This is a genomic window from Acidiferrimicrobium sp. IK (assembly GCF_025499425.1).
Lineage (GTDB): Bacteria > Actinomycetota > Acidimicrobiia > Acidimicrobiales > Palsa-688 > Acidiferrimicrobium.
The window spans coordinates 1-57671 of sequence record NZ_JAIMCB010000020.1; the positions used below are offsets into that span (position 1 = coordinate 1).

Consider the following 57671-nt stretch of genomic DNA (forward strand, 5'->3'; position numbering starts at 1 on the left):
GCCGGATGCGGCTTCACCAACATGGCCAACTACCGGGTCCGGATCCTCGGCCACTGCAACAACCTCGGCCGGCCGCTACCCTCAACACCGGTTGGTGCCACCCCACCTAAAGGGTGAAGAGCCCGAATATCGGCCGCCCGGAGGGGGCGTAAGGCCAGGGCGAGCTCGGCGATCTGCTTCGTATACTCGGGAGCGTGGTCGGCGTGCCGAGGTGGGGCCAAGACGACGAAGATCTGCTGCGGGCGTACGAGATGGCTGTGGCCATTCGTTCCGGCCAGCAACTCAACGCCATTCCGACGACTTGGCCGACCCCGCCGGGCGAGACGGTCCACTCAGAGGTGCAGTGCACCTTGCAACAGTTCATCGGCGCCAATGTGAGCTATAACCGGGGCGGCTTCCTGGCGCTCGGTAACCCGCTGTTCACCGCTGCCACCCTTGGCGCCAGCCTCCTCTACAACGCTTCTCAGCGCCGGAACGCGGAGCGTCAGGCTGCCGTCCAGTGGCGGGCCGCCAACCACGGGCTGGCGTACTTCTCCAACCGTCGCCTGGCCTTGCAAGGCCAGACGGGATGGTTCGAGATCCCCTGGAGCGAACTCCGGAACGCCGCAATCGATCCTGCCGGCATCATCGTCTGGCCGTCCTCAGGACCGCCGCTCCGCCTGGTGCTGCCGTGGCTGGCCTGTCACTACGTGCTCCTCCGGTATCTGGCCTTCAACGATTCGACGCCTGTCGAGATCCCCGACGACCTCGCCCGCCGAGCCGCCGCAGCCGGCCGGCCTCTCCCCTCCCCGATGCCCGTATTGCCGGCGTCCAGCCAGTGGGCGCCTCCCGACCCCACCCAGGGCCGCCCTCACTGAAGGCCCAGCCGCAGTAGGCAGCAGAACCCGCGACGGTTTGCGGGGTTGCTCGCCGGGTCGAGCACGTGTGCTCGGCCCTCAACTGCGACACGCCGGGACGGGGGAGGGCAGTCAAGAGCGGCCCGCAGGGCCCGTCCCGCAGGGACCGGAGCGAAGCGCAGGCCCTTGACGACCCGAACCCGGCCTGGCACCAAGCCCCGGAAAGACGCCCAACCCGCCACAAACCCGGAGTCGCACCGTTGACAATCCGAACTGGGAGGCGCAATACTGAGAGTCGTGGCGAGCTACCCCGACTACCGACTCGACCCCAGCCCCACCCCCGAAGGCGCCGGCGCCGCCAGAGAGCGCTGGGAGCACTTCCACTTCGAGCTGGCCCGCGACGACATGGAAGAGGCCTACCACCGCCACCCCGACCCGTCAGCCACCACCCTCGACCCCGACGCCAGAGACGACCTGTTCGAAGCCGTCGCCGAAGAATCCCAACTCCTCGGCTTCTGGCTGGCCTGGCAACGAGCGGGAGGGTTCGCCAACCTCGAACACGCCGGCTGGAACCGAGCCACCATCTACCGAAGGATCCGCCGCTTCCGGGCCACCTTCGGCGTCCACCCCGACCAATACCAACCCGACTGGATCAGCCTCGACCTCCACAAAGTCTGGGGAGACCGGATCCGCCGCCGCCTTCAACCCGACATCGAACCCGACGAGCCATGACCCTCCGCCAGACGGTCACCAACGACCATCCGACCCTCCAGCTGCTCCTCACCCCCGAAGAAGCAGCCCGGGCGCTGCGCATCGGCCGCACCCGCCTCTACCACCTCATCAGCACCCGCCAGCTCTCCAGCGTCAAAATCGGCGGCAGCCGCCGCATCACCGTCGACGCCCTCCGCCTCTACGTCGCCTCCATCGCCGGCGAGAGCCTGGGCCAGGGGCCACCCAGCGGACCGCCGAGGGAGGCGCCTGCGGACCGCGCCGTCGCACCTCCGAGCGAGACTTACTCCAAGCCCCGTCGCCGCTCGGGCCGGCCCCGATCAGGACCGGCAGCTATCGAGGCACCTTGCCTTCCCTTCCCACCGTCCCCGCCCCGGGGTGACAGCAGGAGCGAAGCCCAGTGAGCATCTCGACCCGCACCACAGCGTCAGGTGTGCGCCGCTACGAGGTCCGGCTCCGTGACACCAGCGGCCGGGAGTACTCCCGCACGTTCCGCACCCGCAAGGAGGCCGAGCAGTTCCAGGCCACCGAGAAGGCCGATCGGGCCCGGGGCAACTGGATCGACCCCAGGCGCACGGCCACCAAGTTCCGGGACGTGGCCGCCGAGTGGCAGGAGTGCAACCCGGCCAAGAAGCCCTCGACCATCGCTCGCGACGCCAACATGCTCCGCTTGCACATCCTGCCGGCCATCGGTGACCTGCCGATCGGCTCGATCTCCCCCGTCGACGTGCAGCGGATGGTCAACAGCTGGGTCGACAAGCACCGCCCCCGTACCGTGCTGCGCCAGTACTCGGTGGCCCGGGCGGTCTTCTCCTACGCCGTCGACACCGACCGCATCGGCCGCTCCCCGTGCCGGCGGATCAAGCTGCCGGCCATCGTCCCCACCAGGACCCTCCTGGCCTCTCCTGACCAGCTGCGGGCCCTGGCCGGCGAGCTCCCCGAGACCGGAGCGCCGATGGTCTACCTGGGCGCGGTGCTCGGCCTGCGCTGGGGCGAGGCGGCCGGTCTGCGGGTCGGGGACATCGACTTCCTCACCCGCACCGTCACCGTCGCCACCCAGCTCACCCGTGGACCGGGCGGCCGGATGATCGCCGGCGACCCGAAGTGGAACAGCGGCCGGACGATGGCCGCCCCCACCGAGCTCCTCGAGCTGCTCGCCGAGCACCTCCGCCGCCGCCAGCTGACCGCCGCCGACAAGGACAAGACGGTCTGCGCCAACTCCGACGGGACCAGCCTGGACTACACCAACTGGCGCCAGCGGCACTGGATCCCCGCCTGCAAGCGAGCCGGGGTGCCCGGCCTCAAGTTCCAGTCGCTGCGGACGCTCAACACCACCGCCATGGTCGCCCTGGCCGTCGACGTCAAGACCGCCCAGACCCGGGCCGGCCACAAGAACGCCCAAACCACCCTCAACATCTACGCCAAACCCACCGCCGTGGCCGACCACAACGCCGCCCAGCTCCTCGGCGCCTATTTCCTGCAACCAGGCGAGGTCCCCGAGCAGCCCGCGAATTCGCGGGATGACCGCGGGACGCATGAGGTTTCAACTGCCTTCAGGGGGCCCGCCGACCCCCCTGACCAGGACTTTTGCGGTGGGGCTACCTGGAATCGAACCAGGGACCTCAGCATTATCAGTGCTGCGCTCTAACCAGCTGAGCTATAGCCCCGCAGATGCGGAGGGTCACGATACCGCACCACGCCGCCGGCGCTCATCTCGCCTCCGGCGGCGGGGTGGAAACGCTTGCTGTCCGGCGCCGATTCGGCGACTACCGTCACGCTCGTAACGCCTGGCGGCGATCACGGGAGGTGGCGAGGTGACTGGGGACCCGACTTCGACCGGCGACGATCCCTGGGCGGAGAGCGCGGGCCACGTCGGCGCGGCTCCGGCCCCCAAGTGGGGCCAGAACCCGGCCGGCGAACCACCCGGATCGCGCCCCGACACCGATCCCACCGAAGCCCACAGCGACGGAGCCCACGACACCGGCAGCCATCAAAGGCCGCCGGCCGCCGGCACTCCCCTGACCAGAGGCGGACGCCGCCGCGCTGATCCCGACAACCCGTACTGGTCCCCGGCCTTCGACCCCAAACGCAGCTACACCCGCCGGGCGTCGCGCGCCGCGTCCCGCCCACCGCGCTACCTGGGCAAGAACGGCCGTCGCTACCGCTCCTTCTACCGCCAGCGCGACCCCAACGTCTACGCCCTCATCGCCCCCGGCAGGAAGTTCTGGTCGTTGTGGATAGTCCTCACCGCGGTGACCCTCGGCCTGGCCAGCCCGGTCCCCACGGTGATCGCCTGGGCCCGCGCCCGCCAGTCGCGCCGCAGCTCCGAACTGCTCGGCGCCACCACCCGCTTCTGGCTGGTGTCGGCGGTCATCTGGACGGTCATCACCGCTTCGGTGTTCGCCGGGTACGGCCTCGCCGGTGCCAACAGCTCCAACACCAGCAGCTCCAACTCCAGCGGCGCCGCCAACTCCAATTTGAACTTCAACTACAAGCCGCCGGTGGTCCACGACGTCGCGCTCGGCACCGCGGTCACCGTCCAAGCCAGCGGCATCACCGAGGGCTCCAGCGGCGCCCGGGAGCCGGTCACCGTCGACGTGAAGGGAGTCGACCGTTCCGCGCCAAACGTCACCAAGGTGCAGTTCTCGGTGTGCGCGGTCTCGGTGGCCCTCGACCCGCTCAGCACCGCGTTCGACCTGACGATCAACGGCCCCGACAACACCCAGTTCAACCCTTCCTTCGACCTCCGCCTCCCCGACGCCTGGTATCGGCAGCTGCCGGCCCGCCACTGCCTGCAGGCCGCGGTGCCCTTCGCGGTGCCCACCCCCGACATCATCAGTAACGTGACCTTCGGTATCGACGAGCAGGTCGTCTGGCCCGCCTCCTAGAGCAACGGAGAGATGCCGATGAGCAACGAACTGACCGGGTTCGGCGAGCAGCCCGAGGACCGCCTCGACCTCGACCTGGCCACCACCGCCCTCCTGGCCAAGGAGGAGGACCTGCCGATGCTGCTCAAGATGCTCGCCGGGCAGCTCCAGGTGTCGCTCTCCGACCGGCTCACGGTGGAGAAAGAGGGCGGGTTGTTCAAGAAGTCCGACAACATCAAGTCGATCGAGGTGGCCATGGGGTCCGACACCTTCCGGGCGGAGGTCGTCAAGGGAAGGGTCACCTGCAGCGTCGGGCACACCTCGGGCGGGATCCGCATCCGCTCCGAGCAGGTAGGTATCGACGAGTGGATCAAGCGCCTCCTCGACGGGCTGCGGGCCGAGGCCGAGCACAGCCAACGGGCCCGCCAGACCCTCGAAAACATCGTCTACGGAGGCTACGCATGACCGACACGTCCAACGAGCGCCCACCGCTGCCCACCGACCTCCCGAAAGACGCCGGCCGGCGCCTGAAGGAACTCGAAAACGGCCTGTTCACCTCCGACCTGTCGGTGAACGAGTTCCTGCTGATCAAGGAGGTCGGCTTCCACCCCGTCGGGTTCGTGATGGGGTCGTCGATCTACCACATCGGCCTTCAGACCCGGAAGTGGGGGTCGTCCCAGGAGCTGGAGAAGCTCACCGCGGCGATGTACAACGCCCGGGAGCTGGCCATGAACCGCATGGAGGAGGAGGCCACCGAGCTCGGCGCGGACGGAGTCGTCGGCGTCCGCCTCGACGTCAACTACTACGAGTGGGGCAACGACGCCGCGGAGTTCATCGCGGTGGGGACCGCTGTCAAAGCCGAAAACGGCGCCTCTTACCGCAACAAGCTGGGCAAGCCGTTCACCTCCGACCTCTCCGGCCAGGATTTCTGGACCTTGATGCAGACCGGTCACGTCCCCCAGGGCCTGGTGATGGGCACCTGCGTGTACCACATCGCCCACCGTGGCCTGGGCCAGGCCATTTCTTCAATCGGTCAAAACCAGGAGCTCCCGAACTTCACCCAGGCCCTCTACGAAGCCCGTGAGCTGGCCATGACCCGGATGCAAGACGAGGCCGAGCGGCTCGAGGCGACCGGGATCGTCGGGGTCCGCCTCGAGGAGAAAACCCACCAGTGGGGGAGCCACACCATCGAGTTCCTCTCCCTCGGGACCGCGGTGGTGAAGACCAGCGACGAGGTGACCCTCCCCCGGCCCACCACCATCATCTCCCTGGACGGCTGATGGCGTTCACGTCCGGCGCCGGTACCGGCGGCCAGGCCGGCCCGCCGATCGACCTGCCCGAGGCCGCCGGCCGGCGGCTGGCGGCCAAGAGCTTCAGCTCCGCGCTCAGCGTCGCCGACTTCGCCGCCTGCCTGCACATGGGGATGCGTCCCGTCGGGCTGGTCCAGGGTTTCTGCGCGATGGGGTGGAACCCGGGCTACTACCTGCCCAGCCAGACCAACTACGGCAACCAGTGGCAAGGGGGGTACGGCACGTCGTGGTCGGGGTGGGGCAACGTGCTGGACAACTACTACTGCCCGCATTCGATCATCGCCAGCGCCGAGCACCCCTCCCGCGGCTACAACATCGAGGCGACCGGCATCGAAGCGACCTGGGCGGAGGGATACAACGCCACCTACCGCCGGATGCTCGAAGAAGCCGAGGCGCTCGGCGCTCACGGCGTCATCGGCGTCACCGACGCGACCAAGCCGCTGATCGGGCCCCGGGTCCGGGAGTTCCATCTCCTCGGAACCGCGGTGGTGATGGACGGCCAGCCCGCCCCCGACCGGGTGTGGAGCACCTACCTGGCCGGATCCAAGCTCGGCAAGCTGTTCGAGGCCGGCCTGGCGCCGGTGTCGGTGGTCGGCGCTTTCGCCGCGGTGACGGTGCTGCCGGTGTGCGTGACCGAGATCCAAGAGAACGGCCGGTGGGACACCTACGGGGTGGTGTCGCCCTACGGGGAGATCGGGCAGCTCTCCGACGCCCAGACCTCGGCACGGCGCCTGGTCCGGGACCACATCAAGTCGACCCTCGACGGCGGCGCCCTCCACGGTGCCGACCTCCGGGTCAGCGAGGACAGCCTGGTGGGGCGGACCACGATCAGCGCGGTGCTGCGAGGGACCAAGGTGCGCCGGGTCCGCGACGCCGAGCCGCTCCCCCAGCCGGTGCCCACGGTGCGCCTGTCATGAGCGACCCCGACAAGCCGGCGATGTCGCGCGAGGAGCTCGACCGGCTGTTCAACACCCCCCAGGGCATGGTCCACGACAAGACGCCCGCCGCGCCGGCGCCGTCCTCGCCGTCCTCGCCGCCGGAGCCGGCCGGTCAGGGCGGCCGCCACCGCTCCGATCATCACAGCCCGCCGCGCCCGTCGTCGCCGACGCGGGGCGACCTCCACCAGGTCACCTCCGACCTGACCATCGACGAGACCCTGCTCCTGCACTCCATCGACTGGGAGCCCGTGGACATGGTGATCGGCGCGTCGGTGGCGGCGATCCCGACGATGGGCTTCGCCGGGGCCGGGTGGGCCGGGGCCACCGACCAGTCCGCGCAGGCTTTCACCTCCGCGGTGGCCAGCGCGGTGGCCCGCATCCGGGATGACTGCTCCGCGGCAGGCGGCGTCGGCGTGATCGGCGTCGACGTGGACTTTCAGGTCCACCGCCACACGGTCCAGGCGGTCCTGGTCGGCACCGCGGTACGCCCCGCCGGCGGCGGCCGCGGCGGGCACCCGTTCGTGTCCGACCTGACCGTCCGGGACTTCCTGCTCCTCCACAACGCCGGCTGGGAACCGCTCGGCCTGGCGTTCGGCGCGTCGTTCGTCCAGGTCCCCTACCGGACGATAGGGACCGTGTTCAAGCAGGTCACCGCCAACACCGAGATGACCAACCTGACCGAGGCCATGTACCAAGCCCGCGAGCAGGGGATGGAGCGGCTGCAGTCCTCGGCGATCGGGATGGGCGCGCAAGGGGTGGTTGCGGTGCAATACAGCGACCGGCCGCTGCCGTTCGCGTCCCACGTCATCGGGTTCACCTCGTGGGGAACCGCCATCCGCCTGTCAGGCGAATCCCACCGGTACGTGAAGCCGCGGATGGTGGTGGCCATGGACGACGCCGGCGACCTGTTCGACCTCCAGGGGGCGATGGGCACCAAGGAGTGACGCTGCCCAGATCGGGCGTCGTGGGGAGCGACCGGGGTGAGCCGGCCGGGCCTCACTCGGGTTCGCTCACCACCACAACCTGCACGCCGCCGACCAGGTCGCTGATCAGGTTGTAGGCCACCGCGGCCAGCACGTTGACCAGCAGCCCGACGAGGCACAGCATGGCGCCGATGCCCACCGCGTACTCCAGGGTGGGAAGCGGGTGCAGGGTGAAGGTCTTCAGCGAGAACAGGGTCCGGACGGACTTCTCGATGCTGTGAATGAACCCGAAGGCGCTGGCCACGTTCCAGAGGATCACGCCGGCGACGAGGATCACCACCAGGGTCAGCAGGTAGAAGACGAACGACACCTTGGCGACGGTCCACACGTCGACGCGCCGAACCAGGCGCTTGCTGCGCACCCCGCGCACCACCCGCACCGTCTGGTGGGGGTGGCGCCCGCCGCGCACCGGCCCCTCGACGATGTCGTCGTCGCGAACGCCCGGCTCCCATCGCTCTGGGGGGGCGGGGAGCGCCTCGGCGACGGGCGCGCCGCGCCGAGCCCACGGCCGGACCGGGCCGGCGGGGGTCATAGCCGGCGAGCCGGCCGCCCGCGCCCGGGACCCGCGCGCCTCGCCGCCCACCGAACCCCCACCTCGGGGCTGGCCGCCGCTGGCGGGATCGCCTCGGGTGGGGTCGCCGCCTCGGGTGGGGTCGCCGCCTCGGGGCTCGCCCCCGCGCGGCCGGGGCGGGCCCGGCGGAGGTCCGTCGGCAGTCCCGCCGTTGCCGGCACGAGCCCGGCGGGTCTCCACCGAGTCGGGGCCCCCGGACGGGAACCCCGCGTCCAAAGCGCCGTAGCCCGGCGGCAGCGGGGACTCCGATGCGTCCCCGGCGCCGACCGGCGGCTGCCCCCCCTCGCTCATCAGGTGGACTCCTCCACCGCCAGCACCGGCGCAACCGACGCAACCACCTGACCCTGATCGAGGCTGACGACCCGCACCCCGGTGGCGTCGCGCCCCTGACTGGAGATCTGACGGACCGGCATCCGGACCATCACCGCCGCAGAGGAGATCACCAGGATCTCGTCCTCCAGGCCGACCATGAACGCGTCGACCACCCTGCCGCGCTGCGCGGTCAGCTTGATGCCCCGCACCCCCAGACCACCGCGGTTCTGACGGTTGAAGTGGTGCAGCTGAGTCCGTTTGCCGAACCCGGCGTCGGTGACGATCAAGATGCTCGTCTCGTCGCGGGCGATGTCCAACGACACCACCTCGTCGCCGTCGCGCAGCTGCATGCCCCGCACCCCGGCCGCGTCGCGGCCCATCGGCCGGACGTCGTTCTCGGAGAACCGGATGGCCATCCCGCTTCGCGACACCATGAAGATGTCGTCGTCGCCGCCGGTCACGATGACCTTGACCAGCTCGTCGTGCTCGCGCAGGTTGATGGCGATGAAGCCTTCGCGGCGGGACTTGTCGTACTCCGAGAAGGTGGTCTTCTTCACCTGCCCGGCCTTGGTGGCGAACATCAAGTAGCGGTCCTCGGGGAACTCCCGGGTGTCGATCAGCGTCTGGATCCGCTCGTTGGGAGCCAAAGGCAGCAGGTTGACGATCGGGGTCCCTCGCGCCGTGCGCTCCTTAATCGGCACCTCATAAGCCCGCAGCCGGTACACCCGCCCCCGGTTGGAGAAGCACAGGAGATGGGCGTGGGCGCTGGTGTGGATGACCTGGGTCACCAGGTCCTCCTCCTTGAGCTTGCCGCCCGTCACGCCCCGCCCGCCGCGGCCCTGGGTCCGGAAGTCCGAGGCCCGCACCGCCTTGACGTAGCCGGCCCGGGTCATCGTGAGGACCAGCTCCTCGTCGGTGATCAGGTCCTCGGCGTCCATGTCGCCCGGGTCGAAGGTGATCTCGGCCTTGCGGGGCGTGGCGAACTCGGCTCGGATGGCGCCGATCTCGGACTTGATGACGCCGCGCAGGACGCCCTCGTCGGCCAGGATCGCCTCCAGCTCGGCGATGGTCTCGCGCAGCTTGGCCATCTCCGCTTCGAGGTCGGCCCGGCCGAGGCGGGTCAGGCGGACCAGCTGCATGTCCAAGATGTGGTTGGCCTGGATCTCGGAGAACTCGAAGGGGGCGGCCATCAGGCCGGTGCGGGCCTCGGCCCGGTCGTCAGAAGCCCGGATCAAGGCGATGATCGCGTCGATCAAGTCCAGGGCCTTGATCAGACCCTCGACGATGTGGGCCCGGTCCCGGGCCTTACGCAGCCGGTACTCGGTCCGCCGGCGGATGACGTCGACCTGATGGTCGACGTAAGCCTTCAACGCCTCCCGCAGGTTGAGGGTGCGGGGCACCCCGTCGACCAGAGCCACCATGTTGACGCCGAAGCTCGTCTGCAGCGTGGTGTGCTTGAACAGGTTGTTGAGCACGACGTTGGCGTTGACGTCGCGCTTCAAGTAGATGACCAGCTTGGTGTCGTCGCCCGCGGAGAGGTCCCGGATGTCGCGGATGCCCTCCAGCTCGCGGGCGTTGACCAGCTCGGCGATCTTGGCCGCCACCGCGTTGGGGCTGCTCTGGTACGGCAGCTCGGAGATGACGATCTCCTCGGTGGCGTTGCGGCCTTCGCCCTCGACGATCTCGGCCTTGGCCCGCATCCGGATCGACCCGCGCCCGGTGCGGTAGGCGTCGAGGATCCCCTGGCGGCCGAGGATCTGGGCGCCGGTCGGGAAGTCGGGGCCCTTGACGAACTGCATCAGGTCCTCGACGGTGGCGTCGGGGTTGTCGAGCAGGTGGACGGTGGCGTCGATGACCTCGCCCAGGTTGTGCGGCGGGATGTTGGTCGCCATGCCCACCGCGATGCCCTGGCTACCGTTGACCAAAAGGTTGGGGAAGCGCGACGGGAGGACGGTCGGCTCGTCCTCCTCGTTGGTGTAGTTGCGCCCCATGTCGACGGTGTCCTCGTCGAGGCCCTCGATCATGTGCATGGCGAGGGGGGACAGCCGGCACTCGGTGTAGCGCTCCGCGGCCGGCGGGTAGTCCGGCGAGCCGTAGTTGCCGTGGAACGCGACCAGCGGATGGCGGAGGCTGAACGGCTGCGCCATCCGGGCCAGCGCGTCGTAGATGGCGCTGCTGCCGTGCGGGTGGAACCGGCTCATGGTGTCGCCGGTGACCTTGGCGCACTTCACGAACGGCCGGTCCGGGCGGTAGCCCTGCACGTGCATGTCGTAGAGGATCCGACGGTGGACCGGCTTCAGCCCGTCCCTGGCGTCGGGCAGCGCCCGGGAGACGATGACCGACATGGCGTACTCCAAGAAGGAGCGCTCCATCTCGGTCTGGATCTCGATCGGCTCGATCGACCCGAACCCGGTGGTGGTGCCATCGTCACCCCCTCCGCCGCCGGCGGGCGGTTCGGGGGGCGGTTCGGGCGGGGTGATGTCAGTCATGCGTGCTCTCAGCCATTCGGGTGCAGGCCTCTAGATGTCGAGGAACCGGACGTCGCCGGCGTTGGTCGTGATGAAGTGCTTGCGCTGCTCGACGTCGTCGCCCATGAGGACGCTGCAGACCTCGTCGGCGATGGCCGCCTGCTCGACGTCGACTCGCAGCAGCGACCGGCGGGCCGGCGCCATGGTCGTCTCGCCCAGCTCCGACCAGTCCATCTCGCCCAGGCCCTTCAGCCGGTTGAACTCGGCTTTGTGGTTGGGGCGCTCGGTGATGAACCGCTGCCGGGCTACCTCGTCTTTCAGGTACACCTTCTCCTTGCCGACGAGCGTCGAGAACAGCGGCGGCTGCGCGCAGAACACGTGGCCCTCTTCGATGAGGGGACGCATCTGGCGGAAGAAGAACGTCAAAAGCAGGGTCCGGATGTGCGAGCCGTCCACGTCCGCGTCGGCGAGGATGATCACCTTGCCGTAGCGGGACTTGCTGGCATCGAAGTCCTCGCCGAGGCCGGCGCCGATGGCGGAGATCAGCGCCTGAACCTCGTTGTTCTTGAGCATTCGCTCGATACGGGCCCGCTCGACGTTGAGGATCTTGCCCCGGATCGGGAGGATCGCCTGGGTCTTCGGGTCGCGGGCACGGATGGCCGAACCGCCAGCGGAGTCGCCCTCCACGATGAACAGCTCCGACTCCGCGGAGTTGCGCGACGCGCAGTCGGTCAGCTTGCCGGGCAGGCCGGCGCCCTCGAGCGCGGACTTGCGGCGGGTGGCGTCTCGGGCCTGGCGGGCCGCGAGCCGGGCCCGGGCCGCGGTGACCGCCTTGTTGACGATCAGCTTGGCCTCGGCTGGGTGCTCGTCGAGCCACTCGGCCAGCTTTTCGTTGGTGGCGCGCTCCACGACCGAGCGCATCGGAACGTTGCCCAGCTTGGCTTTGGTCTGCCCCTCGAACTGCGGGTCGCGCAGCTTCACCGCGACGATGGCGGTGAGGCCCTCGCGGATGTCCTCGCCGAGAAGGTTCTCGTCTTTGTCCTTGAGGATGTTCGCGGCGCGGGCGTACTTGTTGACCACGCTGGTCAGCGCCTTGCGGAACCCCTCGACGTGCGTGCCGCCCTCGGTGGTCGAGATGCCGTTGGCGTAACCGTGGATCCCCTCGTAGTACCCGTCGTTGTACTGGAGGGCGATCTCCACCTCGTTGTCCGCGTCGGGGACCTTGAAGTAGGCGACCTTCTTGAACAGCGGCGTCTTCGACGAGTTGATGTGGCGCACGAAGTCCACAATCCCAAGGGTGTACTTGTAGACGACCGTCTCGGGGGAGTCGGCCCGCTCGTCGGTGAAGCGGATCTCCAGACCGGCGTTGAGGAACGAGTAGATCTGCAGTCGCTCGAGGATCGTCGTCGAGTTGAACTCGGTCTCCTCGAAGATCCGGCCGTCGGGCCAGAACGTCACCGTGGTGCCGGTGCGACCCTTCGGCGCCGGGCCGACCACCTCCAGCTTGGTCTGGGGCTTGCCGCCGTCGGCGAACTCCATCCGGTGGTGATCGCCGCGAAGGTCGACCTCGACGATCAGCCGCTTCGACAGCGCGTTGACCACCGACACCCCGACGCCGTGCAGGCCGCCGGAGACCTTGTAGCCGCTGCCGCCGAACTTGCCGCCGCCGTGGAGCTTGGTGAGGGCGATCTCCACGCCGGTCATCTTCTGCTGCGGGTTGACGTCGGTCGGGATGCCCCGGCCGTTGTCGACCACCCGGCACCCGCCGTCAGCCAGCAAGGTCACGTCGATCTTGTCGCAGTAGCCGGCCATCGCCTCGTCCACCGAGTTGTCGACGACCTCCCACACCAAGTGGTGCAGACCCGACAATCCGGTCGAACCGATGTACATACCGGGCCGCTTCCTGACCGGCTCGAGACCCTCGAGCACGGTCATCTGCGCCGCGTTATACGTTGGTTCCGGATCGTCGGGATAACTGGCTTGTAGCGCCACGGACGCGACCTTTCACAGCGGGGAGTCGAGCGGGCGTCTCATGCGCCGACCGGGTGCGGCCTCCGCCAGCACCCTGGCTGGCCCTAGGACAGCCGAACATGCAGGTCAGCGGCGCGAAACGCGATTGACGTAGTTTACCAGAGGGGGGTGTCGGAAAGGGGGTCTAGCGCCGTACGACTACCCGCAGCTCGCGCACTGCGGAGGGGTCCGGCGCGGCGGCCGCGAGCCGGGCCAGGAGGTCACCGGAGAGCATCCGCAACTGGGTGGCCCAAGCCGGCTCGTCCACCGCGATCACCAGCACCCCGCCCCGCAGGCTGCGGGGCGCGGCGTGAGCCGCGACCTGCGGACCGACCATCTCTTCCCACCGGGCGAACACCGCGCTGAGCACGTCGGGGGGCGGCGCGCCCAGCCGCCGGGCCAGGCGATCGAGCGACGAACCGACCGGCGCCGGCTCTTGCTGCCAGCGGGGCGTTCGGGACGGCCGCCAGGTGCTCATCGCGGCGCCATCGTAGTGCCCCCCGCCACCCCAGACGCGCACGGTGGCGGCGCAGGGCGGCTCAACACCGCTCAATCGAGAAGCTTGCCGCCCTCGACACGCACGGTGACCGCCGGGCGGGCGCCGGGCGGCAGGCCGCCGGCGGTGGTCAAAAGCGCCTGGCCGGCCGGTAGGGCGGCCAGCAACGCTGCGGAGCGGTCCGGGTCGAGCTCGGAGAAGACGTCGTCGAGGAGCAGCACCGGCGGCGTCTCCAGGCGGCCGGTGACCACAGAATGCCCGGCCAGGCGCAACGCCAGCGCCAGCGACCGCTGCTCGCCCTGCGACGCGTGGGTCCGGGCCGGCAGTTCGCCGATCCACGCGGCCAGCTCGTCGCGGTGGGGGCCGACGGTGGTCACCCCCCGGCGCAGGTCGTCGGTCCTGGCCGCGGCCAGCGCCTCCAACAGTGGGCCGTCCCAGCTCGGCTGGTACGCCAGGCGCACCGCGCCGCGGGCCTTGGGGGCGGACACCGCCACCTGCTCGTAGGTGGCCGCCGCGACCGGTGACAGCGCCGCGGTCAGCCCGGCCCGGGCGGCCACCAGCGTCTCGCCGGCCGAGGCCAGCTTGGCGTCCCACACGTCGAGGGTGGCGACCACGTCGGGGGTGGCCCGCCCGCCGGCCTGCTTGAGCAGCGCGTTGCGCTGGCGCAGCACCCGTTCGACCTCGCTCTGGGTGGCGTCGTGGCGGGGGTGGAGCGCGACGAGAAGGTCGTCGAGATACTGCCGGCGAGCCGACGGTCCGCCCTTGACCAAGGTCAGGTCGTCGGGAGCGAACACCGTCACCTGCAGCGACCCGAGCAGGTCCCGGGTCCGGCGCAACGCCTGGCGGTTGACCTGCACCCGGTCCCGTCCGCTCGGGCGCAGCTCGGCCTCGATAAGGAGGCGCCGCCCGGCCCGGTCCACCTCGGCGCGCACCACCGCGTGGGGCGCCCCGACCCGGATCAGCGCCTCCCCCGGGGCGCCCCGGAAGCTGCGCAGCGAGGCCAGGTACGCGACCGCCTCGAGCAGGTTGGTCTTGCCCTCGCCGTTGGCCCCCGACACCACCGTCAGCCCTTCGGGCGCCGGGACCAGCTCGGCGGCCTCGTAGGAACGGAAGTCGCTCAGCCAGAGACGGTCGAGGTGCACCGGGGGACTCCGTGACCCGGCCGGAGCTGCGTCAGGACACCCGTACGGGCATCAGCAGGTACAGGTAGTCGTCGCTGTCGGTGGGGCGCAGCGTGGCCGGCTTGAGGGCGTCGAGGGTGTCGAGGACCACCTCGTCGGTGGGCACCGCCTCCACGCCGTCGATCAGGTACGCCGGGTTGAACGCCACGGTCATCTCCGCGCCCTCGTACTTGGCGTCTACGTCCTCGGTGGCGGTCCCCCAGTCGGTGGTGATCACCGTCAGCTCGATCCCGTCGGGGCGCAGCGCGATGCGCACCGGGGTCGTCGCGTCGCGGGCCAGGAGCTTCACCCGGCGCACCGCGTCGAGCAGCGCCTCGCGCCCGACGACCAGCCGGTTGGGGTAGCTGGCGGGAATCAACTGGCGGTAGTTGGGGAACTCCCCCTCGATCAGGCGCGACGTCAACGCGACCGAGCCGGTCCCGAAGGTGGCGTCGTGCTGGCCCAGGCGCAGCTCCACGTCCCCGCCGGCGGCGGAGCCGAGCAGGCGCTGCAGCTCGCCGAGCGCCCGCGACGGCACCAGCACCTTCTGGCCCTCCGACAGCACCGCGCCGGCGCCGGGCAGGTCCCGAACCGCCAGCCGGTAGGAGTCGGTCGCCACCAGGCGCAGACCGCCGGCCTCAGCGGCCATCAGCACGCCGGTGAGGATCGGCCGGCTGTCCTCGCCCGAAGCGGCCCGCACGACCTGGCGCAGGGCCTCGGAGAGGCCCTCGGCGGGCAGGGTGACCGCGTCACCCGACGGGCTCGCCAGGCGAGGGAAGTCCCCGGCCGGGTGGGTGCGGACGGTGAACGCGGATCGCCCGGCGGTGATCCGCAGGTCCTCGTCGCCGCTTTCGGAGTCGCCGGTCTCGAGGGTCACCGCGCCCGGCTCGAGCGCCCGGACGATGTCGGTTACCAGGCGGCCAGGAGCGACGACGACCCCGTCGACGGACCCGTTGACCATGGACGACACGGTGATGGTCAGGTCCAAGTCGGTGCCCGTCACCGTCAGGTGATCACCGGTCACCTCGAGGCGGACCCCCGACAGCACCGGCAGGGCGCCGCTGCGTCCAGCCACCGCCCGCCCGGCAGTGCCGAGCGCATCGACCAGCACGTCACGTTCGCAGCGCAGCTTCACCGCAGCCTCTTCTTCACGACAGTGTCTTCCCCTGCTTCTTCTCTTCTAGATAGATCTTTTTGGTAGTGGTGGTAGTAAGCCCTGTGGATTGTGGATGACAGGGCATCGGTGCTGGTCACGGCCGTCGCGGTTGCGCCGATGATGTCCCCAGGATCGCACAGGCCAGCGACGGTTCCGGCGACCCCCTGTGGGCGGAGGGGGCGTCGTCCCCGCGAACTACACGACACCGACACACGTTGCCCCCGACGATGGCGATGAGATGCTCGCGTGTTTCATGATGTTCCGCCCTTGATCCGGTGGATGAGCTCGGTCACCTGGTCGTAGGTCTGGCGGCGCTCCATCATCAACCGGCTCACTTTCTCCACCGCATGGATCACCGTCGTGTGGTCTCGTCCGCCGAACTCCCTGGCGATGGCCGGGTAGCTGAAGTCGGTCAGCTCCCGGAACACGTACATCCCGATCTGACGGGCGTTGACCAGCGGCCGGCGCCGGCTGGTGCCGCAGATGTCGTCCACGCTGAAATCGAACATCGTCGCGGTGGTCTCGAGGATCACCTTCGGGGTGATCTGGCGGGGCCGGCCGGCGTCGAGGATGTCGGAGAGGACCGTCTCGGCCACGTCGATGGTCAGCGGCTTGTTGTTGAGGCTGGCGAACGCCGACACCCGGATCAGGGCGCCTTCCAGCTCCCGGATGTTGTCCCGGACGTGGGTGGCGATCAGCTCGAGGACCTCGGGCGGGATCGGCACCCGCTCCGACTCGGCCTTCTTGCGCAAGATGGCCAGGCGGGTCTCGAGCTCCGGGGGCTGCACGTCGGTGATCAGGCCCCACTCGAAGCGGCTGCGGAGCCGGTCCTCGAGGGTGGCGATGGAGCGGGGATGGCGGTCGGAGGACAGTACGATCTGGCGGGCGCCCTCGTAGAGGGAGTTGAACGTGTGGAAGAACTCCTCCTGGAGTCCCTCCTTGCCCTCCATGAACTGGATGTCGTCGACGAGGAGCACGTCGCAGTCCCGGTACCGGCGCTTGAAGCTGCTCTGGCCGTTGGTGCGGATCGCGTCGACGAAGTCGTTCATGAACGTCTCGGTCGAGACGTAACGGACCGACATCTGGGGGAAGTTGTCGGCGACGTAGTGGCCGATGGCGTGGAGCAGGTGGGTTTTCCCCAGGCCGCTGTCGCCGTGGATGAACAACGGGTTGTAGGAGGCCGCCGGCTTCTCCGCGACTCGCTGCGCGGCGGCGTGCGCGAAGCGGTTGGTGGCCCCGATGACGAACGCCTCGAAGCGGTACCGGGGGTTGAGGACCGGGGACTCCGAGCGCGGCGGCGGGCGCATCCCCCGACCGTTGTGGTCGTGGTCGCCGGCGGGCGCATGCCCCCGGCCCTTGCGGTCGGAGTCCCCGGCGCGGTCCCCGCCGGCGGAGTGCTCCCTCCGGCCTTCGTGCTCTGCCAGGAGGGGTCCGGTCCCGTTGGGGTCATCGGCCGCGGGAGCCTCCTCGAGGTGCTCCATAGGCCGTCTGACCAGCAGCTTCACCCGCAGCGGGCGGCGCAGTTCGTCCTCCAGGACACCTTGGATGAGACCCGAGTAGCGCTCCTCGATCCGCTCGCGCACCAAGGCGCTGGGGGCGGAGAGGGTGAGGCACTCGTCGTCGACGTCCTCGGGCTCCAGACCGGTGAACCACGCCCGCCACGTGGCCTCGGAGACCTGAATCTGGAGGAGCTCCGAGCAGGTCCTCCACACTTCGCCTGCGTCGGTCACCTGGTCCCTCTGCCTCATTCAGCCTTGATTGTCCACAAGATGATCCACATGTTGTGGAGAACACGGCCCGGGTCGCCAAAAGAGGCCGCTTGAACGGCTCCGCCGACGCCCCCAGGGAAGGAGCCGCTCTCCTGCTCCGGTCCCCCGGGGCAGTTCGACGAACCTAGCACCGACCGGCGGGGGCCCGCGCCCCCGGCGTCGGGGTCGGGGCTTTCCGAGGGGTGGCATCATGCGGGGCATGCCCGGTCCCTGGCGGGAGCCCGCAACCGACCCCCTCGAGGCGATCGGCCTCACCGACCTGGCGCAGATCGGCGCCGGCGGGTCGAGCGTCGTTTACCAGGCCCGGCAGGTGGCGTTCGACCGCCTGGTCGCGGTCAAGGTCCTGACCAACCCCGTCGCCGACGACAAGGCCCGCCGGCGTTTCGAGCGGGAGCTGGCCCTGGCCGGACGGTTGAGCGGCCACCCCAACGTGGTCACGGTGTTCGCCAGCGGGTTCCTGCCCGACGGGCGGGGATACGTGGTCATGGAGCACGCCGCTGGCGGCAGTCTGGCGTCCCGGCTGGCCGCCTCTGGGGTCCTGCCGGTCCGCGACGTGGTGGCCATCGGGATCAAGATCGCCGGCGTGCTGGAGCTGGCGGCCCGCGACGGCGTGGTCCACCGCGACGTCAAGCCGGCAAACATCCTGGTCACCCGGTACGGCGAGCCCGCTCTGGCCGATTTCGGCATCGCCGTGGTCGCCGGCGAGGTCAGCGGCACGACCCAGGCCCTGACCCCGGTCCACGCCGCGCCGGAGGTCCTGGAGGGGGGCACGGTAGGGCCGCCCGCCGACCAGTGGTCGCTGGCGTCGACCCTCCACACCCTCCTCGCCGGACGGCCCCCCTTCGCCGGGCCCGAGGGGGACGGCCTGCTCGCCGGCATGCTCCGGGTCCTGAACGACCCGGTCCCGGTCATCCCCCGCACCGACGTGCCTGCCGGGCTGGTGGCTGCGCTCGAGCGGGCCATGGCCAAATCACCCTCGCAGCGGTGGCCGTCGGCGGCCGAGTTCGGCCGGGCCCTGCAGGCCGTGGAGGTCGAGGCGGGGTGGGGGCCAACGCTGCTGCCGGTGGTGGAGGTGTCAGGGCCGGTTGTCGACCGTGGTGCGGTCAGTGCCGGTGACGTGAGTGGCGGCGGGGGCGGGTCTGGTGAGCGTGGGTCTGGCGGGGGCGGGTCTGGCGCCGCGGGGACGACGCTTGGCGGGTCGATCTGGCCATTGCGAGAGGGCGACGGAAATACCCAGCACTTCCGGCGGGGCGAGGGCCCTGCGGTGCCTGGGCCGGGTTCTAGGCCTTTGGCGGCCTCGGTGTCTGCGGCGGCCTCGGTGCCTGCGTCGCCGCCGGTGTCTGAGCCTGTGCTCCCGCCCGGGTCTCCGCCGGCGCCTTCCTCCGGTCCGGGGTCGGAGCCTTCGCCGGGTCGTAGGGAGCCGTCACCGTCACCGGCGGGGGCGGGGGCGGGGGCGGGGGCGGGGGACGACGCCAACATCGAGGGGGAGACCACCCGCTACTTCCGCCACCGCGCCCCGGAACCCGACGCCCCGCCGGCGGAGATCCCCGAGCCGGCCTCCGCCCGCCGGTTGTGGATCGGCGGGGGGATCGCCGGGGCGGCCCTGGTGGTGGTCGCCCTGGTGGTCGTCCTGGCAACCACCGGCTCCAACAGCCCCTCCCGGCCGACGATCAGCACCACACCGGTCCTCCACCCCTCGGTCCCGGACCCCTCGACCCTGGCACCCCGGTCGGTCAAGGTCATCGCCGAGCAGCCCACCAGCGCCACCCTGGCGTGGATCGACCCGGCCGGCGGCCCCTACGAGTACGTCGTCCAGGTCAGCGGCCAAAACCCCCAGGTCGCGACCGGCTCGACGCAGACCGTCATTCAGGGGTTGGACCCGACAAGGGGCTACTGCTTCGCCGTCGGGACCGTCTACACGACCGGTGCGCCGGCCTACGCCGCGCCCGTGTGTATCCGCGGAGGCACCCCCTCCCCCACGACGACATCGCCGCCCACCACGCTCGGGGCGCCGTCGGCACCCACCACGCCCTGAGGCGCCGGTCCGGTCAGTCGGGGGCCCCGGGCCACCCACGCGGCCATGGGGCCGCGGCGCGACCGCGGCCCGACCGCGGCGGGGCCTTCCGCCTCGGCCGTGGGTCGTGGGGCCGCTTGTCCGCTGACTCGCCGGCTTTCACAAGAGCACATGTCGCAAACCCGTGCGCCAGCGCGGGTTTGCGACACCTGCTCTTCCCGACCCGATCCGTATCGCGCCAAACCGACCCCACCCACAACTTCGATTCGCGTTGCACGGCAGGAAAAGGCATGAAATACTGCGACTATGGGGGTGGAAAGGCGCCGGCGGATGGCTCTGGTCCAGAGACGGGCCGCCCGGCAGCGGATGCTGATCACCGTCGCCCAGCTCGAGGCGCTGGGGATGGGCGAGAACGCCCGGCGCCACGCGGTGGCCGCCGGCGACCTGGTGCGCCGGGGCCGGACGGTCCTGGCTCTCCCAGGAGCCAGCCGCACCTGGGAGGACGACGTGCTGGCAGCCGTCCTCACCGCCGGCCCGGGCGCGGCGGCCTCCCACTCCAGCGCCCTTCGCCTGTGGGATCTCCACGACGGTGTCGCGCTGTACCCCTGCCCGGAGCTGACCGCGCCGCGCCGGAGGAGGGTGCCCGGCGTCCGGGTGTACCAGCGGCCCCTGCCGCCCGCCGAGGTCACCCAGCGTGCCGGCGTGCCGGTGACCACCGTCTCCCGCACGATGCTGGACCTGTCCCCCCGGCTGGGCGCTGGGGCTATGGGCGGTCTGGTCGACGAGGCGTTGCGCCGCCGGGTCGTGTCGCTGCGAGAGTTGTCCAGGGTGGTGGAGGCGGTGGTCGACGGCGCCGGCCGGGCGCGGGACGGGGCCCGACTTCTGAGGGAAGTGCTCGCGGAGCGCTCCGGGGAGCCGGAGCGGGGAGCCAACGGTTGGGAGCAGCGGATGGACCGGGCGTGGGACCGTATGGGCCTGCCGCCGGCTGCCCGCCAGTACTGGATCGACACTCCCTACGGCGCTTACCGGGTGGACCGGGCGATCGTGGAGCTGAAGATCGCGGTGGAGTGGAACGGGTTCGAGTATCACGGGCTGCGTTCCCGTTTCGATCGGGACTCCGATCGTCGGGGGCACCTGGTTGCGGCCGGGTGGATCGTGCTCGACTTCACGTCCAACTCGACTCCCGAGCACATCGTGGCCACGGTGCAGGCGGCGGTAGCCCAGCGCCGGCGGGAACTCGGGTCGCGGGCCGGTTGACGAAAGCGGCCGGGGCCCTACGGCGCCCCAAGCGCCGACGGGGTCACCCTTCGGCGGCTGCGCCCCACCCCTGGGCTGCCTGCCAGCAGCACCCGGGCCCGCCTTCCTGCCGGCAACGCGGCGCGCAGGGCCGCCACCGCGCGGCCGGCCGCCACCCACGCGGCGTCGGCGGTAGCCGGTGACGCCACTTCGGCGAACACCGCTTGGTCCACCGCTCGAGCCACCTCCAGGGTCGGCCCGGCGGCGGCCGGGCAAGCGACGAGGACCAAGGCGTGCACTTCGCTCGGAGTGAGGGTGCCGAGCGGGCCCGCCCTGCCGGCGCCGCCCCCGCCGGCGGTCGCGCTCGCGCCACCGCGCCCCCCGCCGGCGAGGGCGTGGCTGGCCGCCAGCGGCCCGAACGCGTCCAGCACCTCCGCCCACGCGCCCCGGACCTGCCCCGCCGGTGTGGGCGCGGCCCGGCGCCGAGCCCGCAGCCGGGCCCGCTGTAGCAGCCGGGCGCAGGTCAGCATCACCAACACGGCGATCAGCACCACCGGGACGAGCAGCAGCGGATTGAACGAACCGCCGCCCGAAGAGGCCTTGCCCGCCAGCGCAGCCCCCTGGTCGCCGCGGGGCACGGTCCCGCCGGCTTGCGACGCGACGGTCTGGCGGACCTGGTTGAGCCCCTGGTCCAGCTTCGGGACGGTGGTAACTCCGCCCGCGCCGGGGGTCTTGCCGGGCGCGGACGAGGCGGGGAACGGGCTGAACGCCTCCCAGCCCAACCCGGCGAACTCCACCTCCGGCCAGACGGTGGCGTCCGCCCCGCGCACCACCGTCGTCCCTGAGAACGAACCCCCCGGATGCCCCCGCGACACCGTCCCGGGCCGGAATCCCACCGCCAGCCTGGCCGGCAGCCCCACCGAACGGGCCATCAGCGCGAACGCGGCGGCGAACTGCTCGGCGCTCCCCGACTTGGCGGCCGCGAACGCCGACAGCCTCGCGCAGCTCGATCCTGGCGCGGCCTTCGGGTCGAGCGCGAAACCGTGCCCGGCCGCGAGCGACTGCTCGATCGCCGCTGCCTGCTGGTCAGGCCGGCCCTGCCGGGCGACGACTGCCTCCGCCAGCGAGCGCAGCGCGGCAGGGAAGCACGCCGGCACGCTCGTCAGCTGCGCCGCCGCGCTGCCGCTTGGCACCGCGGCGGTGTCGAGCGACGCGCGGCTGGGATCGGGGAGCCGGGCGCTGACCGTGAACGCCCCCGGAGCGCCGGGGCCGGTCGCCAGGAGGCTGGTGGTCGCAGGGTCGTAGGACAAGTCGGCCGGGGTGACCGAGGTGGGCACGCCGGCGGTCGGCACCCAAGGTCCGCCCAGCCCGGCGAGGTGCACCCGGTAGGTGGTGGCCGGCCCGAGCGTGGAGGGGTCCAGCGCCGCCGGAGCCGGCAGCAGGTTGCCGGCCCGGATGGCCTTGGCGTCGGTGCTCCACCCGGTGCCGTCGTAGGTGTCGAGACTGGCGATGCGCCAATCCGGCGGCGACGCCAGCCACGTCCGGTCGACGTCGGCGCGGAACATGACCGTTCCCGCGCCACGGCCTTGCCGGGCCGGGACTTCGTTTAGCGGATTCGGGGTCGAACCGAGGTCCACCGGCGGAGCCAGCCTGGTGCGGAGGTTGACCGGCTGCCTGCTGGAGGCGAAGGGGAAATTGGCGCCGACGGCCAACGACAGGGTGAGGACAACGACCCCGGTCGCGACCGCGGCGAGGGCCCTGGCGGGTGGCACCCAGGTAGCGCCGTCTCCGGGCGGGCGCGACACGAGCAGGAGGTACGCGACGCCGGCCACCGCGACCGGCGCGACCACCGTGGTCAGCGATCCGGGGCCGTGGACTCCGAGGACCAAGGCGACGAGCAACACCAGTCCCGCCGGCACCAGGCCACCCAGGCCGGGCCGCCGGCGGGTCGCGACGATCACCGCCGCAGCCGCGCCGAGGGCGACGACCCCGGCGAGCAACGGCAGCCGGCTGGCGGTCGGCGGAACGGGCACGCTGGTCGTGAGAATCCGGCTCCAGCCGCCGGTGAGGGCACCGACGCCGTCGGCGACGGCACGCCCGGGGCTCCCCGGGCCCGGCGACGCGAACAGCGCGGCGGTGGCGACGGGGGCGAGCAGCGTGGCCAGCACCACCGCCACCCCCGCCAGCGCGGCCCCCGATGAGGCGGGCTGGTCGGAGGTCCCGGACCCGTCGCCCGGTCCCCCCGCCGGCGCGGTCAACGCCAGGCGGGCGACGCCGCCACCGACACCGCCGAGGACCGTCGCGACGACAAGCGGCCCGGCGGTGCCTCCCCACCCGAACACCCGCTCGAACGCGGCTCCGGCCGCCGCGACCGCCAGGAGCGAGGCGACGGCGGGCACATAGCGGCGCAGGACCGGTCGGGTCACCCTCCGCTCCCCGACTGCCACAGGGCCAGCACCGCCGCGGCTCCCCCGGCCCGGCACACCTCGAGGCGGGCGATGCGCCGGGAGGCCGGCGTCTCGGCGCCGAGCAGCAGGGCGCTGACCCGGCGGTACCGGCCGCCGAGACGATCGAGGCTGGTGGGGTCGTCGGGCATCGCGTCGCCGCTGATCAGCACTGCCACGGATCCGCCGGTCTCGCCTTCGAGGCTTTGAACCGCCCGGGCCAGGCTGCCGTCGGCGTGGAGGGACAGCCCGGCGATCAGGTCCAGGGCGTCGCGGGCCCCGGTCGGCACGAACTCCGTGACCGCCCCGCTGATCGTGTCCAACCGGACCGGCGCGCCGGCTCGAAGCGCCTGCTCGACGAGAGACGCGGCGACCTCCGCTGCCTCCTCGAACCACGCCGGTGTCGGGTACGACCCGCTGCGGTCGTCGAGGAGGACCGCGACCTGGGGCCGGTTGGTGTCGACGTGCTTTTTGATCATCAACGTCCCGGTGCGGGCGGTGGTCCGCCAGTGCACCATCCGCAGGTCGTCGCCTTCCACGTAGGGCCGCAACCCCTGGAAGGCGATCGTCCCTTCGGGGGCGGTGTCGTCCATCGGGCCGTCCATCTCGATGGTCGACCCGGCCCGCACCGCGGGGACCGGGTGGCTGCGGGGATGGACCCACAACGTCGCCCCGGAACCGAAGTTTCGCCGCCGCGACACCAGCCCGAATGGGTCGGTCTGGTCGAGGACCATCGGCCCGACCGCGAACACCCCCCGCCGGCCGGTCGGCAGCCGGTAGGTAGTCGAGTGGCTGGCCGCGGGGCGCAGCGGCGGCAGCTCTACGGTGACCCGCTCCAGCCCGACGCGGTCTTCGACGCGCAGGCGCGGCGCTCGCCGCCGCCCGACGTTGGTCACCTGCACCAGCCCCAACGCAGCCCCGCCCCGCCGGACCCGGACCGGCTCGAGCTGGCGTTCGACGGCCAGCGTCGGCGGGTGGAGAACCCACACGAAGGCCGCGGCGACGAGCAGCACCAAAGCCCCGGCCAGCACGCAAAGCTCCGGGTAGCCGAGCACCACGCCGAGGACGTAGACGGCGACGCCGGCGCCGAGGGTGCTCCAACCGGTCTGGGTGGGACGCACCGCCGCTAGCCGGCGGTCGGCACGGGGACGGCGCGAAGGACGTCGTCGATCAGCTTGGTCGTGGTCGCGTTGTTGAGCACCGCTTGCGAGGCCAGAACCATGCGGTGACCGAGGACGGCGTGGGTCAGCGCCTTGACGTCGTCGGCGGTGGCGTAGTCCCGCCCGGCGATCGCCGCCCGGGCCCGCGCCGCTCGCATGAGCGACAGGCTGGCGCGGGGGCTGGCGCCCAGGCGTACTTCTGGCTGGGAGCGGGTGGCTGCGGCGATGGCGACGATGTAGTCCCGCAGAGCCGGGGCCACCCGGATGGAGCGGACGATCCGGATCATCCGCTCCACGTCGGCAGCCGACGCCACCGGCCGGAGGGCGGCGATCCCCGTCTCGGCGCCGTCGGCGGCCAAGACCTCGGCCTCGCTGGCGCCGTCGGGGTACCCGATCGACAGTCGGATCAAGAACCGGTCCAGCTGCGCTTCGGGGAGCCGGTAGGTGCCGTCCATCTCGATGGGGTTCTGGGTGGCCAGCACGAGGAACGGGCGGGGCACGGGATGGGCCTTCCCGTCGACGGTGACCCGCCGCTCTTCCATCACCTCGAGCAGCGCGGACTGGGTCTTCGGGGACGCCCGGTTGATCTCGTCGGCGAGAACGACGTTGGCAAAGATCGGGCCCGGCCGGAACGAGAAGCTGCTGTCGTGCTGGCGGTAGACGGTGGCGCCGGTGACGTCCGATGGCAGCAGGTCGGGGGTGAACTGGACCCGGTTCCACTCCGCGGCCAGGGACGCGGCCAGCGCCCGGACCAGCGACGTCTTGCCGACCCCGGGCACGTCCTCGACCAGCACGTGACCCTCAGCCAGGAGGGCGATGACCGCCAGCCCGATGGCGTCGGGCTTGCCCCGGATGACCTGCCCCATGCTCCGGCCGATCCGCTCCGCGGTGTCGGCCACCCACGCCACGTCCGCGGGCGACGCGCTCTCTCCGGCGTGGTCGGTGGAGGTGGTGGTCATCGAGGCACGTCTTTCGGTGAGTGGAGCGGGCCGGCTCAGCCGTAGAAGCTGGAGCCGCCCGCCACGATGTCTTGGTCGCGGTACGGGCCGCCCATCGTGCCCGAGGTCGTGATGGACGTGATGGTGTAGCCGCTCAGCCCGGCGACGGGCTTGGGGCTCACGTAGGCGATCGCGCCGGGGCTCACGCCCGGCTCGCTCTGCAGGTTGGCGCAGCCGGCGACCGAGCTCTGCAGGTCGTAGAGGAACCCGCCGGTCTGGGTCCCCTGGTAGGTGTTCTTCGAGTTGTACGCCCCGCAGAGCACCACGAAGCCGTTGGGGATGGGGCCCGAAGGCGGGATCAGGTTGGGGTGGATCCCGGCGGAGAATTGCCAGGCGCCGGTGTTGCCGGCGCTGCAGATGGTCCCTCTCTCCAGCGCGGTGGCCCCGGTCAGGCTGTCCTTGCAGTGGACCGTCTGCTGGGTCTGGGCGTACGACGTCGCCTGGCCGGAGACCGCTCCGCTCGACCCGACGGCGTTGTTGGCCACCACCGACACGCTGTAGGAGCCGGTGCCGGTGATCGTGTAGGTCGTCGAAGCGACCGTCGCCCGGCCGCCGCCCCACGACACGGTGTAGCCGGTGATCGCCGCCCCGCCGGTAGTGGAGGGCGCCGACCAGCTGACCGCGACCTTGCCCAGCTCGCCGTCGACCGCCAGGTTCCGCGGCGGGCCCGGCTTGGACCAGGTGGTGACCGGAGCCGACGCCGCCCCGGCCGGCCCGGCGTTTCCGGTGGCGTTGGTGGCGGTCACCGAGAAGCTGTAGGCCACGCCCGGGCTCAACCCGCTCACCGTTGCGCTGGTGGCGGCGGTGGTCAGCGGTCCGACCGAGGCGGGGCTGACCTTCAACGTGTAGGACTTGATCGGGGTGTTGTAAGGCCCCAGCCCGGGCGCCTTCCACGTCACGGTGAGGGCACCGACGGTGGTCTGCTTGGCCACGCTCGGGGCCGCGACCTGGCCGGGAGAGTCGGCTCTCGGCGTGGCGCACGCCGGCCCCGTTGGCGAGCTGAGGTTGCCGGCGCCGACCTTGTTGACCGCCTGCACCTGCACGCACACCGTCGTGTCGTTCTGGCGGCCGGAGAACGAGGCGGTCAGCCGTCCGCCGGCGGGAACCGTCGTGGACGCCAAGGCGTTGCCCCCGCCGTTAGGCACGACGCTCACTTTGTAGGAGGTGATCGGCGACCCGCCGTCGTTGGCCGGCGGCGACCAGGCGCCGGCGATCGTGCTGTCGCCGGCGGTGGCGGTCACCGACGCCGGCACGCCGGGAGGCGCGGTGGTCGTCGTGGTCGGCTTCGGTGGCAACGTCGGCTGGGGCGGCGCGGCGGTCGGCGGCGGCGCGGTGGGGGGCGGCCCCAGCGTGGTGGCGGCCGCGCCGCCCGCGGCCGCCACGTTGGACTGCACCGGTGCGGTGATCGGGGAGGTCAGCGAGAGCGCCGGGTTGGCGCCGGTCGGGACCGTCGCCGGCGACGTGGAAGACGCCGGCGAGGAGGCGTCGGGCGGGGACGGGTGACCGGAAGAGGGCCCGGCCGCCACGTACTTGGTCACGTCGGTGACCTGACCGGCGGGGTCGACGACCAGCGCCGCGGCCGAGTCCGGGTTGTTGACGAACACCAGGTTGTCCTTGGCCACCAGCTGGTCGCTGCCGGCGGGCACGCTGACCGGCGGCAGGGTGGCCAGCGGATCGAGGTTGACCGAGTCGAGCTGGTTGGCCACGACGTCGAGCAGGTAGCCCTTCCCGCCGCTCACCGCCAGCTGGGCGACCCGGCCTCCGCCGGGGACGTTGAGCGTCGAGAGCGACGAGTGGCTGGTGTCGATGTCGAGCAGGGTGGTCTGGGTGGCGGGCAGGACCAGCAGGTGGCTGCTCGCCGGCGACCCGGCGACCAGCGGGGCGCCGTCGGTCGCCGGCACCGCGACGGGCGGCGCGGCAGGGTCGCTCACCGGGCGGGCCTGCCCGGCAGCGGTGTCCACCGCCCAGATCCCGGTGCTCGTCGGGGCGACCGCAAGCGGATCGCCGGGGTGCCCGAACGCGTTGGTGTGGACCAAGTCGTCGCCGGTGATCTCCGCGACCAGCCCCTTGTTCCCCTGCGGCACCCAAAGGTCGCCGGCGTCGTCGCCGACAGCGGTCCCCGTCGGGCCGCCGAGCGCCACCTGCTTGCCGATGGGCGCGAAGCTCTGCGGGTCGACCCGGGAGACCACACCCGAAGACGAGTCCAGCAGCCAGGTGGCGTCCCCGGCGGCGACCACCTGGATGGCGGTGGCCTTCCCGGCGGTCGGCCGGCTGGCCGCGACGGTCATGGTCGATCCCGAGATCCGCGACAACCGACCGGTCCGCTGGTCCAACACGTAAGCCCCGTCCGGGCGCTGCACGACCTCGAAGGGGTCCCCGGGGCGGCCCACCGCGACCTGGGCGTCCACCCTCCCGCTGTATCCGCCGACGTGGGAGAAAGTGCCCGTCGCTCGGTTGCTCAGCCAGCTGTCACCCGAGAGCAGCTTGAGCGCGGCCGCCGGCTCCCGGGTGCCAGTGACCGCGAAGGTCAGGCCGCCGCCCAGCAGGACCGCGGCGAGGACCGCAGGAAGCACGACCCGGCTCCCACGTCCTCCCCGTCGCACCCAGCTCACTGCGGTCACCTCGATCGTCGGACACCCCGCCATCGCCTTTCCCGGTGCTACGCGGTCGCGAAACCTCTACCGGGAGGGCAGGGCGGCAAGGCGAAAAGGATAGCAACAGGGCACAAGGGACGGTGCTGTGGAATTGCTGTTCAGCGGGCGGCTGCCGGCATCGAGCCGGCGCCCGCCGCACCCCTGAGCGCGACCAGGTCCAGGCCTTGGAGGTACTCGAACGCCAGCTGCGGGTGACGGTACAGCCAGTCGTGATCGACCGGCTGTTCGCTCCCGTGCACGACGGTGAACCCCGCGCCCATGTCCCTCGCGAAGCTGGCCCCGTCGGCGCGCGACAGCAGGCTGTCGCGGTCGGCCCACAGCACATGCCGGGGGATGTCGGTCCTGGCCAGGGCCGACACGTGGTCGCGCCGGTCGCTGCGAAAGCCCCACCACCCGGCTCGGGCCAGGCACAGCGGGTGGGTCACCACCGACGTGGCGAAGTCGATCGCCGCCCGGGGGGTCGCCATCCACAACAGGTGGACCGGGTGCAGCGCCTCGTAAGCGAGAGTCCACTCCCTCGACATCGCCAACGTGTCGACGAAGACCAGCTCGGTGACCCGCTCAACGTTTCGGACCGCGAAGTCCAGCTGCAGCGCCCCGCCGAAAGAGTGCCCGAGCACGCTCACCTGCTCCACCCCGAGGTGGTCGAGGGTGGCTTCCACGTCGTCGAGGACCCGTTGGGGACTCCAGGTGCCGCCCGGTTCGGCGAAGAGAGCCGGGATGATGACCCGGCACCGTTCGGCCAGCCGCTCGGCTAGGTCCAGGTAGGTCCGGGGTTGGAGAGCGAAGCCCTGCATCAAAAGCAGCGCCGGGCCGTCCCCGAGGTCCAGGTGAGGGAGGGGGCGGGAGGCCCTGCGGGATTTCGACGCCTGCACCGGTCAACTATCCCCCACAGCCGCCACCGGGAACCAGCGGTGGGCTCTCGTGATATGTCGCGACGCCTCTTTCTCCACGGTATCGTCGTCGGCATGCACGGACCGCACGAAGGGCGGGGGCATCGGGGCGGGCCGTGGGCTGGCGGTCCGTGGGGCGGCGGCGGGCGGCGGATGCGCCGCGGCGACATTCGCACGGTGCTGCTCGCGACGCTCCTCGACGGCCCGGCGCACGGCTACGAGGTCATGCGCCGGCTGGAGGAGCGCAGCGGCGGCATGTGGCGTCCCAGCGCCGGGTCGGTGTACCCGACGCTGCAGATGCTGGAGGAGGAGGGGCTGCTCAGCTCGACCGAAGACGCCGGCAAGCGGGTTTACGCCCTGACCGACACCGGGCGGGTCGAGGCGGAGCGGCGCGCCGAGGGCTTCCGGCCGTGGGAGGACAGCCCCGCCGGTGGGCGCGCCGAGCTTCGCCAGGCGGTCGGCGCGCTCATGATGGCGCTGCGCCAGGTGGAGATGGCCGCCGACGACGTCACCGTCGAGCGGGCCACCGCGCTGGTCAGCGCCACCCGTCAACAGCTCTATCAACTCCTCGCAGAGAGCTAGCGCGGCGCGATCAGCAGCGGCTGCTCGACGGTGCCGACCGCGCCGCCCGGGTCGCTCAGCACCCCGGTGGTCAGCCCGATCCCGTCGTCACCGGTGGCCGTCCGGCACGCCAGGTGCACCCACTCCCCGACCGGGTGGCGCCGCAGGTGCACGGTTACCGCCGGCGGGATGAACAGCCATTCCTTGATCGGCAGCTCGTTGGACAGCCCGTTGGCCGCGTCGGCGACGATCAGCGCCCGCTGGTAGCCGGTCAGCTCCTCGCCGGCGACGAGAGGCACCCTCACCCGGGTCCACACCCGTGCCGGGCCGGGGACATCGAAACCGCTCTCGGTGAAGCGCCACTCGACGGCCCGCCCGTATCCCCACTGCCGGTCGATGCCGGGGAAATAGCCCTGTTCCTGCTCCGAGGGGACCGCCTCCACCGGTGTCTCGACGCCGGAAGCCGCGGCAGACGGGCTGACCGGCGGCGGGGTGTCGCCTAATGCGACGTGCCAAGCCCGGGCCAGTACCGCCGGGCGCCCCCCGGCCGACAGCGTCGCCTCGGTCATCACCACCCGCCGTCCGGGCCTGGTCACCGAGGCGTCGACGGTGACCTCGCGGCGGGGGATCGGGCCGAGCATCTCGGCGGTGATGCGGGCCAAACGCAGCTCCGGGGTGCCCGCCAGCCGATCGATGACCGACGCCAGCAGCGCGGCGGGCGGACCGCCGTGCTGGCTGGCGTCGTCCCACGGGCTGGTGGTCGCCTCGGTCGGAACGTAGCGCCCGTCGCCGGCGGGAATGTAGAAAGCCTCCGGTAGCTGCACGCCTCGATGATGGCCGACCCCCGGACCGTCGCGGTTGAGGCCGGCCGGCGGGCTTACCCGGGCTCCGGCGTGGGTCAGGCCGGCCGGCGGGCTTACCCGGGCCCCGGCGTGGGTCAGGCCGGCCGGTGGGCTTCAGGTCGGCCGGCGGGCGATGACCAAGTCCCGGGTGATGGTCCGATCGACCCGGTGGCTGAACGAATGACCCTCCGGCAGCTCGACGGCCTCCAGCCCGGCGGCGGTCACGGCCTCGGCCATCCGCTCGGGCGCCATGGTGCGGACGTTCCAGGCCAGGACCAGCGACCCTCCTGGACGGAGCACCTCCCGCCAGACCGGGAGGGCGTCGGCGACCAGTTGATCGGGCCGGCGGGCCAGGCGGCCACCGGATCGACTCCCGTGAGCCACGCCGTATGGGAGGTCGCCGGCGATGATGTCGACGCTGCGGGCCCCGAAGTGCTCAACGCACGCGGCGGTGTCGTCGGCGACCATGACGATCTGCTGGCCGTCGCCGGCTCGCTGCGCCTCCTTGTCCGCCCACATCGACACCTCGATGCGGACCCCCGCCCCGATGGCCTTGCTTTGGCGGAGGCGTCGGCGCTCGACCGCGTGCTTGAGGCGCTTATCCTGCAGCCAGGTGGTGAAGAACGTCGCCCACGCCTCGACGTCGCGCCCGTCGAGGTCGACGCCGGCCGCGTCGTAGCCCCACATCACCGCCTGGTTGATCGTCGTGCCCCGCCCGCACAGCGGGTCCAGCACCCGCAGCCGGCGGGCGTCCTTGCCGGAGCGGGTGCAGGCAACCGCGACGTCGAGCAGCAGGGCGGTGAACTGGTCGTTGGTCCGCCCGGCGTAACGCGGGATGGTGATCAGGTCCTCGTCCCAGCGGTCCCGGGCTCCCCCGCCCCGGATCGGCCGCAGGCGACCGGCCGTCTCGATCTCGAACACCGCGTAGGTGGAGCTAAGCGCCCCGACCGCCACCAGGTCGTCTTCGCCCAGCGGGTCAGCGGCCTCGACGGTGAGGTAGCGCACCCCGCCGAAGGTGTCGATGCCGAGCCGGCCCAGCCGACCGCCCAGCGAGTAGCGGTCGACGAACGCCAGCTCGGCTGCTGCCAGGTCCATCGCGGCGGCCGCGTAGACCCGGTTGGCGGAGGGGGCGGGCAGAATCGCGTAGCGGGGCACGGGTCAGCGTGGCGCGCCGGGCTAGACGCGCGCCATGTTGGCGAACCGGGTGAAGTGGTCGAGAAACGCCAGCTGCGCCTTGCCCGTCGGCCCGTTGCGGTGCTTGGCGACGATCACCTCGGCGGTCCCCCGGTCCGGGCTCTCGGGGTTGTACACCTCGTCGCGGTAGAGGAACATCACGACGTCAGCGTCCTGCTCGAGCGATCCCGACTCGCGCAGGTCGGCCAGGATCGGCCGCTTGTCGGCCCGCATCTCCAAGTTGCGCGACAGCTGCGAGAGGGCGATGACCGGGACCTCGAGCTCACGGGCCAGGATCTTGAGGCCGCGGCTGATCTCGGAGATCTCGACCTGACGGTTTTCGGCGTTGCGCCGCCCCGACATCAGCTGCAGGTAGTCGACGATGATCAACCCCAGGCCGCCCTGCTTGGCTTTCAGCCGGCGGGCCTTGGCCCGCAGCTCCATCACCGTCAGGTTGGGATTGTCGTCGATGAAAAGTGGCGCCTCCCCCAGTCGCCCGATGGCGTTGGAGATCTTCGGCCAGTCCGCTTCCACCAGCCGTCCGTTACGGATCCGGTTGGCGTCAACCCGGGCCTCGGCCACCAGCAGGCGCTGGGTGATCTCTGCGTGGCTCATCTCCAAGGAGAACAGCAGCACCGGCTGCTGGGCCTCCATCGCGGCGTGCGCGGCGATCCCGAGGGCGAAAGCCGTCTTGCCCATGGCGGGCCGGGCTCCCACGATCAGCAGCGCCGATTTCTGCAGGCCAGACAAGCGCTCGTCCAAGTCGACGAAACCGGTCGGTACGCCGGTGACCGCCTCGCCCCGCTCGTAGAGCGCCTCCAGGCGGTCGAGGCTGTCCTCCAGCAGCTTGTTGAGCGGCTTGAGAGTGTCGGTGGTGCGCCGCTCGGCCACCTCGAACACCATCGTCTCGGCCTGGTCGACCACCGCCTCGACGTCCTCAGGGGTGCTGTAGCCGAGCTCGGCGATCTCCCCGGCTACGCCGATCAGCCGGCGCAGCAGTGCGTGCTCCTCGATGATGCGGGCGTAGCGGCCGGCGTTGGCGGTGGCCGGCGTGTCGGCCTGCATAGACAGCAGCGTGGCCAAGCCGCCGACCGCCTCGAGGAGGCCGGCCCGGTTGAGCTCGTCGGCCACGGTGACAGGGTCGGCCGGTTCACCCTGGCTGTAAAGGGCGGTGATGGCGTCGAAGATGTGGCCGTGCGCCGGCTTGTAGAAGTCGTCGGTGCTGCAGGCCTCGACCGCGGAGGCGATCGCGTCGCGCGACAGCAGCATGGCGCCGAGGAGTGACTCCTCGGCTTGGAGGTTGTGCGGGGGGACCCGCCCGGGGGCGCTGCGCGGGGCAGCGCTGGACCGGCGGCGGGCGTCTTCGAGCGACTGCACCATGAGGGCTCTCACCATGGCCGCTGGGCCTGTGGGGTGGCTAGTGGATCCTCAGGGGATCTCCTGTGGATAGCCGGGGGATAACCGAGCGGGGGTGTGGACGGCGGATGGCTCGGCACGGGACCCATTTTCCGCTAAGGGTGTGACATTTTTCGGCGGTGCCCAGGCGCGACAGGAGGCACCGGCGACCGGTGCCTCCTGTGGATAACCTGTGGGTGAAGCTCTAGCCCTTGATGACCTCTACGGTCACGCGGAACTCGACGTCGCTGTGGAGCTTCACCGGAATCTCGTGCGTGCCGAGGGTCTTGATCGGCTCGTCGAGGTGCAACCGGCGGCGGTCCAGCACGACGCTGGTCTGGTCGGCGACGGCCTCGGCCACGTCGGACGCGGTTATCGAGCCGAACAGCTTGTCGCCCGCTCCGGCCCGGGCCGGGATGCGGATTACGACGGGCACCAAGGTGCGGGCGACGACCTCGGCCGCTTCGCGGTCCTTGGCGTCGCGCAGGTCGCGCGAGCGGCGCATGGCATTGGCCTGGGCGGTGACGCCCGCAGTGGCCAGGATGGCGTGACCCTTCGGGAGCAGATAGTTGCGGGCGTACCCGTCGGCCACGTCGACGATGTCGCCCCGCTTGCCCAGGTTGGGCAGGTCGGCGCGCAGCACGATGCGCATCAGGCGTCCACCTCCTCGAGCTCGGTGTCGTCGGCGTCATCCGCCCCGACCTCGACGTCGCTCGTGGTCTCCTCGCGGTCCTCGCCGCGCTCGCCGTCGCGACGGCCGCCGCCGCTGCGGGGCCCGCGGCCGGGACCGCGCTCGCTGACGGTGCGCTGCGTGTAGGGCAGCAGCGCCAGCTCGCGGGCGGTCTTGATCGCCACCTGAACGTCGCGCTGGTGCTGGGCGCAGTTGCCCGTCACCCGGCGGGCCCGGATCTTGCCCCGGTCGCTCATGAACCGGCGCAGCAGGTTGACGTCTTTGTAGTCGACCCAGTCGATGTGCTCCTTGCAGAAGATGCACACCTTCTTCTTGCCGCGGGGACGGGAATCTTTGACGGTCCGCTTACCGCGGTCCCGATCGTTGTTGCGTGCCATCGCTTAGAAAGGCTCCTCTTCGTACTGGTAGTCGCCCTGCGGCGCCTCGTTGCCGGCCGGACGTGGCGCAGGTGCGCTGCCGCCGCTGTTGTAGCCGCCCCCGGACTGCTGGGCGCCGCTGTTGTAGCCGCCCCCGGACTGCTGGGCGCCGCTGCTGTAGCCGCCCCCGGACTGCTGGGCGCCGCCGTCAGGCCCGCGCCGCTCGTTGCGGCTGATCTGCGCCGTCGCGTAGCGAAGGCTGGGGGCTACCTCGTCGGCGACGATCTCGATCTTCGAGCGCTTCTCGCCGTCCTGGTTTTCCCAGGACCGCTGATCGAGGCGGCCTGAGACCACCACACGGGTGCCTCGGGTGAGTGACTGCGCGGCGTTCTCTGCCAGCTCGGCCCAGCAGACGACATCGAAGAACGACGTCGCTTCGTTCCACTCCTGGGTCTGACGATTCTGCCACCGGCGGTTGACCGCCACGCCGAAGCTGGCGGTGGCCTGGCCGGAAGGGGTGAATCGCAGTTCCGGGTCGCGGGTCAGGTTGCCGACGATCGTGACTGCGCTGTTGGTTGCCATGGCTACGCTCCCTGTGTCGGGGCAGCCGCCGCTCCGTCACTGACGGTCGGACGGGCTGCACGACCGGCCACCTTGTCCGGCAGCCGGATCACCTTGTGGCGGACCACCTCGTCCGCGAGACCGAGCATCCGGTCGAGCTCGGCCATGGCGACCGGCTCGGCTGACGTCTCGATGAGGGCGTAGTACCCCTCGGAGCGATGATTGACCTCGTAGGCGAAGCGACGCTTCCCCCATCGGTCGACCTTGCCCACGGTGCCGCCGTTGGCGGTGATCAGGGCCGTTGCCCGGTCGATCGTGGCCCGGATGACCTCGTCATCCAGTCCGGCGTCGACGATGACCATGACTTCGTAGGGCCTCATGGGCCTCACACTCCTCCCTCTGGACCCGGCCACGGTGGGCTCGGGGCTCCGGTCTCTCCGGAGCAGGGCTCAATTAGCTCGGTAATCGTACTCGACGCGCCGTGTCCACGGCCTTCAGCTTGGCAGGGGGGTGTGACGGTCCCTCAACCGATGCAGGGACCGCCCGCGTGGATCACGGATCCGGGCCCGATCCCCAGTGCGTGCAGGGTCCCCTTCGGAACCTCGAGGGCGCTCGAGTACGGCTGGGGGGCGCTGTAGTGGGGGCAGCCGCCCGCGGCGCGTGACGGGCAGGGGACGAGGTCCCGCTCCCCGACCCACCGTCCGCCCGCGTCGAACCAGGCGATCGACAGCGGCATCGGCGTCTCGTACATGTAGAAAACCTCGGTGCTCGGTCCGGGGAACCGGAACAGCATCCCGGCGTAGCGCCCGAGCGAGCTGCGCCCCATGAGACCCCGGTCCCGCTGCGCCGCGGTCGATGCCAGGAGGGCACACGACGCCCGGAAGGTCGTCGGGAGCCCAGGCCCCGGCGTCACGGTGAAGGAGATCTGCTCGAAGCCGGGGACGTCACCGGCGGGGACGGTCGCGTCCGGGGCTACGAGGGTGGCCCGGGCCGCGGTCCCGGACCCGACGGCGAAGAAGCCGACGACCCCCGCTGCCAGCACCACCCAAGCGGCGCGCCGCACCGCGCCGAGGAGCCGAGGCGAGGACGGGTCGAGGTTCCAATCGGGCACGCCCCATGCTGGCAGCTGCGCCGACCCGAAACGTTGCGCCGACCGACCGACCGGCCGGCCGACCGACCGGCCAGGACGTGGACTGTCCGGGACGGTCACAGGTTCCGTTTCCGGTGGCGCCACCTAGGCTGCCGGTCGTGACCCCCGCGCGCGCCCGGCTGCTGTTGGGTGTCGACGCGACCGCGTCGAGGGGACAGATCGAAGCGGCGTTCCGGCGGAGGGCGTGGTCGCTGCACCCGGACCGGGGCGGCAACGCCACCCAGTTCGCGGACGTGGCGGCCGCCCGAACGCTCCTGTTGGGTCATGTCAGTGCGCCGGCGTCTCCCGCCGGTGCGAGGGCCACGTCGGCGGTGTCGGTCGTTTCCGACGCGGCCCTGTTGCGTCAGCTGGTGGCCGGCGCGCTGGGGCGCTGGGTTGGGCGCTACACCGCCAGTCGCCGGCGGCCTCCAACCGGCCGCCGGGTTCAGTGACGTCCGTCACCTTCGGTGGGTCGCCGGACGTGTCGCCCGGCTGGAGCCGCTCTGGGCCCGGACGCGCAACCACCGCCCGCGAAGCGGACGGTGGTCACAGCGTTCGGGCGGCGTGCGCTCACCCAGTGGGGGACCCGTAGACGGGCTCCTCACGACGACGGGGTTCAGTCCTTGTGCAGGACCGAGCCCAGCTTGTCCTTGGTCGCGTCGACAGCGTCCTTGGCCTTGCCGCCAACCTGATCGAGCTTGCCCTCGGCCTTGAGATTGTCGTTGCCCGAGAGGTCGCCGGCCGCTTCCTTGACCTTGCCCTTGGCATCGTCGACGTTGCTCATGCGATCACTCCTCCAAAACAGCTACGACACCGCCGATAAGCGGTGCGGCCACGATGGCCTCGCTCATGTATCTTCCCGTCGAACGGGGAGGAGAAACCCGCGCAATGTCCCGGCGGCCGCCCAGGCGAATGCGCTAGATCAGCGCCTCTGCGACGTCGGCGCGCAGGTGGTAGCTCTCGGAGTCGGATGGGAAAGCCCGGCTCCTGACGTCGGCCGCATAGGACGCCAGGCCCTCGATGGCGGCGGCCCGCAGGTCGGCGTAGCGACGCACAAACTTCGGGGCCACCGCATACTCACCGCCGCCGAAGCCCAGCACGTCGTGCCAAACGAGCACCTGGCCGTCGCACGCCGGGCCGGCACCGATCCCGATTGTGGGAACGTCCACCGCGCCGGTTACGAGGCGGGCCACTTCGGTAGGGATCCCTTCCAGCACCAGCGAGAAGCATCCGGCCGCGGCCAGGGACTTGGCGTCGTCGATGACCTGACGGGCCGCCTCGACCCCCTTTCCCTGCACCTTGAAGCCACCCATCGCATGGAAACTCTGGGGGGTCAGCCCGAGATGACCCATCACCGGGATCTCGGCGTCTACGAGCGCCTCGATCACCGGCACCCGCTTGCTGCCGCCCTCCAGCTTGACCGCTTGGGCACCGGCGCGCACCAGGCGCCCGGCGTTGAGCACCGCGTCTCGGCGTGACGTGTGGTAGCTCAGCCAGGGCAGGTCCGCCACGATCAGCGCGTGGGGCTTGGCCCGAGCCACCGCCGCGGTGTGGTGCACCATGTCGTCCACGGTCACTTGAAGGGTGTCGGCGTACCCGAGGACCGTCATCGCCACCGAGTCCCCCACCAGCAGGAGGTCGACTCCCGCCTCGTCGGCGACGCGCGCCCCGGGGGCGTCGTACGCGGTGACCATCACGAGCGGGTCGGCACCCTTGCGGGCGCGTACTTCCGGCACGGTCGTCATCTGGTTCCTCCCATGTCCGTCCAGCGCCACTCGGCTGCCGGCGGTACGCCGAGGCTATCCCTATCCTGCGAAGTGTGCGCTGTGACATGTGCGGTGGCGACGCCGAAGACCTCGAGGACGTCAACCGGGTGTACCTCCTCCCCGAACCCCAGCAACTCGACGACGTGGAACGGTGGTGCTTCTCGTGCCGCTCCCAGTATCCGCACGAGCCGGCCGCCCCGGCCTAGGCCGCTCAGCCTGAAGGTCCCGCCGTCGGCGTCGTCTGCGCGCTCGTCGGGGGAGCGGCCGTGGTCGGCGTCGTGTGAGCCGTCGTCGGGGTGGCGGCCGTGGTCGGGGTGGCGGCCGTGGTCGGGGGGCTGGTGACAGTCGTCGACGACGGCACCGCCGTGGCCGTGGGGACGGTGGTCGTGCTGGTCGTCGTCGTGGAGCCGATGCCCTGGGGGAAGACAAGGGTCGAGGGGTCGGGGGGCGCCAACGTCTGACCCCCGAAGTAGTAAACGGGGTCGAACTGGCCTCCCGCGCCGGGGTTGGCGGCCAGCACTGACGCCATGTAGGTGTGCCACAGCTGGGCCGGGATACCCCCACCTTGGACGCTCTTGTAGTAGTGCCCGTCGTGGGAGAAGTTCTGCATCGGGGTGTTCCCGGCCGGGTAGCCCATCCAAAGCGACGTGGTCAGGTGGGGGGTGAAACCCACGAACCATGCATCGCCCGAGTTCTCCGTCGTGCCGGTCTTGCCTGCGATGGGGGAACTGAGGCCGCCGGCAGCCCCGCCGGTACCGTCGAGCACGACGTGTTGGAGGACGTACGCCTCCACCGCCGCGTCGTGCTGGCTGAGCACCTGCCGGGTTGTCTGGGGGGCCCACGGAAGCGGCTTGCCGCTGGCGGTGGTGACCTTGGTGATGAGCACCGGAGAGCGGTAGACGCCGTGGTTGGCGATGGTGGCGTACGCCGCGGCCATCTCCAACGGCGACACCTCCGGGGTGCCGAGCACCTCCGACGGGTAGCCCGCGCCGGCCGGCAGCTCCTTGGCGCTGATGCCCATGGCCTCGGCCATGGCGGTCAGGTTCGACGCTCCGAGCTTCTCCACGATCTGGGCGTACACCGTGTTGATCGACTGGGCGGTGGCGTCGAGAACCGTCACCGGGCCGCCGCCACCTTCGCCCTCGAAGTTGCGAACGTCCCAAGGTGTCCCGTTGCTGTTGCCGTGGGGGACCACCACCTCCCTGGGCGCGGGCAGCGTCGAGTAGATCGAGTAGCCCGACTTGATCAGGTAGGCGAGCATGAATGCCTTGAACGTCGAACCGGCTTGCCGGCCGCTGCCGCCGCCGGCGGTCCCGAGGGCCAGGTTGACCTGCGACCCCTGGTACCCGGCGTTGTAGCCCGCCCCCCCGACCATGGCTCGGACGTCGCCGTGGTCGTCGATGCTCACCAAGGCGCCGGCCGGATCACCCTTCGCGGGGTGGAGGGCGTTGGGGTTGGAGCCGTAGACGCTGTCGTACGCCTTGGCCTGCAGGTTGGGATCGAGGGTGGTGTAGACCCGCAGGCCGCCCCCATCGACCTCGCTCGCCGGCCATTTGGCGAGCAACTGCTGGCGCACCGCAGCCAAGTAGTAGGCGTCGCCGGCGACCGACGTCGATGTCTGAGCCGCCGCCTTGGCGGGCGAGAGCACGTAGCTCGACATCGGCTCGGCCCGCACCTGATCGGCCTGGGGCTGGGTGATCTTCTTGTCTCTGACCATCGCGGCGAGGGTGTCGGACTGGTTTTGGACGGCGAGCGCAGGGTTGTGGGCGGGGTCGGCGGTGTCGGGCTCGCGGATCAGGCCGGCCAGCAACGACGCCTCCCGCAAGCCGTCTTGCTGCACCGGCTTGCCGAAGTACGCCTCCGAGGCCGCCTGGACGCCGTAAGCCCCCCTCCCGAAGTAGATCGTGTTGAGGTAGTTGTCGAGGATCGTGTCCTTGGAGTCCCGGTGGCCGAGCTTGACGGCGATCGCCGCTTCTTTGATCTTCCGGGTCAGCGTCCGCTGCGAGGACAGGTAGGCCTGCTTCACGTACTGCTGGGTGATCGTCGAACCGCCCTGCAGGGCGTTGCCCTTGAGGTCGGAGATGAACGCCCGGATGGTACTGATCGGGTTGACGGCTCCTTCGGTGAAGAAATGGCGGTCCTCGGTAGACACGACCGCGTTGATCAGCACCGGGGGGACGGCGGAGAGCGGGACGCTCACGCGGTTTTCGATCTTGTAGCTCGTGAGCACCTTGCCGTTGGCGTCATAAACGAACGACGTCTGCGACAGGGGCGCTGGCGTCGGAAGAGTGACCCGCGACAGGGCGTAAAGCCCTCCGGCCACCCCCGCGAACAGCAGCAGGCCCATCACGAAAAGCGGCCGCCGCCACCGCCAGAGCAGCCCTCGGCGGGGCTGGTCAGGTGCCCTTCGGCGCCGCCCGGGGCCGGTCTGACCCGAGCGCGCCGCCCGTCGGGCCGGCGCGGCCTTGCCCCGGGCCGCCGTCGGTCCTGACCCTCTGCGTCCAGCCGCCTTGGGCCCAGCCCCGCTGGGGCCGGCGCCCCTCGTTCGAGGCTGCGATGCCCCCCTGGCCGGCCGCTTCTCCCCGTCGCCTCTCGCCGCCGCTCGCCCCGCCTCCGCTCGCCCCGCCGCGGAGGCCTTGGAGCCGCCGGCTCGGCTGCCGCCGGATTTGGCGGAGGGAGATTTGGGAGCTCCGGATTTGGGGGCGCCGGGCTTGGCGGAGCTACCCGAGCGCGCCTGCGCAGCGGCCGCCCGGCCGCGAAGCACCGCCGCTTGCTGGCGGGGGGTCAGGTCGGACCAGCGCAGCTGGCCTCGCCCACCTGGAGGAGGAGAAGGAGCCATGGATCAGTCGGTGGTGCGGCGAGCCGAACCCTGAGCAGGCCCGGCGGGGATTGGGGGCAGCATGCCACCGACCTGCGACAGTCGGCGGGCGACCCTCCGGTTCAGGTCGCGCTGCGCCCAGCCGTCCGGGCTCGGCGCCCCAGCGCGAAGGTCTGTGCCAGGTGGTTCCACGAGCAGTTGGGACACACCTCAACCACGTAGCAGGCCAAATCAGCGGTGCCTTTCGAAAGCCGGGCCAGCTCGCGCTTGGTTGTAACGCACTTCCCGCTCGGAGGCAGCCGGCTGCCGAACACGTAGGACACCAGGCGCACCTTGGTTTCCTCGCAGATCGGGCAGTCCTCTCTGGTCTCCTCCCCGACGTTGATCGCGGCCCGCAGCAGCTCCGGGTGGGCGTCGCACACGTCGAGGCGCGATAGGCGTCCCTTGCGGAACTCACTGACGATCGAGTTGCGAGCCAGGCGGTAGTCCACGTGGCCGGCGACGTGGCTGCTGGCGCCCCGCAGGGATTCCGGCCTGAAGCTCATCACCCAGAAACCCTACCGCTGGGTGCGCCGGCACCGGACGGCCAGCGCAGCCCCCACCGTCCCGATCGATATATCGGCCCGATACATCGATTCGGTGTGTAGAGTGGAGGCGGTGTTGGGACTGGCCATCCTCGGACTGCTCACTGAGCAGGAGCTTCACGGCTACGAGCTGAAGAAGCGGCTGGGCGAAACGCTCGGCTTCGGAAGCGGGGTCTCGTTCGGCTCCCTGTACCCGGCGCTGGCCCGACTGGAGAAGGCCGGCGCCCTCAAGGCCGTCGAGGCACGCGACGGGAGCGTTCCGGTCCCGATGACCGGCTCGCTCGGCGGGGAGATGGCCGCCTACCGCGCCCGTCGGGCGACGGCTCGAGGCACCCGCGGTACCCGGGGCAAGAAGGTGTACGGCATCACCGCCCACGGCCGCCAGCTCTTCGAGGAGCTCCTGGTCGCCGGTGCCGAATCCAGCGACGACGACCGCCTGTTCAACCTGAGGCTGGTCTTCGCCGGTCACCTCCCGCCCGACGCCCGTCTGGGCATGCTCGAGCGGCGCCGGCTCCACCTACTGGACCGACTGACCCGCATCCGTAGCCGGGTCCGCGCCGGCGTCGACCGCCTGGACACCTACAGCCGCAGCCTCGTCGAGCACGATCGCGAGGCCACCGAGCACGACATCTCCTGGTTGGAGCAGCTGATCGCCCGCGAGCGGGCCGGCGCTGCCCAGTCACCCGGGAGCCGTTCCCCCGAGGCCCAGCCGTCTCGGGCCGTGCCCCGGCCGGCATCATCCGATGCCGCCGGCTACCCCCCGGCGCAGGAGTCCCCTCCCGCGTCAGCACCCAAGAGGGCCGATCGGCCCAGCCTGTCGGGGCTGCGGGAAACCGCAGCGGCGCAGGCACGTAAGGCCGCGCCCTTGGCGCGGGATGAGGAGGACAATCCCCGATGAGTTCAAAGATCCGCGTCGCCATCGCCGGCGTCGGCAACTGCGCCAGCTCTTTGGTGCAAGGCGTCGAGTACTACAAGGACGCCGACCCCACCGAGTCGGTGCCCGGCCTCATGCACGTCGAGCTCGGCGGCTACCACGTGCGCGACGTCGAGTTCGTGGCGGCCTTCGACGTCGATGCGGCCAAGGTCGGACTCGACCTCGGCAAAGCGGTTTTCGCCGGCCAGAACAACACGATCCGCTTCGCCTCCGTCGGCGATGTCGGCGTCGAGGTTCAGCGTGGCCCGACCTTCGACGGTCTCGGCAAGTACTACCGCCAGGCCATCGAGGAGTCCCCCGTCGAGCCGGTCGATGTGGTCGAGGTCCTCAAGGCCAGTCGAGCCGACGTCTTGGTGTCTTACCTTCCGGTCGGTTCCGAGGACGCGCAGAAGCACTACGCCCAAGCTTGCCTCGACGCCAAGGTGGCCTTCGTCAACGCCATCCCGGTGTTCATCGCCTCTGACCCCGAGTGGGCCCAGAAGTTCACCGACGCCGGCGTTCCGATCGTCGGTGACGACATCAAGAGCCAGGTAGGGGCGACCATCGTCCACCGCATCCTGGCCCGCCTCTTCGAGGACCGGGGCCTGGTACTGGACCGCACCTACCAGCTCAACGTCGGCGGCAACATGGACTTCAAAAACATGCTCGAGCGCGAGCGCCTCGAGTCGAAGAAGATCTCGAAGACCCAGTCGGTCACCAGCCAGGTGGAGCACGGCATCGAGGCCCATGATGTGCACATCGGCCCCTCGGACCACGTGGCTTGGCTCGACGACCGCAAGTGGGCGTACATCCGCCTCGAGGGTCGCAACTTCGGCGACGTCCCGCTCAACATCGAGCTCAAGCTGGAGGTGTGGGACTCCCCCAACTCCGCCGGGGTGATCATCGACGCCGTGCGCTGCGCCAAGCTGGCCTTGGACCGGGGTCTCGGCGGCCCCATCGAAGGAGCCTCCGCCTACTTCATGAAGTCGCCGCCGGTTCAGTACCACGACGACATCGCCCACCAGATGGTCGAGGACTTCGCCGCCGGCAAGGCCTAGGCGCCATCCAGCAGTTCCGTCCCGTCAGCCGGGCGAGCGCGCGCCCGCGTGGTCGCCCGGCTAATAGGGCAGGATGACGCCTGTGCCGACCGATCAAGCCGCATCCTGGGACCGCCTCTCCGCCGAGTACCAAGAGGCCGCACAGCTCCCCACCGACGTCGCGGTCTACGGCCCTGATATCCCCACCGAGGCCGATCTCAGGCTGCTCGGTGACGTCAAGGGCAAGCGGATCCTTGACCTCGGCTGCGGTGCTGCGCAGGCCGCCATCTCCTTTGCCAAGGCCGGGGCCACCGCGATCGGCGTCGACTTCTCCGCCGAGCAACTGGCCCGGGGTCGGGCTCTTTGCGAGCGCGAGGAGGTGCGGGTCGAGCTGCGCCAGGGGGACCTCGCCGATCTGGCGTTTCTCAGGGCGGACTCGATCGACGGAGCGTTCGCTGCCAACGCGTTCGATTACGTCGAGGATCTGAGCCGGGTGTTCCGCCAGGTCCACCGGGTCTTGAAGGTCGGGGCGCCGCTGGCGTTCAGTGTGATGCACCCCTTCTGGGCCATCAGCGCCGGGATGCGGGCCGGCCGGTCGCCTTCCTACTTCGACCGTTCTCCTGTCGTCGAGCACCACGGCGGCACCGAGCTGACGGTTTTCCCTCGTACCTTCTCGGATCTCTACACCGCCTTGATGCGGGCCAGTTACCGAGTCGACGCCTTCATTGAGCCGGAGCCGGTGCCGCACGCGCCGCGGAGCCTGGCATGGGATCCGGCGATGGCCTCGATGCCGCTCACCCTCGTGGTCCGAGCCAGGAAAGAAGGAAGCTGAACCTTCACCTCCGGGCATCGGCGCCCTCCGATCGGTGGGCGCCGGTGATCGAGACCGTCGCGTTCCTAGCGGTGATCCTGGTGGTGCGGGTGGCCACGCTGATCCTGGTCGGGCACTTCGTGCACGGCCGGGAGATCAGCGACGACTCCGGCTTGCAGCTGGTCCTGGCCCGCGACCCCTTCGGTCGGCTGACCAACACCGGCGCCCCCTACGGTCAGTACCCGCCATTTTTCGGCGCGCTGCTCGCCCCCACCGTGGCCCTTTTCAGCCCGGTGGTGTCCGACTTCTACGTCATCCGCATCACGGCCATCACCTGGGAATTGCTCACCGCGGCCCTCTACGCCGTCAGCCTCCACCGCCTGGGGGCAGGCGCGCGAACCCGCCGGTGGTGCTACCTGGCGTGGCTGACGGTGCCGATGACCTGGATGACCAGCACCGTGATGGGGCAGAAGGACTTCGTACCGGCCTTCTTTTTCGCCGCGACACTGCTCCTGGCGTGGCGCCGGTCGTGGGTTCTCGCGGCGCTGGCCGCTTCCGTCGGGGTCGTGGCGGCCAAGATCTTCCTGCTGCTCCCGCTCGTGGTCTTGGTGTTCTTGTGCCCACCGGGCCGCCGGCGGGAAGTCCTAGCCGCTGGGGCCGCCCCGATCGTGGCGGTCTACGCGTACCTGGTGATCCTCGGTGCGGTGCAAGGCCACGGCCTGGCGCTGCTTCACTTCCACCCCAACGCCCCGTTCGGCACCCAGGGCTGGACGCTTCTGACCTTGCACGTCTCGCTGTCCAACGCCCTCGAGTCGCGGCTGTCGGAGGTCTTGGCGGTCCTTGGCGTCGCTGCGGTCCTGGGATGGTGGGTGCGCACCGGCCGGCCCGACGCAGGCGGCGTCACTCCCGCCGACCCCACCGCCTTGGCCCTGATGATGGCGTCAGCGGTCCTGGCGGTCTTTTCGCTCTTTTACCACGTCAACGATTCGTATTTCACGATGCTGGTCCCGGCGCTGTTGCTGCCCGCCTTCGCAGGCCGCCGGCGGGTGCTGCTCGCGGTGGCGACCGTCGCGCCGTGGGCTGTCAACTTCTTCTACGGCGTGCAGACCGCCATCGCCGAGCACACCGTTGGCGGTAAGGGGGCCTTCGTGAAGCTGTACCACCACTTCACCCACGGTTCGCCCCGCCCTTACCTCGAGCTGGCGCTCGCGCTCACTGCCGTCTCCTGGGCCGTCTTGGCGGTGGTGTCCGTCCGCGACGCCCGCCGGCTTTCACAAGAGCACATGGCGCGAACCCGTGCTCCAGCGCGGGTTTGAGACATGTGCTCTTGTGAACCGCTGACCGAGTGGGCGTCGCGCCGGCTGTGCCGCCCAGGCCCATAGCCCTCCAGGCCCAGCCCCAGGGCCTCCAGGCCCATAGCCAGGCCCAGGCCCAGAGCCCTCCAGGCCCAGAGCTACGCCGCCGAGGCCAGAGCTAGGTCCCGGAATTGCGCTCCGCCCACCAGGCGTCCAGCCGCCGGCCAGCCTCTTCCTCGCCGAGCGGCCCCTCCTCGAGTCGCAGCTCCAGCAGGAAGTTGAGCGCCTCGCCGACTTCCCGCCCGGGCCGGATGCCGAGGCGTTTCATGACCGCGACGCCGTCGAGGTCGGGCCGGATGGCGGCAAGCTCCTCCTGCTCGCGCAGGACCGCGATGCGCTCTTCGAGCTCGTCCATGCGCCGGGCCAGGGCCCGGGCTTTGGCCGCGTTGCGGGTGGTGCAGTCGCAGCGGGTCAGTTCGTTGAGCCGGTCGAGCAGCGGGCCGGCATCACGGACGTAGCGTCGCACCGCGGCGTCGGTCCAGCCCATCCGGTAGGTGTGGAACCGCAGGTGCAGGTCCACCAGCGTGGCCACGATGTCGATGTCCTCGGTCGGGTAGCGCAGCGCCCGCATGCGGTCCCGGGTCATGCGGCCGCCGACCACCTCGTGGTGGTGGAACGACACGTGCCCTCGAGGCCCGAACGAACGAGTCTTCGGCTTTCCCACGTCGTGGAACAACGCGGCGAGGCGCAGCAACCGGTCGGGCTGGGTCTTCTCGATCACCGCGATGGTGTGGGCCAGCACGTCTTTGTGGCGGTGGATGGGGTCCTGCTCGAGGGCCAGCGCCGGCAGCTCGGGCAGGAACTCCTCGGCGAGGCCGGTCGACACGAGCAGCCACAGGCCGGCGCCGGGCTTTTCGACGACCATCAGCTTGTCCAGCTCGTCTCGGATGCGCTCGTCGGAGACGATGTCGAGCCGGGCTCGCATGGTGGTGATGGCCGCCACGAGGTCCGGGTCGGGGGTCAGCCCGTAGCCGGCGACGAAGCGGGCGGCGCGCAGCATCCTCAGCGGGTCGTCGGCGAAGGACTCCTCGGGCGGCAGCGGGGTACGAAGCCGGCCGGCGGCCAGGTCCGCGACGCCGTCGAAGGGGTCGATCAGGCGCATGTCCGGCAGGGCCAGGGCCATGGCGTTGACCGTGAAGTCGCGCCGGGAGAGGTCGGCTTCGATGTCGGTCGAGAAGGTCACCGAAGGGTTGCGGGAGTCCGCGCTGTACGCCTCTGCGCGGTGCGTGGTGATCTCCACCACCCGCGCCGCTGACGGGGCCCCCGCCGAGGATGACGCCCCCGAGGATGACGCCCCCGAGGATGACGTCCCCGAGGATGGGGCCGCCGACGACTCAGGCGGTTCAGGTGACTGAGGCGCCGGCCGGGCGCCGGGGAGCCGAGCCCCGATGGTCCCGAACCGCTTGCCCTGCGTCCACACCGCGTCGGCCCAGCCTGAGAGGATGGCCTCGGTCTCGTCGGGAGTGGCGTCGGTGGTGAAGTCCAAGTCCCCGTTGTCGTCGAGGCGGCCGAGCACGGCGTCGCGCACGACTCCTCCGACGAGGTAGAGGCGCCGGCCGGCGGACTCGAAGCGGGCCGCGAGCGGCCCGGTCTCCTCCACCAGCGGGCGTAGACGGTCGGGGATCACGGCGGATCAGCCTACGGGCTGGCGGGCCTTCCCAAGGCTCAATAGCCCCGGTTACGTGGTGGCCAGCAACCCGGAAGTCTGCAGCGCGACCCGGAAGTCGTGCGGGCTGGTGGCGGCCGCCATCGCGGCCCGCAGGGTCACCTCACCGGCCTTGAACAGGGAGAACAGGCTCTGGTCGAAGGTCTGCATCCCGTGGTACTCGCCATCCGCGATGAGCTCCTCGATGCTCTCACCTTGCGCGGCGGACGGGTCGACGATCCGGTCGGCTATGCGGCCGGTGACCACCATCGCTTCGATGGCCGGGACCCGCCCGTCGCCGCTGGCCTTGGGGACCAGACGCTGCGACACGACGCCTTTCAGCACGCTGGCCAGGGTCATCCGGATCTGCTGCTGCTGGAACGGGGGGAAGAAGTCGACGATGCGGTTGATGGTCTCGGTGGCGTTGGTGGTGTGCAGGGTGGAGAGGACCAGGTGGCCGGTCTCCGCCGCGGTCAACGCCGCGCCGACGGTCTCGGTGTCGCGCATCTCGCCGATCAGGATGACGTCGGGGTCTTGGCGCAGCACCCGGCGCATGGCCTGGGCGTAGTCCCTGGTGTCTGTGCCGATCTCACGCTGGCAGACGATGGAGCGCTTGTCGGGGTGCAGGACCTCGATGGGGTCCTCGATGGTGATGATGTTGGCCGACCGGGTCTGGTTGATGTGGTCGATCATGGCGGCGAGGGTGGTGGTCTTGCCCGAGCCGGTCGGCCCGGTGACCAGCACCATGCCCCGGTGCTCCTCGGCCAGCCGGGTGACGATAGGTGGCAGGCCCAGGTCGATGGCGGAGAGGGCGGCGGGCAGGACCCGGCGCAGGACCATCGCCGCGCTGCCCCGCTGGCGGAAGGCGTTGCCGCGGAAGCGGCCGAGCCCGGTGACCGAGAGCGAGAAGTCAGCCTCCCCGGTCTTGTGGAACTCCTCGATACGGTCGACCGGCATGACCACCCGGAGGGCCTCTTCGATGTCGCCGGCCTCGATCACGGGGAAGGGCGCGGGCCGGAGGTCGCCGTTGACACGCACGCGAGGAGGGGAGGCCGCCTTCACATGAAGGTCGGACCCCTCCAATTCCACCAGGTAGGTGAGGATCGCTTGCAGGTCGAGCACCATGTATGCATCGACAGGTCCGGTCGCTGACCTAAGGGTGGGGAAAAATGCGTAGCGGCGGGAGGTCAGCGCGAATGGAGCCGCGCCGCGGCGTCGACCAATTCACGTCCTGGACCGCCGCTGGTCAATGGCTCCGGGAGCATGGTGGCACCGCCCAGGGCGGAGATGGTGGATGCCGTCGAGTCGGCCAGCGCCTGAAGGTCGTAGCCGCCCTCGAGCATCACCAGGAGCCGGCCGGCGGGCACCAGCGTCGCCAGGCGCGCCGTGAGCTCCCCGTAGTCCCCCGAGGAGAGGGCCAGGCCGGTCAGCGGGTCGGCGCGGTGGGCGTCGAAGCCGGCGGAGATGATCAACCAGGTCGGCGCCACCCGGGCCGCTAGAGGGGCGATGACGGTGTCGAACGCGGCCAGGTACACGTCGCCGGTGGCCCGGGCGGGCAGCGGGATGTTGACGGTCTCGCCGGCGCCGGCGCCCTCGCCGGTCTGGTCCAGCCACCCGGTTCCGGGGTACAGCGGCCATTCGTGGAGTGACACGTAGGTGACCCGGCTGTCGGTGTAGAACGCGTCCTGCGTCCCGTTCCCGTGGTGGGCGTCGTAGTCGACGATCAGCACCCGCTCGCCGGAGGAGGCCAGGGCGGCGGCGGCGACCGCCACGTTGTTGATCAGGCAGAAGCCCATCGCGGTGGTCGGCGTGGCGTGGTGTCCGGGCGGTCGCACCGCGACGAACGCGGCGGTGGCTTCGCCTCGCCCCAGCCGCTCGATGGCGTCGACCCCGGCGCCGGCGCCGAGCAGGGCGGCGTCCCACGAACCGCTGGACGCCTCGGTGTCCCCGTCGAGGGCGCCCCCACCGGCCGCGCAGAACCGTTGCATGGCGTCGAGGTAGACGGGGGTGTGGACCCGCTCCAGCTCCTCGCGACGGGCCGGGCGGGGCGTAGCCCGCACGACCTCGACGTCCGACGAGGCGAGGCCGAGCTCCACCGCGTGCAGCCGGGCCGGACGCTCCGGGTGGCCCGGCCCGGTCAGGTGGTCGGCGAAAGCCGGGTGGGTCTCGACCAGGATCGGCACTGTTGCAGGGTACGGCGCCGGGAGGCGTACGGCGGCCGGGCGGCTCACCCGTGGGTGGACCGTAGATCCGGGGGTCGCCGCACTACCGTTGTGGTCGCCGTGAGCTTCAGGACGCCAGCCCCCCTCGCGGGGGTGTGAGTTGAGCGCGCCGTCGACCGACGTGCTTCGATGGGGCCGCGAACGGGCCAGGGCCGGCAGCTGGCGGGGTGACCGCAGCATCGCCTTCCTTTCTCCACTTCCTGAAGCGCCGCTGCCTTCAGCGGAGTTCCTCCGGCGCTGCCTCGACACGCTCGCACAGCGGGGTTTCACCAGGGTCGTGACCGGGGCGCTGTCGCCGATCGAGCAGACCGGGTTCCTCGCAGCCGGGTTCGGGGTCGAGGAGCACCTCCATCTCCTCGGCTTGGACCTCCGCGCCGCGCTGGATCCGGTGCCGCCGGGGCTGCGCCTGGTGCGCCCGATGCACCGCCGCCGGGCGCAGGTGCTGCGGGTCGACGGCGCGGCGTTCCCGCCGTTTTGGCGCTTCGACGGGCCGGGCCTGGCCGAGGCGATCGCCGCCACCCCCCACACCCGTTTCCGGGCCGCGATCGATCCCGCCGACGGCCAGGTGGCCGGCTACGCGATCTGCGGTCGGGCCGGACGCCGAGGGTTCGTGCAGCGGCTCGCGGTGGACCCTTCCCGGCAGCGCCACGGCACCGGCCGCCGGCTGCTTCTCGACGGCTTGCACTGGATGCGCCGGCACGGGGTGGACAAGGCCGTCGTCAACACCCAGATGGGCAACCACGCCGCCCTGACCCTCTACCGGGCCACCGGCTTCACCGACGAACCGGTGGGGCTCTCCGTCTTGTCGGCAGGCCTGTCGTGACGGGATCTCGGACTGCTCGGCTGGTCGCGGCGATCGGGTTCCTGGCCGCGGCGGTGGCCTTCCTCGCGTTTCCAGGCGGGCGGGCGTCGGCCGCGTCGCCGACGACTTCTGCCTCTGCGGCAACGCCGAGCATCGGGCTGGCTGCCCAGACACCCGTCGTCACCACCTCCGGGACGTTCCACGCCGACTTGAAGGTCACCGCCCCCGACCCGACGACCGACCGGGTCTACACGGCGGTGTACTCCCGCCTGACGTCGAGGTCGGACTTCGACCAGGCCGTCGGGGGGCACCCCCGCGGCTACCAGCAGTGGTACAACGTGTCCAAGCCGTTGGCGACGCTGACACCCGCCGCGGACGGGACCATCGGCGTCGACGTGCCCGTCAACCCCAAAAGCGGCGGGGGTTTCTATGCCCACGACGGTTCGGCCGTATACCCGGTCGCGTTCCAGGTCTACACCGGGTCGCTGGCGCCGATCGGCAAGCCGACGGTGACCTTCCTCGTCTTCTCATCCGGGCCGTCGTCGTCTTCTCCTCGCCTGGCGGTGTCGCTCACGGTCCCCGTAGGCGGCCCCGTCGATGCCGGCCCTACCCCCACCCGCCTGCCGGCGTCGGCCTCATCGGACCTGGCCTCCTTGGTCTCGGTCCTCCAGCAGCAAAGCACCGTTCCGGTCACCCTCGACGTCCAGCCGGAGGTGCTCGACCGGCTGGGCGCGGGTGACGCCACCGACCGAGCCACCCTCGCCTCGCTGGCCGCCAGCATCTCCGACGACCAGCTCCTGGCGTCGCCGTACTACCCGCTCAACCGGTCGGCTCTCTACGCCGCCGGCCTGTCGAGCGAGCTGCAGACCGAGTACCGCGCCGGTGCCGCCGCCCTGGCCAGCGGACTGCACCGCCAGCCCGACACCGCCGCGGCCGCGGTCCGCGGCCCGCTCGACGAGACCGGCTTCGCCGCGTTGCTGTCGACGGGCGTGTCCCGCATGGTCCTGCCCGACGCCGACATGAGCACGTTGTCGGCGCTGCAGCGTCAGATCACCTTCGCCAGCCCCACCACCCTCAACGCGGAGCGGGCCGGGACGGCGGCAGTGATGGCCGCCGACCCGGAGCTGTCCGGCTACCTGACACGGAGCAAGGACCCGGTCCTGGCCGGGGAGCAGCTCCTCGCCGGCCTGTCGCTGGTGCAGCTGGAGGCTCCGTCGGTGGCCCGGGCGGTCGCCCTCCTTCCCCCTGGCAGCGGTCCGGTCGACCCGGCGGTCCTGGGCACCGTCCTCGCCGGGTTGAAGGCCAACCCACTCCTCGCCCCGGTGACCGTCGACAACCTGTTCCGTACCGTCCCCGCCGCGTCGCCTCAGGTCACCCGGACCTTGGTGGACACCCGCCCGCCTGTCCCCGAGCCGCTGGCCGGCTCGGTGCGCGCCGCGCGCGCCGCGGTCGCCGGCCTCGCGGGTATCGCCCCCAACCAGGCCAAGGTCATCGGCCCCGCGCAGCGCCAGCTGCTGTTCGCCACCTCGTCGGTCGTGGCGCCCGGGGCCCGCGCCGGCATCCTCGCCGGCGTGGAGACGGCGGTGAAGAAGGCCGAGGCGGGGATCTCGCTGCCTGGCAGCTCGTCGATCACCCTGACCGCCAGGACCGGCACGATCCCGCTGACCGTGCTGTCCAACCCGTCGCTGCGGGCCCGGGTGCAGCTGCGCATCGTGAGCCCCAAGCTGACCTTCAGGCCTTTCGGGACCTCGCTTGGGACGTGCACGGTCACCGACTCGACGACCGAGACCTGCCAGCTGACCCTCACCAGTGAGGCCACGACCCTTCGCATACCTGTGGAGACCCGCACCAGCGGCGTGTTCGCGATGCTCGTCACCCTGGCGTCGCCCGACGGCGGGGTGGTCCTGGCCTCGAACCGCGACACCGTCCGCTCGACGGCGTTCTCGGACGTGGGCGTGGTGCTGATCGTCGTCGCCGCGTTGGGTCTGATCGTCTGGTGGGTCCGCAACGCCCGCCACGGACGCCGGGCCCGTCAGCTGGTCGACCCGGCCGTCGGCGATCCGCTCGCCGGCTCCGAGCTCCAAGCTCCCCCGGCTCCCGAGACGCCGGCCGCCGGTCCCGGCCCGGTCGGCCCCGACCCGGCCCGACCAGCGTCCAATGGTCACTCGGTGGAGGCCGTTGCGCCCGAGCGCGCCAGCGACGCGCTCGGCGCTCCCGTCGGCGACCCGGTCACCCACTGGCTCGACGACGACCCGGTGATCTCCGAGTTCTTCTCGTCGCCGGCGCCCCGGTACGACGACCGGGCCAAGACCTCCCGTGGCGCAACGGAGCCAACGGCTTGAATGGTGCCAATGGTGCTAATGGTGCCCATGGTGCAAACGGTGGAGCAGAGGCGAACGGCGGCCACCACGTGTCACCATCCGGGCGGCGGCGGGGTCCGAACTCCTGAGCGGGAGTCGCTACTCGCGAGCGGGACTCGCTCGTAGTGTGGCCTCCCACCTACGCCCACAACCTCTAGGGGGAACATGCCCACCATCCGAGTGGTCACCGACAGTGCCTGCGACCTGCCCGACGATCTGCTCGCCGAGCTCGGCATCGGACTGGTACCGCTGCGGATCCGCTTCGGCACCGAGGAGCTGGTCGATCGAAGCGAGCTGAGCACCAAGGAGTTCTGGGCCCGGTTCGGCGCGTCGAAGGCGCTGCCGGAGACGTCTGCCCCCTCGCCTGGCATGTTTGCCGAGGCGTTCCGGGCCATGGCCGAGCAGGGCGCGGACGGCGTGGTGTGCGTCAACTTGTCGTCCAAGCTGTCCGCCACGATCGAGGCCGCCCGGCAAGCCGCCCGCTCCCTCGAGGGCGAGCTCCCGGTCCGCGTCGTCGACTCGCTGTCGGTGACCCTCGGCGAGGGACTGGTGGTGCAAGTCGCTGCGGAGGCCGCCGCCGCAGGGGACGACCTCGACGCAGTCGTGGCCAAGGCCGAGTCGGCGGTGGCGTCGATGAAGGTCTTCGGGGCCATCGACACCCTCGACGACTTGAAGCGGGGCGGACGCATCGGCGGGGCGCAGGCTTTGGTCGGCTCTCTGCTGTCGATCAAGCCGGTGATCGAGGTTCGCGGCGGCAAGGTCGAGGAAGAGTCCAAGCAGCGCACCCGCGGCCGCAGCCTCCGGTACCTGGCCGACAAGGTCAAGGCCGCCGGCCCCCTCGAGCGCCTCGCGGTGATGGGCGCCGACGCCAACGACATCGATCAGTTCCTGGCGATGCTGGAAGGTATCCAGCCCCAGGGCAGGCCGGTGTTGCAGGGAGACATCGGTCCGGTCATCGGCACCCACATCGGCCGCGGCGCCGTCGGGGTCGCCTACATCCCGGCCTGATCGTCCGCCGGATTCGTCCAGCCCGACCTCTGGCACGGCGGCGGCGGCGGTAGCCTGAGTCGTCGTGCCGGGTCCCGATGCCTCCGCACCGCTTGCGGTCGACCACACGCTCGGAGGCCGGTACCGGCTGATCGGGCCGATCGCCCGCGGCGGCATGGCGGAAGTGTGGGAGGGCTACGACGAGGTGCTCTCCCGTCCGGTCGCGGTCAAGGTTCTCCTCAGCCACTTGGCCACCGATCAGGTGGTGCGCGAGCGGTTCAGGAGAGAGGCGATCACCGCGGCGCGCCTCGCGCACCCCAACGTCGTGGCCACCTACGACACCGGCCTCGACGGTGGAGTGGCCTACATAGTCATGGAGCTGGTCCGGGGACAGACCCTCCGCCAGCTCCTTGCCGACCGGGGTCCCCTGCCGGTGCCGGTCGCGGTAGCGATCGCTGACCAGATCGCCGACGCATTGGTCCATGCCCATCGGGCCCACCTGGTGCACCGGGACATCAAGCCGGCCAACGTGCTCATCACCGACGATGAAGGTCCCCTGCCCCGGATCAAAGTCACCGACTTCGGGATCGCAAAGGCCGCCGAGGGCGTCGGTGTCGACCTGACCTCCACCGGCATGGTCCTCGGCACCCCCAAGTACCTGAGCCCCGAGCAGGTCGAGGGCCGGGAGCCCGATGCCAGGGCCGACCTCTATGCCCTCGGCGTGGTGCTCTTCGAGATGCTGGCCGGCGAGCCGCCCTTCAGCGCCCGCACCGAGATGGCCACCGCGCTCGCCCACCTTCGGGAGCAGGCGCCGCGGGTGTCCTCCAGGCGGGCCGGTGTTCCTGTTGGGCTGGATGGGATCGTGGCGACTCTCCTCGCCAAGGACCCGGCCGACCGGTTCGCCTCCGCCGCCGAACTGCGGCGGGCTCTTGGCGGTTCGATCCGGCCCGGCGACCCGAGCGGCCAGATACCGGCGCCGTCGCCCCTGCCCGGCGGCGCGCCGACGACGGTCTTCCCCTCCGGCCCGCCGTCGAGGACGACGCCTCGCCGGGGCACGCCTCCCGCGGGTTGGGCCCTCCCCAGCGTCGATCAGACCGGCGTCCATGGGGGCGCCTCCCACCCGCGCACGGGGTCCCACCCCGGTGCTCTCCCGTACCCCGGCGCCGTCCCGTTCCCCGGCGCCGGGCAGCCTCCGACGTCTATCGCCGGCGCGCTCGGGTCGCCGGCCACCAGCCGCTTCGCGACCCCGAACGGCTACCCCGCCCCGAACGGCTACCCCGCCGGCGGGCGTGACGGGGGCAACCCGACCACCCGCAACCCGACCACCCGCAACCCGACCACCCGCAACCCGACCGGCGGATACGGTCCTTCGCGCCCAGGGGCCGGCGCCACCAGGGCAGGCCGCAACGGCGCCACCGCCGGGCGCGATTACAAGCAGGGCAAGCAGCCGCCCCGCCGCCGGCGCCGGCGGGGTCCTGGGCTGGTGGTCGCAGCCTTGGTCGTCGCCGGAGCGGTGGTCGCCGCGGTGTTGCTGACCAGCTCCTCCCACGGGAACAACGCCGCTGACTCCCCCGGTACCGCAGGCAGCTCCGGTGCGTTCCCCCTGGCCTCCGCCAAGGTGTTCGTGCTCGAGGGTCACTCCCCTGACGATCCAGCCGGCGCGGCCAACGTGATAGACAACAACCCTGCGACGGTGTGGACCACCGACACCTACACCAACGCCCACTTCGGCAACCTGTATCCGGGGATCGGCCTGGCTGTGCGCCTGACCGCAACCCACACCCTCCACCGGATGGTCGTCACCTCACCCGCCGGCGGGTGGAGCGCGAAGACCTACGTCGCGTCGAGCTTCCCGGCCACGGCCACCGGCGTCGGAGTGTGGGGCGCCTCAACCGACTCCAAAACCGCCAGCGGCACCACCACGACCTTCTCTCTCGGCGGTCGCAGCGGCAGCTGGGTGCTCCTGTGGCTGACGTCGACCGGTGGGCCGCCCTACCGGGCCCAGATCGGGGACATCACCGTCAGCTAACGCCGGCAGTGTGCCGCCGCCTGAGGGCGGCGCCGACCGCCACCGGCCACACCAACGCGAGCGCGACGGCGATCGATCCCCCAGACGGCCACGGATCGAGGCCACGGCCCATCGACAGCCACACACCCCACGCCACGCCGCCGGATCCGGTCACGGCCGCGAACGGCCACAGCCACGCCGGGCGCCGGCCGGCGGCGAGGGCACAGGTCTCCGCCACCGCGAGTGGTACAACCAGCCCCGCAGCCCACGGCGTCACCCCGACGAACGCGTACTCGCCGAGGATCACCGCGGCCACGAACGCCACCGCTGCTGCGGCCACGATCGCCAGCGCCACCCTCACCGGCGTTACGGTACCCGCCCCCAGTGGCGCTCGTAGCGCGCCTTCCGCGTAGTCTCTACGCATGGCAGACCCCAAGGCGGCCCCGCCCACTCCGGACTGGACTGTCGAGATCGCCGACCGGATCGAGTCCGTGGTAGGCACCGTCCGGGACAAGACCACCGTCCCGATCACCAAGGTCGCGCGGATCGTGGTTTTCGGGATCTTGGCAGGCACCGCTGCGGTCGCAGCGCTGATCCTCCTGGTCATAGCCGCGGTGCGGCTCCACGTCTACCTTCCGTTCCACCCTGCCGGGCGGCAGGTCTGGGTGGTCGACGCGGTGATCGCTGCAATATTCCTGCTCGCTGGGATGTTCCTCTGGCGGAAGCGGATCCCCCAGCGACCGTAGGAGAACTCCAGTGAGCCAAGAATTGCGCGACGTCATCATCATCGGGTCCGGCCCCGCAGGCCTGACCGCAGCCATCTACACGGCGCGGGCCAACCTGGCGCCGCTCGTGATCGAGGGCTCACCGTCCTCCACCTCCGACCAGCCCGGCGGTCAGCTGATGCTCACCACCGAGGTGGAGAACTTCCCTGGGTTCATCGACGGCGTCATGGGCCCGGAGCTGATGGGCAACATGCGGTCCCAGGCCCAGCGCTTCGGCGCCGAGTTCCTCACCACCAAGGCCACCAGGGTGGACCTGGAATCCACCCCCAAGCGGGTGTGGGCACCGGATCCCTCGACCGGCGAGGAGATCGAATACGCCGCCCGTGCCGTCATCGTCTCCACCGGCGCCCGCTCTCTCATGCTCGGCCTGGAAGCGGAGCGACGCCTGCTCGGTCACGGGCTTTCCACCTGCGCCACCTGCGACGGATTCTTCTTCCGTAGTCACCACATCGCCGTTGTTGGCGGCGGGGACTCGGCTCTGGAGGAGGCCAACTTCCTGACCAAGTTCGGGGAGTCGGTAACGGTCATCCACCGCCGCTCAGAGCTGCGGGCGTCCAAGATCATGCAGGACCGGGCATTCAACAACCCGAAGATCTCCTTCCTCTGGGACACCGTGGTCGAAGACATCGTCGGTGACGGCAAGGTCGAGGGGCTGGACCTGCGCAACACCAAGACCGGTGAGACCTCCCGGCTCGACGTAACCGGCGTGTTCGTGGCCATCGGGCACGTGCCCAACACCGACCTGTTCGTCGGTCAGCTCGACATGGACGAAAACGGCTACCTGGTCACCACCCCCAACTCCTCGACCACCAACCTGGATGGGGTCTTCGCCTGCGGCGACGTGCAGGACCACGTCTACCGCCAGGCCATCACCGCCGCGGGCAGCGGCTGTATGGCCGCCATCGACGCCGAACGCTGGCTCGAGTCCATCGGCGCCGAAGACGGCCCCCTGGTCGAGAACTGGGCCGGCTGACCCTCCGGGAATCAGCCCGCAGGCTGTGGTGTTGTCATCACAGTCAGGCTCGGGAGCTTCCCGGGTCAATGAGTTCGGAGGAAGGCGAAGTCTGTGTCCCATAGCGAGCTGACGCTCACTGATGCCACGTTCGACGAGGAGATCAAGGGCGCATCCGCGCCCGTGCTGGTCGACTTCTGGGCGGAGTGGTGTGGTCCATGCAAGATGGTCGCCCCCATCCTCGATGAGATCGCGTCCGACAACGAGGGCAAGATCACCATCGGCAAGATCAACATCGACGAGAACCTCGAGCTGGCCCGGCGGTTCGACGTGATGAGCATTCCCACCATGATCCTGTTCAAGGATGGGGAACCCCAGGTCCGCATCGTCGGCGCGAAGCCGAAGGGTGCCCTGCTGCAGGAGCTACACCCTTACCTGTAAGCGCTTCTGAGCCCTGGCAACAGGGGACGAAACCAAGGCCGGGCCCGTTCGGGGCCCGGCCTTCGTCGTCTGTGGCGTACCAACCGGCGGTTGGGCGGTTTCGTTCGCTTCAGTAATCCACACCTTTGACCACAGGGTGTGGATGAACGTTCATAGCACCTAAAGCCTCGATGTTAAGTAAGACTTTAGTCCCGAATAGTGAGACGCAGTCAACGGGTATTGAGGCAATTGGGAGGTGTCGCTCACTGGGCGACAGAGGAGGACTCGGTCATGGCCCGATAGATGCGCTCGAGATCCTCGAGATCGGCGAACTCGATGAGCACCTTGCCTCGCTTGGCACCGATGTCGACCTTGACCCGGGTGGCGAGCAGGTCGGACAGCAGGCTCTCGAGCTCCAGAACGCCGGGAGGGCGCAACCGGCCGCCGGCCCCCCCGCCGCCTCTGGCATTTTCTCGGGGCACACCCCCCATCTC

General features: G+C 70.9%; 53 protein-coding genes, 1 tRNA gene and 2 pseudogenes (1 of these 56 running past the window's edge). 25 read left to right on the plus strand and 31 right to left on the minus strand.

The genetic code is table 11. The features are described from left to right. Positions 1-194 precede the first annotated feature (194 nt). The 3 genes from K6U06_RS22155 to K6U06_RS22165 all read left to right on the plus strand — a co-directional run bounded on the left by K6U06_RS22155 (position 195) and on the right by K6U06_RS22165 (position 1969). Positions 195-857: a hypothetical protein gene (locus K6U06_RS22155; RefSeq protein WP_262324161.1), complete on the plus strand. Its 663-nt coding sequence runs from the start codon at positions 195-197 to the stop codon at positions 855-857. Positions 858-1133: 276 nt separating this feature from the next. Next, positions 1134-1568, plus strand: coding sequence for a hypothetical protein (locus tag K6U06_RS22160; protein ID WP_262324162.1), 435 nt, complete (start codon positions 1134-1136; stop codon positions 1566-1568). After that, on the plus strand, positions 1565-1969 hold the full coding sequence (locus K6U06_RS22165; protein ID WP_262324163.1) for a helix-turn-helix domain-containing protein: 405 nt from the start codon (positions 1565-1567) through the stop codon (positions 1967-1969). The genes K6U06_RS22160 and K6U06_RS22165 overlap by 4 nt, the downstream gene beginning before the upstream one ends. Before the next feature lie 37 nt (positions 1970-2006). Here K6U06_RS22165 and K6U06_RS22170 read toward each other — a convergent pair whose 3' ends face one another. Next, entirely contained in the window at positions 2007-2324 is a 318-nt protein-coding gene (locus K6U06_RS22170) for a hypothetical protein (protein WP_262324164.1), read from the minus strand. Here K6U06_RS22170 and xerC point away from each other — a divergent pair. Continuing rightward, positions 2209-2934, plus strand: a pseudogene (gene xerC, locus K6U06_RS24855) (tyrosine recombinase XerC); the annotation flags it as partial. The gene K6U06_RS22170 and the pseudogene xerC sit on opposite strands and share 116 nt — an antisense overlap. A 224-nt stretch (positions 2935-3158) precedes the next feature. On the opposite strand, the gene K6U06_RS22180 reads toward xerC, so the two are convergent. Then, positions 3159-3232: transfer RNA gene (locus K6U06_RS22180), tRNA-Ile, on the minus strand. 147 nt (positions 3233-3379) lie between these two features. Between K6U06_RS22180 and K6U06_RS22185 the strand changes: the two genes are divergently transcribed. The 5 genes from K6U06_RS22185 to K6U06_RS22205 are packed head-to-tail and all read left to right on the plus strand — an operon-like array spanning position 3380 to position 7624. Further along, positions 3380-4453, plus strand: coding sequence for a hypothetical protein (locus tag K6U06_RS22185; RefSeq protein ID WP_262324166.1), 1074 nt, complete (start codon positions 3380-3382; stop codon positions 4451-4453). An 18-nt stretch (positions 4454-4471) separates the two neighbouring features. Further along, the gene (locus K6U06_RS22190) at positions 4472-4897 is read left to right on the plus strand and encodes a hypothetical protein (RefSeq protein ID WP_262324167.1); all 426 of its coding nucleotides are present in this window, start codon (positions 4472-4474) and stop codon (positions 4895-4897) included. Continuing rightward, a complete protein-coding gene (locus K6U06_RS22195) occupies positions 4894-5712 on the plus strand; it encodes a heavy metal-binding domain-containing protein (RefSeq protein ID WP_262324168.1) in 819 nt (272 codons plus the stop codon). Before K6U06_RS22190 ends, K6U06_RS22195 begins: the two co-directional genes overlap by 4 nt. Then, on the plus strand, positions 5712-6659 hold the full coding sequence (locus tag K6U06_RS22200) for a hypothetical protein (protein ID WP_262324169.1): 948 nt from the start codon (positions 5712-5714) through the stop codon (positions 6657-6659). The genes K6U06_RS22195 and K6U06_RS22200 overlap by 1 nt, the downstream gene beginning before the upstream one ends. Continuing rightward, the gene (locus tag K6U06_RS22205; protein WP_262324170.1) at positions 6656-7624 is read left to right on the plus strand and encodes a heavy metal-binding domain-containing protein; all 969 of its coding nucleotides are present in this window, start codon (positions 6656-6658) and stop codon (positions 7622-7624) included. The genes K6U06_RS22200 and K6U06_RS22205 overlap by 4 nt, the downstream gene beginning before the upstream one ends. A 52-nt stretch (positions 7625-7676) precedes the next feature. Here the strand turns inward: K6U06_RS22205 and K6U06_RS22210 are convergent, their stop codons facing one another. From K6U06_RS22210 to dnaA, 7 genes are all read right to left on the minus strand, one after another. Next, positions 7677-8525 (minus strand): DUF3566 domain-containing protein, encoded by an 849-nt coding sequence (locus K6U06_RS22210; protein ID WP_262324171.1) that lies wholly within the window; start codon positions 8523-8525, stop codon positions 7677-7679. After that, positions 8525-11035, minus strand: coding sequence for a DNA gyrase subunit A (gyrA, locus tag K6U06_RS22215; protein WP_262324172.1), 2511 nt, complete (start codon positions 11033-11035; stop codon positions 8525-8527). Before gyrA ends, K6U06_RS22210 begins: the two co-directional genes overlap by 1 nt. 30 nt (positions 11036-11065) lie before the next feature. Further along, a complete protein-coding gene (locus K6U06_RS22220; protein WP_262324173.1) occupies positions 11066-13006 on the minus strand; it encodes a type IIA DNA topoisomerase subunit B in 1941 nt (646 codons plus the stop codon). A gap of 163 nt (positions 13007-13169) precedes the next feature. Continuing rightward, positions 13170-13502: a DUF721 domain-containing protein gene (locus K6U06_RS22225; RefSeq protein ID WP_262324174.1), complete on the minus strand. Its 333-nt coding sequence runs from the start codon at positions 13500-13502 to the stop codon at positions 13170-13172. A 71-nt stretch (positions 13503-13573) separates the two neighbouring features. Beyond that, the gene (gene recF, locus K6U06_RS22230) at positions 13574-14662 is read right to left on the minus strand and encodes a DNA replication/repair protein RecF (RefSeq protein WP_262324175.1); all 1089 of its coding nucleotides are present in this window, start codon (positions 14660-14662) and stop codon (positions 13574-13576) included. A gap of 31 nt (positions 14663-14693) precedes the next feature. Further along, on the minus strand, positions 14694-15815 hold the full coding sequence (dnaN, locus tag K6U06_RS22235) for a DNA polymerase III subunit beta (protein WP_262324176.1): 1122 nt from the start codon (positions 15813-15815) through the stop codon (positions 14694-14696). A 272-nt stretch (positions 15816-16087) separates the two neighbouring features. Next, on the minus strand, positions 16088-17566 hold the full coding sequence (dnaA, locus tag K6U06_RS22240) for a chromosomal replication initiator protein DnaA (protein WP_262324177.1): 1479 nt from the start codon (positions 17564-17566) through the stop codon (positions 16088-16090). 238 nt (positions 17567-17804) lie between these two features. Here dnaA and K6U06_RS22245 point away from each other — a divergent pair, with 238 nt between their 5' ends. Then, positions 17805-19640 carry a protein kinase domain-containing protein gene (locus K6U06_RS22245; RefSeq protein WP_262324178.1) on the plus strand — a complete coding sequence of 612 codons (1836 nt, stop codon included), beginning with the start codon at positions 17805-17807 and terminating at the stop codon, positions 19638-19640. Between the two features lie 309 nt (positions 19641-19949). Beyond that, positions 19950-20876, plus strand: coding sequence for a hypothetical protein (locus K6U06_RS22250; protein ID WP_262324179.1), 927 nt, complete (start codon positions 19950-19952; stop codon positions 20874-20876). Positions 20877-20893: 17 nt separating this feature from the next. Here the strand turns inward: K6U06_RS22250 and K6U06_RS22255 are convergent, their stop codons facing one another. The 5 genes from K6U06_RS22255 to K6U06_RS22275 all read right to left on the minus strand — a co-directional run bounded on the left by K6U06_RS22255 (position 20894) and on the right by K6U06_RS22275 (position 28986). Further along, complete coding sequence (locus K6U06_RS22255; protein ID WP_262324180.1) at positions 20894-23281, minus strand: transglutaminaseTgpA domain-containing protein; 2388 nt, start codon at positions 23279-23281, stop codon at positions 20894-20896. After that, on the minus strand, positions 23278-24420 hold the full coding sequence (locus K6U06_RS22260) for a DUF58 domain-containing protein (RefSeq protein WP_262324181.1): 1143 nt from the start codon (positions 24418-24420) through the stop codon (positions 23278-23280). Before K6U06_RS22260 ends, K6U06_RS22255 begins: the two co-directional genes overlap by 4 nt. A gap of 5 nt (positions 24421-24425) precedes the next feature. Next, positions 24426-25418 (minus strand): AAA family ATPase, encoded by a 993-nt coding sequence (locus K6U06_RS22265; protein WP_262324182.1) that lies wholly within the window; start codon positions 25416-25418, stop codon positions 24426-24428. Positions 25419-25453: 35 nt separating this feature from the next. Beyond that, the gene (locus tag K6U06_RS22270) at positions 25454-28069 is read right to left on the minus strand and encodes a fibronectin type III domain-containing protein (RefSeq protein WP_262324183.1); all 2616 of its coding nucleotides are present in this window, start codon (positions 28067-28069) and stop codon (positions 25454-25456) included. Between the two features lie 140 nt (positions 28070-28209). After that, positions 28210-28986, minus strand: coding sequence for an alpha/beta fold hydrolase (locus K6U06_RS22275; protein WP_262324184.1), 777 nt, complete (start codon positions 28984-28986; stop codon positions 28210-28212). Between the two features lie 93 nt (positions 28987-29079). Between K6U06_RS22275 and K6U06_RS22280 the strand changes: the two genes are divergently transcribed. Beyond that, positions 29080-29586: a PadR family transcriptional regulator gene (locus K6U06_RS22280; RefSeq protein ID WP_262324185.1), complete on the plus strand. Its 507-nt coding sequence runs from the start codon at positions 29080-29082 to the stop codon at positions 29584-29586. Here K6U06_RS22280 and K6U06_RS22285 read toward each other — a convergent pair. The 8 genes and pseudogenes from K6U06_RS22285 to K6U06_RS22320 all read right to left on the minus strand — a co-directional run bounded on the left by K6U06_RS22285 (position 29583) and on the right by K6U06_RS22320 (position 35694). Next, the gene (locus K6U06_RS22285; protein ID WP_262324186.1) at positions 29583-30389 is read right to left on the minus strand and encodes a thioesterase family protein; all 807 of its coding nucleotides are present in this window, start codon (positions 30387-30389) and stop codon (positions 29583-29585) included. The two genes, K6U06_RS22280 and K6U06_RS22285, sit on opposite strands and share 4 nt — an antisense overlap. A 132-nt stretch (positions 30390-30521) precedes the next feature. Continuing rightward, positions 30522-31562 carry a TRM11 family SAM-dependent methyltransferase gene (locus K6U06_RS22290; RefSeq protein WP_262324187.1) on the minus strand — a complete coding sequence of 347 codons (1041 nt, stop codon included), beginning with the start codon at positions 31560-31562 and terminating at the stop codon, positions 30522-30524. A gap of 21 nt (positions 31563-31583) precedes the next feature. Beyond that, entirely contained in the window at positions 31584-32960 is a 1377-nt protein-coding gene (gene dnaB / locus K6U06_RS22295) for a replicative DNA helicase (RefSeq protein ID WP_410051123.1), read from the minus strand. Between the two features lie 220 nt (positions 32961-33180). Continuing rightward, positions 33181-33627 carry a 50S ribosomal protein L9 gene (gene rplI / locus K6U06_RS22300; protein WP_262324189.1) on the minus strand — a complete coding sequence of 149 codons (447 nt, stop codon included), beginning with the start codon at positions 33625-33627 and terminating at the stop codon, positions 33181-33183. Between the two features lie 158 nt (positions 33628-33785). After that, positions 33786-34043: pseudogene (gene rpsR, locus K6U06_RS22305) on the minus strand (30S ribosomal protein S18); the annotation flags it as partial. Between the two features lie 3 nt (positions 34044-34046). Continuing rightward, positions 34047-34604: a single-stranded DNA-binding protein gene (gene ssb / locus K6U06_RS22310; RefSeq protein WP_262324190.1), complete on the minus strand. Its 558-nt coding sequence runs from the start codon at positions 34602-34604 to the stop codon at positions 34047-34049. Between the two features lie 2 nt (positions 34605-34606). Beyond that, the gene (gene rpsF, locus K6U06_RS22315; protein ID WP_262324191.1) at positions 34607-34963 is read right to left on the minus strand and encodes a 30S ribosomal protein S6; all 357 of its coding nucleotides are present in this window, start codon (positions 34961-34963) and stop codon (positions 34607-34609) included. 143 nt (positions 34964-35106) lie between these two features. After that, the gene (locus K6U06_RS22320) at positions 35107-35694 is read right to left on the minus strand and encodes a DUF192 domain-containing protein (RefSeq protein WP_262324192.1); all 588 of its coding nucleotides are present in this window, start codon (positions 35692-35694) and stop codon (positions 35107-35109) included. A gap of 137 nt (positions 35695-35831) precedes the next feature. Between K6U06_RS22320 and K6U06_RS22325 the strand changes: the two genes are divergently transcribed. Further along, the gene (locus K6U06_RS22325) at positions 35832-36164 is read left to right on the plus strand and encodes a J domain-containing protein (protein WP_262324193.1); all 333 of its coding nucleotides are present in this window, start codon (positions 35832-35834) and stop codon (positions 36162-36164) included. A gap of 164 nt (positions 36165-36328) precedes the next feature. Here the strand turns inward: K6U06_RS22325 and K6U06_RS22330 are convergent, their stop codons facing one another. Next, entirely contained in the window at positions 36329-36496 is a 168-nt protein-coding gene (locus K6U06_RS22330; RefSeq protein WP_262324194.1) for a CsbD family protein, read from the minus strand. A gap of 133 nt (positions 36497-36629) precedes the next feature. Continuing rightward, on the minus strand, positions 36630-37457 hold the full coding sequence (panB, locus tag K6U06_RS22335) for a 3-methyl-2-oxobutanoate hydroxymethyltransferase (protein ID WP_262324195.1): 828 nt from the start codon (positions 37455-37457) through the stop codon (positions 36630-36632). Between the two features lie 74 nt (positions 37458-37531). Between panB and K6U06_RS22340 the strand changes: the two genes are divergently transcribed. Next, positions 37532-37684: a hypothetical protein gene (locus K6U06_RS22340; RefSeq protein WP_262324196.1), complete on the plus strand. Its 153-nt coding sequence runs from the start codon at positions 37532-37534 to the stop codon at positions 37682-37684. A 5-nt stretch (positions 37685-37689) separates the two neighbouring features. Here the strand turns inward: K6U06_RS22340 and K6U06_RS22345 are convergent, their stop codons facing one another. After that, positions 37690-39825 (minus strand): transglycosylase domain-containing protein, encoded by a 2136-nt coding sequence (locus tag K6U06_RS22345; RefSeq protein WP_262324197.1) that lies wholly within the window; start codon positions 39823-39825, stop codon positions 37690-37692. A 593-nt stretch (positions 39826-40418) separates the two neighbouring features. Then, positions 40419-40841: a DUF5318 domain-containing protein gene (locus K6U06_RS22350; protein ID WP_262324198.1), complete on the minus strand. Its 423-nt coding sequence runs from the start codon at positions 40839-40841 to the stop codon at positions 40419-40421. 112 nt (positions 40842-40953) lie between these two features. Here K6U06_RS22350 and K6U06_RS22355 point away from each other — a divergent pair, with 112 nt between their 5' ends. The 4 genes from K6U06_RS22355 to K6U06_RS22370 all read left to right on the plus strand — a co-directional run bounded on the left by K6U06_RS22355 (position 40954) and on the right by K6U06_RS22370 (position 44957). After that, the gene (locus tag K6U06_RS22355) at positions 40954-41778 is read left to right on the plus strand and encodes a PadR family transcriptional regulator (protein ID WP_262324199.1); all 825 of its coding nucleotides are present in this window, start codon (positions 40954-40956) and stop codon (positions 41776-41778) included. Next, positions 41775-42851, plus strand: a complete 1077-nt coding sequence (locus tag K6U06_RS22360; RefSeq protein ID WP_262324200.1) for an inositol-3-phosphate synthase — start codon at positions 41775-41777, stop codon at positions 42849-42851. The genes K6U06_RS22355 and K6U06_RS22360 overlap by 4 nt, the downstream gene beginning before the upstream one ends. Before the next feature lie 82 nt (positions 42852-42933). Beyond that, on the plus strand, positions 42934-43662 hold the full coding sequence (locus K6U06_RS22365) for a class I SAM-dependent methyltransferase (RefSeq protein WP_262324201.1): 729 nt from the start codon (positions 42934-42936) through the stop codon (positions 43660-43662). A gap of 44 nt (positions 43663-43706) precedes the next feature. Beyond that, positions 43707-44957 (plus strand): glycosyltransferase 87 family protein, encoded by a 1251-nt coding sequence (locus K6U06_RS22370; RefSeq protein WP_262324202.1) that lies wholly within the window; start codon positions 43707-43709, stop codon positions 44955-44957. A 157-nt stretch (positions 44958-45114) separates the two neighbouring features. Here the strand turns inward: K6U06_RS22370 and K6U06_RS22375 are convergent, their stop codons facing one another. The 3 genes from K6U06_RS22375 to K6U06_RS22385 form a co-directional block, all read right to left on the minus strand. Beyond that, complete coding sequence (locus tag K6U06_RS22375) at positions 45115-46623, minus strand: CCA tRNA nucleotidyltransferase (protein ID WP_262324203.1); 1509 nt, start codon at positions 46621-46623, stop codon at positions 45115-45117. 51 nt (positions 46624-46674) lie between these two features. Then, positions 46675-47766: a type IV pilus twitching motility protein PilT gene (locus K6U06_RS22380; protein WP_262324204.1), complete on the minus strand. Its 1092-nt coding sequence runs from the start codon at positions 47764-47766 to the stop codon at positions 46675-46677. Between the two features lie 62 nt (positions 47767-47828). Then, positions 47829-48824: a histone deacetylase gene (locus K6U06_RS22385; protein WP_262324205.1), complete on the minus strand. Its 996-nt coding sequence runs from the start codon at positions 48822-48824 to the stop codon at positions 47829-47831. Between the two features lie 139 nt (positions 48825-48963). Between K6U06_RS22385 and K6U06_RS22390 the strand changes: the two genes are divergently transcribed. The 4 genes from K6U06_RS22390 (at position 48964) to K6U06_RS22405 (ending at position 55041) form a co-directional block, all read left to right on the plus strand. Next, the gene (locus tag K6U06_RS22390; RefSeq protein ID WP_262324206.1) at positions 48964-49686 is read left to right on the plus strand and encodes a GNAT family N-acetyltransferase; all 723 of its coding nucleotides are present in this window, start codon (positions 48964-48966) and stop codon (positions 49684-49686) included. Beyond that, positions 49683-52007 (plus strand): DUF6049 family protein, encoded by a 2325-nt coding sequence (locus tag K6U06_RS22395; protein ID WP_262324207.1) that lies wholly within the window; start codon positions 49683-49685, stop codon positions 52005-52007. The genes K6U06_RS22390 and K6U06_RS22395 overlap by 4 nt, the downstream gene beginning before the upstream one ends. 183 nt (positions 52008-52190) lie before the next feature. After that, positions 52191-53033, plus strand: a complete 843-nt coding sequence (locus K6U06_RS22400; RefSeq protein WP_262324208.1) for a DegV family protein — start codon at positions 52191-52193, stop codon at positions 53031-53033. A gap of 64 nt (positions 53034-53097) precedes the next feature. After that, positions 53098-55041 carry a protein kinase domain-containing protein gene (locus tag K6U06_RS22405; protein WP_262324209.1) on the plus strand — a complete coding sequence of 648 codons (1944 nt, stop codon included), beginning with the start codon at positions 53098-53100 and terminating at the stop codon, positions 55039-55041. Here the strand turns inward: K6U06_RS22405 and K6U06_RS22410 are convergent. Next, positions 55034-55381 carry a hypothetical protein gene (locus K6U06_RS22410; protein ID WP_262324210.1) on the minus strand — a complete coding sequence of 116 codons (348 nt, stop codon included), beginning with the start codon at positions 55379-55381 and terminating at the stop codon, positions 55034-55036. The two genes, K6U06_RS22405 and K6U06_RS22410, sit on opposite strands and share 8 nt — an antisense overlap. Positions 55382-55442: 61 nt before the next feature. On the opposite strand from K6U06_RS22410, the gene K6U06_RS22415 reads away from it, so the two are divergent. From K6U06_RS22415 to trxA, 3 genes are all read left to right on the plus strand, one after another. Then, positions 55443-55766, plus strand: coding sequence for a hypothetical protein (locus K6U06_RS22415; protein WP_262324211.1), 324 nt, complete (start codon positions 55443-55445; stop codon positions 55764-55766). A 10-nt stretch (positions 55767-55776) separates the two neighbouring features. Continuing rightward, positions 55777-56778, plus strand: a complete 1002-nt coding sequence (gene trxB / locus K6U06_RS22420; protein ID WP_262324212.1) for a thioredoxin-disulfide reductase — start codon at positions 55777-55779, stop codon at positions 56776-56778. A 93-nt stretch (positions 56779-56871) separates the two neighbouring features. Continuing rightward, on the plus strand, positions 56872-57198 hold the full coding sequence (gene trxA, locus K6U06_RS22425) for a thioredoxin (protein ID WP_262324213.1): 327 nt from the start codon (positions 56872-56874) through the stop codon (positions 57196-57198). A gap of 242 nt (positions 57199-57440) precedes the next feature. Here the strand turns inward: trxA and K6U06_RS22430 are convergent, their stop codons facing one another. Beyond that, a protein-coding gene (locus K6U06_RS22430) for a ParB/RepB/Spo0J family partition protein (protein WP_262324214.1) crosses the window boundary here: on the minus strand, positions 57441-57671 show its 3' end. It continues 678 nt past the right edge of the window; the window shows 231 of its 909 coding nt (coding positions 679-909); its start codon lies off the right edge, out of view — the gene reads right to left on this strand; its stop codon occupies positions 57441-57443.

Coding starts and splice junctions, on each gene's coding strand:
- K6U06_RS22165 (WP_262324163.1), top strand. CDS start 1,565: ATGACCCTCCGCCAGACGGTCACCAACGACCATCCGACCCTCCAGCTG.
- K6U06_RS22190 (WP_262324167.1), top strand. CDS start 4,472: ATGAGCAACGAACTGACCGGGTTCGGCGAGCAGCCCGAGGACCGCCTC.
- K6U06_RS22195 (WP_262324168.1), top strand. CDS start 4,894: ATGACCGACACGTCCAACGAGCGCCCACCGCTGCCCACCGACCTCCCG.
- K6U06_RS22200 (WP_262324169.1), top strand. CDS start 5,712: ATGGCGTTCACGTCCGGCGCCGGTACCGGCGGCCAGGCCGGCCCGCCG.
- K6U06_RS22205 (WP_262324170.1), top strand. CDS start 6,656: ATGAGCGACCCCGACAAGCCGGCGATGTCGCGCGAGGAGCTCGACCGG.
- K6U06_RS22210 (WP_262324171.1), bottom strand. CDS start 8,525: ATGAGCGAGGGGGGGCAGCCGCCGGTCGGCGCCGGGGACGCATCGGAG.
- gyrA (WP_262324172.1), bottom strand. CDS start 11,035: ATGACTGACATCACCCCGCCCGAACCGCCCCCCGAACCGCCCGCCGGC.
- K6U06_RS22225 (WP_262324174.1), bottom strand. CDS start 13,502: ATGAGCACCTGGCGGCCGTCCCGAACGCCCCGCTGGCAGCAAGAGCCG.
- K6U06_RS22245 (WP_262324178.1), top strand. CDS start 17,805: ATGCCCGGTCCCTGGCGGGAGCCCGCAACCGACCCCCTCGAGGCGATC.
- K6U06_RS22250 (WP_262324179.1), top strand. CDS start 19,950: ATGGCTCTGGTCCAGAGACGGGCCGCCCGGCAGCGGATGCTGATCACC.
- K6U06_RS22265 (WP_262324182.1), bottom strand. CDS start 25,418: ATGACCACCACCTCCACCGACCACGCCGGAGAGAGCGCGTCGCCCGCG.
- K6U06_RS22280 (WP_262324185.1), top strand. CDS start 29,080: ATGCACGGACCGCACGAAGGGCGGGGGCATCGGGGCGGGCCGTGGGCT.
- dnaB (WP_410051123.1), bottom strand. CDS start 32,960: ATGGTGCAGTCGCTCGAAGACGCCCGCCGCCGGTCCAGCGCTGCCCCG.
- rplI (WP_262324189.1), bottom strand. CDS start 33,627: ATGCGCATCGTGCTGCGCGCCGACCTGCCCAACCTGGGCAAGCGGGGC.
- ssb (WP_262324190.1), bottom strand. CDS start 34,604: ATGGCAACCAACAGCGCAGTCACGATCGTCGGCAACCTGACCCGCGAC.
- rpsF (WP_262324191.1), bottom strand. CDS start 34,963: ATGAGGCCCTACGAAGTCATGGTCATCGTCGACGCCGGACTGGATGAC.
- K6U06_RS22330 (WP_262324194.1), bottom strand. CDS start 36,496: ATGAGCAACGTCGACGATGCCAAGGGCAAGGTCAAGGAAGCGGCCGGC.
- panB (WP_262324195.1), bottom strand. CDS start 37,457: ATGACGACCGTGCCGGAAGTACGCGCCCGCAAGGGTGCCGACCCGCTC.
- K6U06_RS22345 (WP_262324197.1), bottom strand. CDS start 39,825: ATGGGCCTGCTGCTGTTCGCGGGGGTGGCCGGAGGGCTTTACGCCCTG.
- K6U06_RS22350 (WP_262324198.1), bottom strand. CDS start 40,841: ATGAGCTTCAGGCCGGAATCCCTGCGGGGCGCCAGCAGCCACGTCGCC.
- K6U06_RS22360 (WP_262324200.1), top strand. CDS start 41,775: ATGAGTTCAAAGATCCGCGTCGCCATCGCCGGCGTCGGCAACTGCGCC.
- K6U06_RS22380 (WP_262324204.1), bottom strand. CDS start 47,766: ATGGTGCTCGACCTGCAAGCGATCCTCACCTACCTGGTGGAATTGGAG.
- K6U06_RS22400 (WP_262324208.1), top strand. CDS start 52,191: ATGCCCACCATCCGAGTGGTCACCGACAGTGCCTGCGACCTGCCCGAC.
- K6U06_RS22415 (WP_262324211.1), top strand. CDS start 55,443: ATGGCAGACCCCAAGGCGGCCCCGCCCACTCCGGACTGGACTGTCGAG.